We start from the raw sequence: 53999 nt of genomic DNA, 5'->3' as shown, positions 1-53999 counted from the left end.
GGCTTCGCCGTCATCGAGAACCTCGTGTACATCGCCCGGACCGTCGAGATGTCGGAGCTGACCCTCGGGCTCGCCGTCCTCGGCGCGGGCGACGGGATCGCGGCCCTGCGCGCGCTCGCGGGGCCGGGCCACGTCGTCTACTCCGCGTTCGCGGGCTACTACCTCGGCCTCGCGAAGTTCAACCCGGAGAACAGCGGCCCGATCGTCGTGAAGGGGCTCGTCATCGCCGCCGCGATCCACGGGCTGTACAACACCCTCGTCGGTCCGGTCACCTCGGTGATCCCCGCGCTCACGCCCATCCCGCGGCTCCCGGCGCTGTTCCTCTTCGTCCTCCTCTTTCAGGGGGCGTTCGGCTACGTCCTCCTCCGGAAGATCCGGCGCTACCGGGACGCGTACCTAGAGACGCGGGACGCGGTCGACCCGGACGTCGAGCCGGAGCTCACGGAGTTCGAGGACTGACGGCGGCTCGGTTCGAACCCTCACCCCGGCGGCGACTCGACCTTTGACCGGTCGCCCGTGCCGCCGGTGAGCGCGCTCGCGAGCGCTCCCTTCACGACGACCTCGTCGCCGAGGTCCGTGAGCCGGACCTCCGGGACGTTGATGAACACCATGTCGGAGAGCTTCTCGCGGATCGGGTCCAGCACCCGCTCGGGGTTGTTGAGCGCGACCGCGCCGCCGACGCTCACGACGAGCGGGGCGTACGCGTGGATCACGTTGGCGACGCCCATGGCGTTCCAGTGGGCCACTTGGTCGATCACGTGGTCGGCGAAGACGTCCTCGCCCGCCGCCTCGAACACGTCGACCGCGGAGAAGTCCGGGTCCTCGACGGGGAGCGAGGTCTCGATCGGGTCCTCCGCGTGGAGCTCGCGGGCGTACTTCGGGATGTTGTTGCCGGAGCAGTACCCCTCCCAGTGGCCGTCGAGACCGCACCCGCAGGTCATGAAGCCGTGCGGGTCGACGGTCATGTGACCGACCTCGCCGGCGTTGCCGTCCCACCCCGAGAGCACGTTGCCGTCGACGGCGACCCCCGCGCCGATCCCCGAGGAGATCGTGAGGTACACCATGTCGTCGGGGTTGCGCTCGGCGTGGAACCGCTCGCCGATGACGCCGGCGACGGTGTCGTTGTGGAGGTGGACCTCGTCGGTGCCGAGCAGCTGCGAGACGGGCCCGACGAGCGGGATGCGCTCGACGGTGTCCGGGAGGTTCGCCGGCCCCTGGACGACCCCGGCCGCGAGGTCGAGGGGGCCGATCGAGCCGATCCCGGCCGCGACGACCTCGGTCGGGTCGATCTCGGCGGCCGCGCACGCGCCCCGGACGACGCTCAGCACGGCCTCGGTCACGGCGATCCCGTTCGGACCGCGGGGGGTCCCCTGCTCGTCCGATCCGAGGATCGCCGCCGTGCCGTCGCCGACGACCGCCCGGACGTTCGTCGCCCCGAGGTCGACGCCCACGTAGTACATCGGCTAGAAGCGCGGACCGATGTCACTTAAGCGGGACGCTTCCGAGACGATTCGCCGCGACCGGAGCGCGACGGTGGCGGTGATCCGCCCCGATCGTCGCGCGGAGGAACGACGCTCACTCAGGCGGCGACTTCCCGCACGAAGGTCACCGGGCACGGGGCCGAGAGGATGACGTCCTGGGCGACGCTGCCGAAGACGGCCTTCCCGGTCGGCGACCGGCTCCGCCCGCCGACCACCACGCGGTCGGCCCCGACGGCCGAGGCCGCCTCGACGACCTCGTTCGCGTGGTCGCCGACCGCGCCGCGGATCGAGTAGGCGACGCCCGCGTCGCCGAGCGCCCTCGCGAGCGCTCGCATCGTCGTGTGTCGCTCGGCGACCGCGTCCGGCGTCGACCCCTCGCTCTCCGGGTTCACGCCCAGCTTCGAGCGGACCCCGTCGAACTCCTCGTCGGTGAACACGTGGGTCAACACGACCTCCGCGCCCGCGGGCTCGGCGACCGCGATGGCCTCCTTCGCGAGCTGCTCGGTTCGCTTCTCGTCTTCGGTACCGACCGCCAGTAGCACTGTTTCTATGCTCATACTTCCCTTTCGCCGTCGGCCGGGATAAGCCTGTCGGAGTTTTAACTCAGTTTTGAATTAATTTTCCTACGATCGATCCTGACGGTTCTCGCTCCCGTCTGCGTCGCTCTCGGGCTCCGTTCCGGTCGGCTCCGCCTCGCGCGCCTCCGACTCCGCCGGCGGATCGACGAACAGCGGCTCGCCGGCCGGGCGGCCGTAGTCGACGATCCAGTACCGGCCGCGGTACGCGCCGACGTTCTCCGGCTTGAGCTCGTCGAAGTGGAACCGTTCGCGGTGCGGCATCAGCGCCCGCCGGACGCGGTCGAGCGCCTCCTCGCGGACCGACTCGTCCGGGGGGACCTCCGCCCGCGGCATGACGATCCAGTCGCCGTCGGCGTCGCCGTCGAGGACGGGGAGGAACGGGTGCGACTCGACCGCCGACCAGATCCGGCGCTCCCGGCGGTTCTGCGGGCGCCCGTCGCCCATCTCCGCCGAGGGACCGTACCGCGCCAGCTTCGCGACGAGGGGGCCGCCGGCGGTCGCCTCCGCGTTCTCGCGCTCGGTCACCCCCTCGCGGACCGACGCGGGGACCGCGATGGCGACGCGGCCCGTCCCAACCCCGAGGATCTCAGCCGCCGGCTCCGACCGCGCTCCGTCGCCCTCGGCGAGCGCGTCGAGGTCGGCTCGCAGCCCGTCGAGGACCTCGCACTCCCCCGGTGCGAGCTCGCGGAAGTAGGTCATCTCCTCGCCCGCCGGCCACGACCACGTCCGGCCCGCGTACTCCCACTCCGTCTCCGCGACGGCGACGCGGTCGAGCGCGCTCCGGCGGGCCGCCCGCAGGCGACGGGCCGCGGTCGACAGCCGGTCGGCGACCGCGGGCGGGATCGGGTCCTGTCGCATTCGGTCTCCCTTCCCGGCCGGTCGCCAATAGCCTGTCGTCGGTCGGGGGCGCTCGCCTCTCGTCTCATCCGCTTCCCGGCGAAACCTCCTTGCCGCGCGCTCCCGACGCTCGACCGTGAGCACGCTGTTCGTCAGACACGGGACGACCGAGTGGAACGAGGCGGGCCGGATCCAGGGGTGGGCGCCCGTCGGGCTCTCCGACCGTGGGCGCGAGGAGGCCGCGACGGTCGCCGACGCCATCGCCGAACGTCACGCGATCGACGCGGTCGTCGCCTCGGACCTCGCGCGGACCGTCGAGACCGCCGAGCCCATCGCCGCGGCGGCCGGCGTCGACGTGGAGACCGACCCGCGGCTCCGCGAGCGCGACTTCGGCGTCTTCCAGGGGCTCCCGTCCGACGACTTCTTCGAGCGCTTCCCCGACTTCGACCTGCTGGAGAGCGGGCGGGCGGCGGCCGAGCGCGCCCCGGAGAGTGGCGAGAGCTGGCTCGCCGTCCGCGATCGAGTGCTCGACGCGGCCGCGGACCTGCGCGCCCGCGAGGGGACCGTGGTGGCCGTCACCCACGTGAACCCGATCCGGCTCGTCGTCGGCGAGCGCCGCGAGCTCTCGGTCGCGCGGTCGCTCACGGAGCTTTCGGCCGGCAACTGCTCGGTGACCGAGATCGACGGGAGCGGCGCGGTCGCCCGCGAGGACGACCGCTCGTACAAATAGCGTCGGCGGTCGGGGTCCGGCTCAGTAGTCGGGCGCGTCGTCCTCGACCTCGCGCTTCAGCGAGTCGCGGCGGGATTTCGCGTCGCGGCCCGTCGCCTCCAGCAGGAACTCGTTCTTCGCGTCGACCGCGTCGGCGGCGGCGTCGGCGTTCCCCTCGGCGATGACGTCCTCCGCGGGACGCTCCTCGAAGTGGACCGCGAGCTTGTCCTTCTTACTCCCGTACTCGGCGGCGCCGGCCACTATCCGCTCGAAGACGGGGTTGTCGGGGTCCTCGACGACGTACAGCTCGTGGCCCTGCCACTCCTCCGTGCCGGAGATCTCGCCGAAGTACTCCTCGACGGAGCCTTTCAGGTCGGGCATGCGGTCGTCCAGATGCTCGCCGCGGCGCATCTTGTACTCCTTCATGCCGCGACCGTTCGACAGGGGGGCGTAAACCAGTTTCGTCACGGGGTCTCCAGCCCGTTGAGCGATCCCGTCGGCCGATCAGACCGGGCGCTCGGTGACGTAGCCGCGCTTGCACTCGGGACAGATGTCGCCCGCGCGCATCGAGTTTCCGTCCGCGTCGCGGGTCATCCCGCACTCGGGGCAGTGGTACTCCGTCGGCGTCTCGGAGGTCGACGTCTGCAGGTCGGGGGTCTCGGCGCGGGTGATCCCCGACCCCGCGTCGGCCGGCTCCGCCTCGTCGTCCCGCGGTTCGACCGTCCCGTCGACCTCGTCGGCGTCCCGATCCGGGGCCTCGACGTACTCCGCGTCTCCGTCCTCCGCGGCCGGCTCGGTCGCCTCGGGGGTGAGGCCGCCGCCGAACTCGACGCCGCCCGCGTCGCCGTCGCCGATCTCAGCGCTGAACCCCTCGTCCTCCCCGCGCTGCTCGGGCCACGCCGTCGCCGACGTCTCCGGCTCGTCCGCCTCGTCGACCTCCGGCCACGCCCCGCGCTCGCGGTCGGCCGCCGGCTCCTCCTCCTCGTCGAGGATCACCCCGTCGTCCGTCGCCGCGTCCCGCTCGTCGTCTCCCGGCGACTCCGCGGTCTCGACCTCGGGGTACTCCGCGTACTCCTCGCCGCCGCCGAGCGAGCCCGCATCGTCGTCCGGCCCCGACTCGAGGAGCTCCGCGCCGTCGTCGTCGGGGGCGTCGGCGTCGTCCGCCGCGGCGCCCTCGTCGTCCGCGTCAGCGGGCCCGTCGTCTGCGTCCGTGGCGTCGCCTTCGGGAAGGTCGTCGGCCGCCGCGGTCGGCTCGTCGTCGATGATCACGGCGTCGTCGACGTCGTCGGTCGCGTCGACGGTCGGGGCGGCCCCGTCCGCTCCCTCGTCCGTCGGCGCGGCGCCCGTCGGGACGGCGTCCGGGCCGACTCCGTCCGTCGGACCGCGGTCGTCGTCGGCGTTCGGCGTGGTCGCGGTCGGGTCGGTCTCCGCCGTTTCGGCGCCCGCGGCGGCCTCGTCGGTCAGTTGCTCCATCGTCGTGACCTCGGTGTTCTCGCTCACGACCTGCGTCTCACCGCAGCGAGCGCAGGTCTTCACCTCGGTGACTGTCGTGACGACCTCGTTCCCGTCCTCCTCGCGCTCGCGCCGTAGTTCGGGCTCGTCGAAGTCGTGCCCGAGCAGACACCTGAGTCCCATTATGTCCGTCCTGCGGTGCCGAGGGTAAAAAACGCCCCGTCCGGCGTCTGACGCCCGGCGCACGCCCGTCCCGGCCGCGCGTCGGTCGCGCGGGCGACGGCTCGGGGGCCGCCGTCGCCCGACCGCGGTACCCAGACTCTTTGTGGATCGGTCCCGTACCTTCGATCGTCTATGCCGACCGTATCTTACCAGGGAGAGGAGATCGAGTGCGAGAAGGGCGCCGTGTTGCGCGACGTGTTGGCGGAGGCCGGTCTCTCCGTGTACAACGGCAAGATGAAACAGCTCAACTGCCGGGGCGCGGGGTCGTGCGGCTCCTGTGCGGTCCAGGTCGACGGCGAGGTGAGCGAGCCCGGCAAGAAGGAGAAGGCCCGCCTCTGGTTCCCGCCGCACCACCCCAGCCACGACGTCCGCCTCGCCTGTCAGACGAAGGTCGAGGGCGACGTCGAGGTGACGAAGGGCCGCGGGCTCTTCGGCCAGCACATCTGATTCGGCCGTCTCGCTCGTTTTACGCCGATACCTCGACGCTACCTCGGCGCCGCCGCTCGTCGTCGCCGGCCGGACCGATCGGCGGCGGCGACGCTCGGTGTCGTGATAAGAACCCGCGTCGGACGTGAGTCCGGAGGCGGGCAAAAGTCTCGTTGTCGCGTGTCAGAGTCGCGTTCGGCGTCAGCCGGACCGACCCACCTTATCGGATCGGCTTACTGCCGAACGACGTTGGACGCGCGCGGCCCCTTGGGCGAGGACTCGATGTCGAACTCGAGCTCCTGGCCCTCTTCGAGGTCCGGCCCTTCGACGTCTTCCATGTGGAAGAACACGTCGTCGTCAGCGTCGTCAGTCTCAATAAATCCGTAGCCGCCAGTGTCGTTGAAGAAATCAACCTTTCCGGTCGCCATTGCATCCTAACGGACGCCCCGTTCGGGGATAAGGATTGCGAGTGTACAGTTACCACGGCTTGTGCCGGACGATTGTTTTCGTTGTGGAGTCTTATCGAGGCGTTCGGTGACCGTCCGACGAAAACTGTCCCTTCTCACCGGCCGATCCGTCGGTTCTCCGATTTCAGTCGTCGCCGGAGGGACGTTTATTGTCGCCCGTCGCGATCGGTCCGTCGTGTTCCGGTCGCTCAGGGAGAACGGGCCGGCGCTGCTCGTTCCCGCCGCCTGGGTCGTCGCGGCGGCGACGACGCTCGGCGTCGTCTCGACGCGCGCGCTGTTCGTCGCCCACGTCGTCATGAGCGCCCTGCTCGTCGCCTTCGTCGTCGCCTCGTGGCGCGACATGGCGACCGGCGTGCTCCGGGCGTGGAAGCTCGTAATCTTAGCGGGCACGCCCGTGACGCTCGCGGGCGTCGCGGGGTTCCTCGCGCTCGGCGGTCCCGAGGTCCCGCCGGACGCCCTGCTTGCGCTCTCGTTGTACGGTTGGGCGCTCCTTCCCGCGGCCGGGTTCGCGTACACCGGACGCCGCGTTGAGGCGGGCGCCCGGGTCTACGACGCCGGCGTCGCCTGCTGCGTCGCCGGCGCGGTCGCGGTCGCGGTCGCGCCGTCGGCGACGTGGACCGCGGTCGGGCTCGCCGTCGTCGGTGTCGGCCAGACCGCCGGCATCCTCGACGCCACGCTGCGCTACTGAGGCGTCGCTCCCGGAGCCGCCGTCAATCGTGTCCCGTGCGAACACCCCACAATACCTAAGCCTCCGGTCCGTAGGGCTCGCATGATCGACGCCGGCCCGGTCTACCTCGCGGTCGCGGGGGCGCTGCTGCTCGTCGCGCTGGGGCTCGGGATCCGCGTGCTCCGCGGGATCGTCCGCGAGGGGCGCGATCGACGGCGGCGTCGGCGGGCCGGCGAGGTGGAGAAGTACACGGAAGACGAGGAGTACGGGCGGGGACCGCCGGCCACCTCCGACGACCGCGAGGCGGCGGGGCCGGACGGCTACCCGACCGACCGCGGCGACCCCGGCGCGACGTGCCCCCAGTGCGGCGCGGCCAACGAGTCGGAGTTCAACTACTGCCGGCGCTGCGCGGCGCCGCTCCGCCCCGGCGCCTAGCTCACCGTTCCGTCACCGCCCCGTCTCGACTTCCGCGTCGCTTCCGGTCCCGGAATCCGGGAGCGTGTGCCACCACGCCCACAGCACGAGCACGGCTTGGAACGGAAGCCGCGCCCACGCGGCCGCCCGCGCTACGTCCGCGAGCCGGTCGGGGACGAACTCGGTCGCCACGTCGTCGGTCGCCACGTATACGTTCGCCGGGAAGACGGCGACCAGCAGCGCGACGATTCCCCACGCCGACGCGCGTCGCGTCCGGTCGAACTGCACCCCGAATCCGAGGGCGATCTCCGCGACTCCGGAGAGGTACACCAGCGCCCGTGGGCGCGGAAATTCGGGCGGAACGGCCCGAGCAAACGACTCCGGCGTGAGGAAATGCGCCGCGCCGGCCGCGACGTAGTTCGCGCCCATCACGCGGCGGAGAGACCGCTTCCGTCGCGCGAGCGGACCAGTCGAGTCGACGGAGCCGTCGGGGTCGGTGTCGGCGTCACCCGTCATCCGAACAGGTAGCGACGGCCGGCTAATGAGGGTTCGCCCGGCTTCGAACGACGTCGCTTTCTCGACGGTTCGCTCCGCTCGCGGGCGCAGCATATCGCCGACCCTTCGGTTTGCACTCGCCGCACGTCGCCGGCGACCGTTATCTACTCCCTACCGGAGCCGAGCATAGCGGTTTCACGGCTTTTCGGAGCGCGACCGGGCGAACCCGGTCGTCGGATCATACCTATATTATCACGGGACTTATACGTGGCTGACTACTGTCCCTTGCCGCTCTCGGAGCGATCTAATTCGACGGTGACACGCGTATTCGAGTGATCTCCGCGCCGAGTTTGCAGCCGAGTTACACAGTAGATCGGCATCTAATGACAACAAATAGAAACAACGAATCGAGCCGGACCGTTCCCATCTCGCGGCGCAGCGTCCTCCGCACGACGGGCGCGGCCGGCGCGCTCGCGGTCGGGGGATCCGGTCTGCCGTTCTTCACCGGGATCGCCGCCGCCGACGAGCACCTCATCGAGACCTGTGGCGGCGAGGTCGACGTCGTCGTCGCGCTCGACTATTCGGGCTCGATACGGTCCGCCGGCACCTGGGGCGACATCCAGAGCGGCGTGGACAGCTTCCTCGGCGTCGTCCCGGCCGACGTCCAGCTGGGTCTCGTCACGTTCGGCGACGCGCCCGCCGCGTTCGAGTACGGTCCCGGGAACCTCCTGGACTTCGCGACCGCGGGCAACGTCTCGGCGGTTCAGGCCGGCGTGCCCGCGGACGTCCCGCCCGGAGAGAACGCGACGCACATGCCCGGCGCGCTGGACTTCTCCAACGCGATCCTCGAGCAGGAGGGCCGCGGCGGGAAGGAGATCGTCGTCCTGATCACGGACGGCGGGCCGAACTACGAGAACGGCGTCGTCGGCGACGGCGCGGCGCCGCCCGCAGACGACACGACGTTCCCCTACGGAACGTTCGACTACACCGGTGGATCGAACGGCGGCGAGAACGGCATCGCCGGCGAACCCGGTGAACTGACCGAGACCACCGCCACCGCGACCGCGATCAAGAACGCCGGTCGCCGCGTCATCGCCGTCGGCGTCGGCGAGAACGTCGCCGGCTTCGACGACTATCTCCGGGACGAGATCGCCAGCAGCACCGACGACTTCGTCGCTGTCCAGGACGCGTCGAACCTGGGTTCGGAGCTGGAAGCGCTCATCAGCGAGGTCTGCGAGGAGTGCGTCGACTGCTCCGTCGACGGCCAGCTCGCGAAGTACGAGTTCGCCTGCGTCGAGACCGATCCCGACACCGGCGAGTGCATCGCGTATGACTTCGTCCCGGAGGGGGACGCCGACGACAACGTCGCGTACACCGCCGGCTCCTACGAGAGCAAGGAAGGCGAGGCGTTCGAGCCGATGACCGCCTCCTTCGACACGGAGTACTGCGAGCTCTACGTCCTGGTCAAGAGCGGCCGGGAGCTGGAAGTGCAGTCCTTCGAGGAGATCGACGGGAGCGTCACGGTCGAAACCGCGAACGACGGGAAGTTCGCGATCAGCTTCGTGGCGTTCTACTGCACCGAGGACGCGGCGGTCGAGGCGCTGGAGAGCTTCCCGTCCCGCGGCAGGCGGTAGTCGATAGCGCCGTCGCGTGACCGCCACGCGATGCGGCGGTTCTCGGTTTTTCCCCGCTCGCTGCGCTCGCGGGGGACAGCTCGACCTTCAGTCGAATGCGCTCCCCGCCCGAGCTACGGTGCCGCACCCGGGCGAATCCGGCACAGAACCCGTCTCGAAGCGCCGAACCGGCAGGCGGTCAGGCGACGATCCGCCGCTCGCTGAACGTGTTCGTCACGTCGTCGGATCGAGGCCGTCACGATGGTGATCCAGCCGTCGTTCCTGTCGCATCCGGTACGCCTCCGAGTACGACCGTCCCACCCGGCTGGTCTCCGCCGTCGAGTCGCCGGCACTCCACGTCTCCACGTCGCGGGTGCCGTCTCACACCCTGTACCGCCCCGACCGGTCGACCCGTCCCGCTACAGTCTCCGCGGTGGCGGCCGAGATAACGCCGGTTCCGGCCCTCAGGCTCGCAACGCGGCTATCGATCGCAGCTCGCGATGCCACAGTTCGGTCGTCCGCTCCCGGGCGGTGACCAAGATTTTCAAACCCGGTGTAGTAGGCTAGCGCGACAGATGGGATCGAACTGGCAAGCAGCGTGGAGGCGACTGCGCAAGGAGGGCCCGCGATCCCTGGTGTCTCTGGCGATCCGAACTGCCGAGCGGACGGCCGAACGAGTCTGTCTCCGGGCGTGCTCACCGGAGACGTACTGGACGCTCGCGTCCCGGTACTACCGCCGGCGCGAGGTCCGGGACGTCGACGGGTACGACGTCCCGACCGATCCGTTTCGGGTCCTGTGGGTCGATCCGGACGACATCGTCCGTCACTCGAACCGGGAATATCCCCCCTGGCGGGGAGGATGGCGGCTGTGCGGCCGCGTCGCAGATGGCGACTGGGACCGTCCCTCCGATGAGTATCATCACCCGCCGTCGTTCGAGGATCGACTGGAGTTTGCGGCGTTCCGTGCCCACTTCGTCGACGGCGTCCCGTGGGGGGAGACGGAGTTCCTCGCCCGGAAGATCGACAAGGTCGAGAACGGTGGGACGAGCAGGGCCGGCGAGGATCGCGAGGAGATTCTCGAGTACTGGACGAAGTACGACGAACTCTACGAAGAGATCTCGGAGACCGGCTACGACACACAGCGGGAACGCGTAACGAGTGGGATCGAAACGAAACGGTTTCCACAGGCGATCGGGGACGAGATCGCGATCGATATCGCGCGCGACGGGGAGCCGCTGTTCGTCGACGGCTCACACCGCCTCTCGATCGCGAAGCTCCTCGACCTCGATTCGGTGCCGACCGTCTGCTTCTACCGCCACGAGGAGTGGATGCGGATCCGCGAGGCGGTGTACCGCGCCACCACCGTGGACGAACTCGGCGAAACGGCACGCCGGCGGCTGCAAGCGGATCACCCGGACCTTCGAGACCTGCGCGACTCCTTTACGTACGGCGGCGAGCACCCTCAGTATCGGTGAGATGCCTCGCGGCGATCTCGGCCCGAGACGGCGCCGAATCGACGCCCTCGCGGATAGCTGAACCGAACCCTGTCGCCGCCGCGATTTGAAACGCGTGAGACTCCCTCCGGTCGTCTCACTGTTCCTCGCTCGCTGTCGCTCGCGGGGACGGGGGACAGCTCGTCGTTGGCCGAAGCTCATCAGAAGGCTTCGGAAGAAAATGCCGCCTCCCCGATTTGAACTCCGGAAGACGATCGCGCTCACTCCGTTCGCGCGCTGCGACTTCCGTGCTCAAATCGGCTCGGCGTCGTTTTCTCGACGGTTCGCTCCGCTCACCGTCTCGAAATATGCCGCCTCCCCGATTTGAACGGGGGACAGCTCGATCTTCAGTCGAGTGCTCTCCCAGTCTGAGCTAAGGCGGCTCGCACTCGGACTAACGCCGAATCGAGACAAAAGGATTTCGAAAGGCGGCGGGCCGGTCGGCCTCGATCGAGCCGTCGACGCACCGTTCCGGACACCGCCTGCCGCCGCTCTCGGTGTTGTCCGCGCCGCGAAAGTGGGACCGCCCGGATTCGAACCTCGGTCGCTCCACTTCATTCCGCTCCCTGCTTCGAATCAGCTGCCACTGCTGCTGCTCGCGGTATCGCTCGCAGCAGCAGAGTGGGACCGCCCGGATTCGAACCGGGGTCACGGGCACCCAAGGCCCGGAGTATACCACTAACCCACGGTCCCGCGTCCATACGTACCCGCATCGGCCGGTAAAGCGTTTCGTTGCGCGGTCAGGTCGCGTTCGGTCGGCTCGCCGCGTCGCTCGCCCCGCGGCGACCCGGTCTCACTCCTCGTCGTCGCGCAGTTCGAGGTCGGCGACGATCTGGTACGGATCGGTCCCCTTCCGGACCGCGTCGAGGATGAAGAACGCCTCGTCGGGCGCGAGGAAGTGCCGCGTCACGCCCCGGCCCAGCGGCGTCGGATCGAAGCCGTCGATGAACTCCCACTCTAACAGCTTCCCGACCGCGTGTTTCGTCGGCACCTCGCCGATCATCCGGTCGTTGAGCCGCTTGGCCTTCTTGCCCGCGACGACGACGTTCGCCAGCGTCTCCTCGACGGCGGCCGCCTCGTCGTAGTGGGTCGCGACGTCCTCCATCTCCCCCTTGAGCAGGGTGAATGCGACCTCGTCTTCGGTGCGGTCCATCGAGTTGTGGTAGACGCCGTCGGGCTCGACGAGGAGGTAGACGCGCCCGCGGTCGTGGTAGTCCGGGCGCCCGGCGCGCCCGAGCATCTGCGAGAACTCCTGGACGGAGAGCCACTCGATCCCCATCGCCAGCGAGTCGAAGATCACCTGCGAGGCGGGGAAGTCGACGCCGGCGGCGAGCGCCGCGGTGGTGACGACCGCGGAGAGGTCCTGGTTCCCGAACTGTCGTTCGACCTTCTTCCGGCGCTTGTAGTCGAGGCCGGCGTGGTACGGCGCGGAGTCGTACCGGAGCTTCCGGCTGATCTCGTGGCAGCGCCGCCGGGAGTTGGTGAAGACGATCGTCTGGCCGCGGTACCCCTTCGACGACTTCGTGTCGAACTCCCGCTTCACCAGCTTGTCGGCGATCTGCGCCTTCTCGCGGCTGTCCGCGAAGGTGACGTGGCGCTCGATCGGGACGGGGCGCTCCTCGTACTCGATGAGCGTCGCCCGGAGCTTCTCGGCGAGCCACTCCGGGTTCCCGACGGTCGCGGAGAGGTAGACGAACTGCGTGCCGCCGTACCCGGAGTGCGTCTCCATCCGGTTCTCGCTGTAGTACTTCAGCCGGGAGATGAGCCCGTCGAGCCGGTGGCCGCGCTCGCCCTCCTTCAGCGTGTGGACCTCGTCGATGACGACCGTGCCGACGTCGCCGAGGTCCTTCCCGGTCCGGAGCGCGTGGTCGATCCCCTCGTAGGTGCCGACGATCACGTCGGCGTTCGGGTCGAAGCGGTTGCCGTCGTCGTTCACCCGCGAGGAGCCGACGCGGATCGAGACGTTCAGCCGGTCGCCGTAGCGGTCCCTGAAGTCCTCGTGCTTCTGGTTGGCGAGCGCGACGAGGGGGACCAAGAAGAGGAGCTTCCCCTCTCCCTTCAGCGCCCGGTCGATTCCGGTCAGCTCACCCACGAGGGTCTTCCCGGTCGCGGTCGCGCTCACGACGAGCTGGTCGTCGCCGTCGAGGAGGCCGTTCCGCACCGAGAGGCTCTGGACCGGGAGCAGCTCCTCGAAGCGGCCCTGCAGGTGCGCGGAGAGGTCCGGGTGGAGGTCGAGGTCCTCGGTGCGCACGGGGCTCACGTCGTCGACGTTGGCGGAGACCTCGTCGTACTTCGTGAGGTCGGGGTCGAGCCCGCCCTGCAGGAGGTTGACGATCCGGTCCAAGTCGCCGGACTCGTACAGCAGCTCCTCCAACCGCTCCTCGGCGGCGCCGGTGAACTCGCCTTTGTACGAGAGCTCCCGCTCCAGCTCCCTGCGGGCGCAGTCGCGGCAGATCAGCTCGTCGTTGTGCTCGACCGCGCTCTCGCTCGTGATCGGCCCGTATCGGCCGTCGTTCGCGCAGCGCCGGCAGGTCCGGACGGCCGTCGCCTCCAGCTGGTAGCCGTCGAGCATCGCCTCCAGCCGCTTCCGGTTCTCCGGCGACGTCTGCTCGGAGATGCGGATCCGGTCGGCCGCGCGGGCGAGGTCGACGAACTCGCCGGGCTGGCGGGGGTGGTCCTCGCCGTCGCGGACCACGCGGAACTTCCCCGGGCGCGGGCCCGCGGAGGTCTCCTTGAGTTCGAGCCGCCCGCGGAGCACCCGGTTCCCGTCCCGGTTCGCGACGACGGTGTAGTCGCTCCGCGCCTCGTGGAGGAACAGCGTCTCGACCTCGGCCAACTGCTGTGACACTACCCGTCGGTACGCGAGGAAGGTATTTCAGGGGTTCGGCTCGCCGTGCGGCGGGTTCGCGGCGTCACGCGAGTCTACCGCTTCGACGTCGGCCGCGTCGCTCGCGGCCGCGAGAACCGCGCCTCGAAAAGGGTCGTGGAATTACGAGACGAGGAGCTCCTCGCCGCGGTCGACCGTGATCCGGCACGGGGGCGAGAGCTTGTTGTACGCGCGGCGGAACGCCTCCTTCACCGCGGGCGCCTGCTCGACGTCGCAGTACGCGGTGAAGACGACGTCGTCCGCGTTCAGGCGGGCGGCCGTCCCGACCGGCTTGCCGAACGCCTGCCGCATCCCGTCGGAGACGCGGTCCGCGCCGGCGCCGGTCGCCTGCTTGTTCTCCCGGATGACCTGGTGGGGGAACTTGCGGAGGGTCATCTTGTAGTTGCCCTCGCCGAGCTCCTTGATCAGGTGGCGGTTCGCCGAGAGGCGCGCGCTCTCCAGCGAGCCGTGCCGGATCTGGAGCTCCTCCTCGACGCGGAGGCTGATCTGGACGGGGTAGTCGTCGGGCTCCGAGGAGAGGTCGCCCATGTTGTGCTGGGCGATCTTCGAGCCGGGGATCCCGGTGATGTATTCGCGGCGGGTGTACGACGGCTTGTCGATCGTCCGATACATAGAGGCGGGTTTGTCAGACATGGCTACTTGCCCGATGTAGCCCGCGCTGCGGCGATAAACCCTTCGATACCGCGGCGTTGTCGGTCCGTTTCGCGGCCCTCACCGCCTCACTCCTCGGGCGTCGGTCCGAGCGCGACGTGGTCGAACCCCCGGTCCGCCAGCCGCTCGGCGGCCCGATCCGTGACCGAGGGCGCGACGAGGACGCCGCGGACGACGGGGTCGGTCTCGTCGTCGTTGCTGCCTTCGTCGCCGTCGGGCTCTTCTGCTCCCAACTCCTCGCGGAGCGCCCGCACGTACCGCGCGAGCTGGCCGACCGCGTCCGGGCCGACGCGCCGGCGCTTCAGCTCGACGACGACCGGGGTGCCGTCGGCGTCGACGCCGAACACGTCCATCGGGCCGGCGCTGGAGGGGCGCTCGGTCGCCTTCGGCTCGAACCCCGACTCGACGAGTTCGGGGCGCTCTAGGATTCGGGTCCGGAGGTCCTCCTCGCTGCCGTGGAGGGTGAGGTCGCGCCCGCCGGTGACCGCCATCGCGGAGAGCTGGTGGACCCGCTCGAACCGCACCGTGAGCGTCTCGTCGGGATTCGTTCGGGTCGAGCGCACCCGGAGCCGACCCTCGCGGACCGCGGCGCGGTGTTCCGACCCCGGCGGCTGCCAGTTGACGGGTTGGCGACCCTCGTCGGTGTGGACGAGGGCGGCGCCGTCGGGCTTCAACACGAGCAGCCGGTCGCCGGCGCCGAGGTCCGAGGCGGCGCGGCCCTCGTAGCTGACCGTGCAGCGCCCGAAGACGCTGATCAGGTCGCCGCGCTCGAAGGCGTCCTCCAGCTCCCAGAGGGCCTCGCGGTGGCTCGGGTCGTGGACGCTCGTGACTGTCACTACTACTCGTACGTGGTTGTCGGTCAAAAAGGGCGCGAGGCCCAGATCAGTGTCCGTGGTCGGTATCCATCGCCGTTGTTGATGGTGGTGGGCTGTACGAGATCGGCCTCTCTGTCGATCGGTTATAAATTGCTCCTGCCGACGACTCGGTGAACACCGCCAAAGCCCCAGCCGGCGAAGCGGGCGCACGCTCGCTGCGCGCCTCACTCGGTCGTTCGCTTCGCTCACTCCCTCGCTGCGGTGCTTACGTCGCCTGCGCCCGCTTCGCCGGCTGCCCCTTTGAGTCCCACCCGACCGCACCGCGACCGCACCTCACGCCTCCCCAGCCTCGCGGCTCACGGCTCGCGGCTTCGCCGCTCGCGTTCGCCGCGTCCCTCGCACGCGCTCCTCGTGGCCTGTCGGCCACTCGGAGGCGCGCGCCACCGCATTCTTTCTTATTAATACCGTTGACCGCTCACGTCCCGTGCTCCCAGCTGCCCATGTACTCGCGCTGCTCGTCGGTGAGCGCGTCGTGTTCGACGCCCTCGGCGGCGAGCTTGATCTCGGCGACCTCGCGGTCGAGCTCGTCGGGGACGTCGTGGACGCCGGGCTCGTACGCCTCGCCGTTCTCCGCGAGTTCGCGGACGACGACCGCCTGGACGCCGAAGCTCTGGTCCATCACCTCGACCGGGTGGCCGAGCGAGATGGGGGCGGCGAGGTTGACGAGCCGCCCTTCGGCGAGCACGTTCAGGACGCGGCCGTCGTCCATCTCGAACCCCTCGACGCCGTCGCGGACCTCGTAGCGGTCCACGGCGAGGTCGTCGAGGTCCTCTAAGTTCACCTCGACGTCGAAGTGGCCGGCGTTCGCGAGGAGGACCCCGTCCCCCATCCGTTCGAAGTGCTCGCGGGTGATCACGTCGCGGTTCCCCGTCGTCGTGATGAACACGTCGCCCTTCTCGGCGGCCTCGGCCATCGGGAGAACCTCGTACCCCTCCATGTGCGCTTCGAGCGCCTTCCGCGGGTCGACCTCGCAGACGATGACGTTCGCGTTCTGGCCCGACGCTTTCTTCGCGACGCCCTTGCCGCACTGGCCGTAGCCGCCGACGACGACGTTCTTGCCGGCCCACGAGAGGTTCGTCGTCATCGCGATGGTCGCCAGCGACGACTCTCCCGTCCCGTGGACGTTGTCGAACAGCTGCTTCATCGGCGTGTCGTTCACCGCGAAGACGGGATAGTTGAGCTCCCCGTCGGCGTCCATCGCGCGCAGGCGGTGGACGCCCGTGGTCGTCTCCTCGGCGCCGCCGACGATGGAGTCGATGAGGTCGGGGTACTCCTCGTGGACGAGCTTCACCATGTCCATCCCGTCGTCGACGGTGATGGTTGGGTCGTGGGCGATACAGGCGTGCATCGCGTCGTAGTACTCCTCGTCGTCGACGCCCCGGACCGCGTAGGAGGTGATCGACTCGTGGGTGTCGAGCGCGGCCGACACGTCGTCGTGGGTCGACAGCGGGTTACACCCGGTGATCGCGACCTCGGCGCCGCCGTCGGCGAGCAGCTCGACGAGGTTCGCCGTCTTCGCCTCGACGTGCATCGCCATCGCGATCGTCTCGCCCGCGAGCGGCTGCTCGTTCACGAACTCCTCGCGGAGCGCGTTCAGGATCGGCATGTGCTGGAGCGCCCAGTCCATCTTCCGGCGCCCCTCCTCTCGGGCCGCTTCGACGTCCGAGAGATGCTTCGACACCGGCGGATACGCGGTTTCGCTCATGTCACTCGGTTCGCTCACGGCGCACTAAACCCTGCCGACACCGGGTCGCGTCGAGAAAAACAGAAACGGAACCCGCGCCGCCCGCGCGTCGGTTACGACTTCGGTCGTCCGTCAGTTACGGCGGGCCGTTGCCGTTCCCGTTACCGGGACCGTTTCCGCCGTTCTCGTCGTCATCGCCTTCGTCGTCGTCTCCTTCGTCCTCGTCGTCACCGTCGTCTCCGTCCTCGGCCTCTTCCTCTTCGTCCGTGTCGACCTCCTCGCCGTCCTCGCCGTCGTCGCCGTTACCGGCGTGGCTCGGAGGGCCCTGTTCGCCGTCGTTGCCGTTGCCCTGGCCCGCGCGGTCCGGCGCGTTGCCGTTCCCGATACCGGGCGCGTCGCTCTCGTTCTCGGCGCTGTCGTTACCCGCGTCGTCCGGGCCGCCGGGGCCGCCCGCGTGGTCAGGCGCGTTCCCCGGGTTGTTCTCCGTCACGAAGTCCGAGACCGCGTCGCCGATGCCGCCCTCGCGGTCGCCGATCTGCTCGATGAACTCGCGGACGAGCTGTCCGAACGGCCGGTCCTCCGCGGCCTCCTCGCCGGTCGTCAGGTCGACCGTCGTCGAGACGGTGTCGTTCTCGTACTCGGCGGTCACGTCGACCGTGACGTTCTCCTCGGCGGCGTCGAGGGTGACGGTGCCGTTCTCGTCGGTCTCGTAGTCGCCCGCGCCGGCGTAGGTGACGTTCTGACCGTCGGCGGTCGTGACGTTCACCGAGGCGTTCTCGGCGGCCTCGCCGTCGTCGGTGACCGTGACGACGGGCTCACCGTCGGTGTTCGACACGTCGAGCGCGAGTCCCTCGGCGGGGGCCTCGAGGTCGACCGTCGTCGAGACGGAGTCGTTCTCGTACTCGGCGGTCACGTCGATCGCGACGTCCTCCGCGGCGGCCGGCAGCGACACCGTGCCGTTCGCGTCGGTGGTGTAGTCGCCCTCGCCGTCGTAGGTGGCGTTCTCGTCGGCGGTCGTGACGTTCACCGAGGCGTTGTCGACCGCGGTGTCGTTGTCGGTCACCGTGACGACCGGCTCGCCGTCGGTGTTCGACACGTTGAGTTCGAGCCCGTCGGGCGCCTCGAGATCGGCCGTCGTCGAGACGGTGTCGTTCTCGGCGGTCGCAGTGATCTCGACCGTCACGTCCTCTTCGGGGGTGGGGAGATCGACGGTGCCGTTCGCGTCCGTCGCGTACTCGTCCGCCCCGCCGTACGACTCGTTCTCCGCGTCGACCACGCTCACGTTGACCGTGGCGTTCTCGACCGCGGTACCGTTCTCGGTCACCGTGACTGTCGATGTCCCGTCCGCTTCTTGCTCGACGGCCACCTCGAGGTGCCCGTCGGCGGCAGCGACGCCGGTCATCGCGCCGAGCGCGACGACCGCGACCAGTAGGATTGCTGTCGTGCGTCCTTTCATGTCCACTCGGGTCCAGCCGCCCTTATCACATAAAAAGAGAACTCGGTTAAGCCGGATTTAACCAAATTGTGGCCGGGTTTCAGACGCTGTAACGGTCGTTTCGGGATCGAGCGGGATTTCGACCGTTAATCTGTCCGAATCAACGTGGTCCGGGCTCGAAGCAAGCGGGTCCGCGGCTCGGGCGCGCTCCGAGCGCGACCGCTCGTCGCCGGTTACCCATCGACGCGATCGACGAGGTCGGCGGCGGCGCCCGCGGCGCGCTCCTTGACCGCCTCGGCGTCGAGCGTCAGGACCTCGCGGTCGCGCATCAGCACCTCGCCGTCGCAGACCGTGTGGCGCACGTCGCTCCCGCGCGCCGCGTACGCGAGGTGCGAGACCGGGTCGTGGACCGGCGTCAGGTGCGGCGCGTCGAGGTCGACAACGGCCAAGTCGGCGGCCGCCCCCGGCTCGATCCGCCCGCCGGGGAGGCCGAGCGCGTCGGCGCCCGCCGCGGTCGCCATCTCCACGACCGCCTCGGCCGGGACCGCCGCTGCGTCGTCCGCGGCGAGCTTCCCGAGCATCGCGGCGTCGCGCATCTCGTCGAAGACGTCGAGGTCGTTGTTCGAGGCCGCCCCGTCGGTGCCGAGCGCGACCGTGACCCCCGCCTCGCGGAGCCGCTGGACGGGCGCCATCCCGCTGGCGAGCTTCATGTTCGAGGCCGGGCAGTGGACGACCGCGGTCCCCGCGTCGGCGAGCCGGTCGATCTCGGCGTCGTCGAGGTGGACGCCGTGCGCGAAGAAGTCGTCCGGGCCGAGCGCGTCGAGGTCGGCCGCGTACGCGATCGGGCGCTCGCCGCGCTCGTCGACGATGGGGTCGACCTCCTCAACCGTCTCGTTCGCGTGGAGGTGGACCGGAACGCCCGCCGCCCGGGCCTCGACGACCCCCTCGCGCAGGAACTCCTCGCCGACCGTCGTCAGCGAGTGCGGCATGAACGCGGTCCGGATCCGCCCGTCGGCGGCGCCGTCGAGCTCGCGGGCGACCGCGAGGCTCTCCTCCACGTCGGCGCGGGCGTCGGCCTCGTTCTTGCCGACCGTCACGACCCCGTGACCGAGCCGCGCGCGCAGGCCGGCGCGGTCGACGACGTCGGCGACCCGGTCCATCGCGAAGTACATGTCCGCGAACGCGGTCGTCCCCGAGCGGATCATCTCCAGCGCCCCGAGCGCGGCGCCGGCCTCGATGTCGTCGGGCGTCAGCTCGGCCTCCGCCGGCCAGATGTCCTCCCGGAGCCACGCGTCCAGCGGCTTGTCGTCGGCGTACCCGCGGAGCAGCGTCATCGCGGCGTGCGTGTGCGCGTTGACGAGCCCGGGGATCACGAGCGAGCCCTCGGCGTCGAGGGTCTCGTCGGCGTCGGGTACCTCCCCGGCGTTCGCTCCCGTCTCGTCGGTCGCCGCGTCGTCACCCACCGCGAGGATCTGCCCCGCGTCGCGGTCGATCGTCACGTCGGCCTCGGTCACCGAGCCGTCCGGGCGGAGGACGCGGCCGCCCGTCACGCGAAGCGCGTTCATACGGACGGATTCAGCCCCCCGAACCAAACGGCTTCGGTTCGGGTGCGGCGAGACGTCTCACGACTTCGGCGCCGCGAGCGCGATCGGAGCCGACCCTCCCGCGCCTCCGAAGCCCCTTAGGCCGCTCCCGCCGGAGTGCGGGCATGGCAACCGACGCCCAGCAGGCGTGTTTCGAGGCCGGGATCAAGTTCGGCTCCTTATACCACCAGTTCGCCGGGACGCCCGTCAGCCCGTCGAGCGCGCGGAGCCTGGAGGCCGCGATGGCGGAGTCGATCGAGAACCAGCCGTTCTGCGAGTCGGTGACCGTCGCCATCCACGACGACCGCGTCGCCGACGCGATCGACCACGAGAACGGCTACACGGAGCTCACCGGCTCGCTGATGGACGTCGAGATGCGGATCGAACGCGAGGGCGTGACGGTCCGCACCCGGATGGAGATGCGCGACGGCTACCCGCTGATGGAACTCGTCTCGGTCGAGGGGGACTGAACCGCGTCGCTCCCCGACCCACCCGCTCCCGTCGCCTCACTCCGCCGGATCCACGTCCCGGATCGTCCCCACGCCCTTGCTCGATCCCTCCCGGAAGACGAACCGCTGGCCCTCCTCGACGAGGTACGGCCGGAACTTGAACCGGACCCGCGTCCGCCCGGTGTCGCCGGGAAGGAGCCGGCCGCCCTCGGGCGCGAAGACGGCCGCCTCGGAGACCGTCTCCACGTGGACGACCGGCTCGTATCCCTCCTGAATTCTGGTCGGGTGGTTCAGCACCATCACCTCGGCCTCGAACTCGCGGATCGGGTCGGGGTCGCTCCCGCGCGGCACGAGGGCCATCCCGCGCTCGATCTCCTCCTCGTCGACGCCCTTCAGCGCGATGCCGACGATCCGGCCGGCGGTCGCCTTGTCGACGCGGTGGTAGTGCATCTCGATCGAGCGCGCCTCCACCTCGCGGAAGGAGCCGTCGGCCATCGGGCCGAGCAGGAGCTCGTCGCCGGCCTCCACGGTGCCGGAGTTGACCGTGCCGGACGCGACGGCGCCGACGCCGGTCACCTTGTAGCTCCGGTCGACGTACATCCGGAACTCCGCGCGCTCCGGGGTCGCGCGCTTCGGGAGCGTCTCGAACAGTCGGTCGAGCGTCTCGACCCCCTCCTTCGTCACCGCGCTGGTGCGGAGGAGGGGGACGACGCCGTCGCCGACCTCCGCGACCGCCGTCTCGATCCCGTGGCGGTCGACGAGCAGCGGGGTCTGCCCGGCGTCGCGGAGCATCGACTCGACCTCGCGCTCGACCTCGGCGAGCCGCTCGTCGCTCACGGCGTCCGCCTTCGTGATCGCGACGATCGTCGGCAGCTCGGTCGCCAGCAGGATGCCGAGGTGCTCGCGGGTCGTCTTCGTCGGCCCGTCGTCGGCGGCGACGACTAAGAGTCCGTAGTCGAGCTTCTGGCCGACGAGCCCCCGGATCGTCGTCCGGAGCCACGGCTCGTGGCCGACCGTGTCGACGAACGAGACCAGCCGGTCGGCCTCTTCGACGATCCGCGCGCGGTCGGACTTGCGGTGCGGGTTGTCCATCCGGACCGGCTCGTCGCCGCCGTCCTCGAAGCCGTAGACCGCGTACGAGAGGTCGGCGGAGAGCCCCCGCTCGACCTCGTGGGGCTGGACGTCGAGGAAGCCGCGCGTGCCGCCCTGCCCGTCGTCCGCCCGCCCCGTGACGAGGGTGCCGACGAGCGTCGACTTCCCGTGGTCGACGTGGCCGGCCGTGCCGACCACGAGGTGGTCGTCGTCCGTCTCGAACATCCCGCCGTCGCGGAGGGTGGCGAGCCCGACGAGCCCGGCGTCCGCTCCGTTCCCGTCGGTGCCGGCGCTCCACGTCTCGGCGTCGGCGATGTGGGCGTCGGCCTCGTCGGCCAGCAGCGAGAGGACGTCCATCGTCTCGGAGAAGGCCTCCGGCGCGATCCCGGCAAGCCCGCCGTCGTCGGTGACGCCGAGGACGTACGTCGCCTCGCCGTCGCCGGAGAGCACCCGGTGGCGGAGCTGGGCCACGAGCGACTCCATCCGCCCCTCCGCGAGGTGGACCTCGCGGGTCAGTCGCTCCTTGAACTCGATCGCGCCGCCGTCGCGCTCGCCGCGCTCGATGGCCCGCCGTAACGCGGACCGGTCAGCGCTCATACACGTTCGTAGGCGACAGCCGGGCTTAACGGTTTCCGTGCGATCCGTCCCCACGTCACGCGATCGGTACCGAGCGCTCGGGAGGGCTCCCGAGCGGTTCACTCCTCGGTCAGATCGACGTAGGTTCGGCGGACCGTCACGGGCGTCACGTCCGCGACGTCGGCCGCCTCCCGCTGCGTGCAGTCGGCGTCCAGCTGGCGGGCCGCCGTGTACAGGCAGGCGGCGGCGACGCCGACCGGGTTGCGGCCGTTCGCGATCCCTTCCTCCACGGCGCGCTCGGCGAGCTCGCCGGCGCGGCGTTCCACGTCGGCCGCGCAGCCGAGGTCGCTCGCGAACCGCGGGAGGTACTCCGCGGGACCGGTCGGCCCGATCGGGAGTCCGAGTTCGCGGTTCATCGCGTCGAAGGCCGCTTGGTGCTCGTCTTCCGTCGCCTTCGCCTCCGCGCAGACCTCGCCGACGGTTCGGGCGACGTCCGCGGTGCGACAGGCGACGTAGACGCAGGCGGCCGAAAAGCCCTCCAGCGACCGGCCGCGCAGCAGGCTCTCCTCTTGCGCGGAGTCGAACAGCGCGCAGGCCGTGTCCCGGACGCTGTCGGGGAGCTCCAAGACGCCGGTCAGCCGCCGGATCTCGGTGTACGCGTACACCTTGTTGCGGTCCCGCTTGGTCGAGATCTGCGCGCGGTTGTGCTGGGTCCGCATCCGAGCGAGCCGCCGGCGCTTGCGCCCCTTCACGCGGGTCGACCGCCCGATCTCCGTCGAGAGCCCGCGGTCGTGCCGGGAGCGCGTCAGGGGCGCGCCGGTGCGCTTGGGGTTCGTGTCGTCGTCGTCGAACGACCGCCACTCCGGCCCGTGGTCGATCCGGTCGGCCTCGACGACGAGCCCGCAGTCGACGCAGACGCGCTCGGCGGCGTCGACGCGGGTCCGGCCGCCGCACTCGGGGCACTCGTCGACGGCGGTCGCGGTCTCCTCGGCGGTCGCGGTCCCCGTCGTTCCCTCCGCGTCGGTCGTCTCCGCGGAGCGATCGGTCATCTCGGTGCGGTGCGAACGGGCGCGGGTCGAGCGTGCCTGACTCATCACACGTCGAACTCGGGCCCGATGCCTTACTTAAACCCGGGAGAATTCGGGGTCGATCGGCCGGATCGGCGCGCTCGAACCGACCGGTAACCGGTCGGTGATATCGGCGCTCGTCGCGCCGCAGTACGGTGGTTTTAATGCCACGAAGGGGCCACCCGTTCGCATGACGCTGTCGGAGATCGCGGACGGGTTGGAGGTGACCGCGAGCCAGCGCGAGCGCGGGGTCGCCGTCGCCGACGACACGGAGACGCCGCTCGTCGACCGGCTCGCGGCGCACGCGGACGACCTCCCGTGTACCCCTGCCGCGACCGCGACGCTGGTCGACGCGTACACGGGCGGGCGGAGCGTCGGCGACGCCGCCCGCGAGGCCGGCGTGACGCCGATGACGGGCGCGAAGGCGCTGCACCGCTGCGGCGTGGAGGGCGTCTGCCCGCTCGCGCCGAGCCGGCGGAGCGTCGTCCGCGACTGGCTCGACGGTCGGATCGCGCGCAGCGAGGCGGTCGCGCTCGCCGGCGGCGACGGGGCCGACTTCGCGCTGGCGACGTACGTCGAGACACACGACCCGGTCCCCGCGGTCGCCGAGGCCGTCGACGCGCACGTCGCGGGCTCCGCGCCGCTCGGCGACGGCCTCCGCGGCGACGGCGATGCCCCCGGCGGCGCGCTCGGGTCGCCCGACGGCCTGCGCTGAGCCCGCGACCCGGCGGCTCCCTTCTCGTCCGCTCTGCCGACTCAGGACCGAATCCGATCGACCAACCCCGGCTCCTCGAACTCGATCCCGAGCGACGCGTCGAACGCGCGCTCGTACGTCTCCGCCAGCGCCTCGACGTACGCGCCGGTCCCCGTCGCCGCCGCGGGAGCGCTTCCGACCGCGGGATCGACGGCGGGGAGCCGGGTGTCGGCGGCCGTCTCGTCCTCGTCGCGCTCGGCGTCGGAGTCGCCGGCGCGGGCCACCGCTATCGTTCCGTCGACGCTCCCGCCGACGTCTGCGACCCGGCCGCGGAGCCGCTGGAGCGCGTCGCGGCCGTGCGCCGTCGCGGGCGTCACCGCCTCGACGCGGTCGGCGGCCGTCACCGCCGCGACCGCCTCGTTCGACCCGACGGGGGCGGCGTCGACGACGACGGCGTCGTAGGCGGTCGCCGCCTCGCCGATCCGTCCCTCCAGCTTCCGCGCGGCCTCGGCCGTCTTCGCGCGGGCGACGCGCTCGAACGGCGCGCGGGCGGGGATCAGATCCGCGCGTCCCGGGAGGTCGAGGTCGCCGCCACGCTCGCTCGGCTCGTCGTCGGGCGGGTACGCCGCCGCCGACAGCGACGCGTCGGTCTCGTCGGTGAGCAGCGCCGTGAGGTCGGTGCCGATCCGTCCCGCGACGTGCTCGGAGAGCCCCTGCGTCGTGAACGCGGCGTCGATCACGGCCACGTCGCGGCCGTCGCGGGCGCCCAGCGCGGCCAGCTCGACGGCGGTTCGCGTCGTCCCCGCGCCGCCGGTCGCCCCGACGAGTGCGAGCGTCGTCGCCTGCATGCGCTCGGCTACTCGGGGTTTCGCTGTTAACTCTGTTGCACGCGGGTCGCCGGCGCGGTTCCCTCGCCCGAGGGGAGCGTCGCCGACCCCGGCCGCTCACTCCGCGATCGCGTCGGCGACGGCGTCCAACTCGTCGTCGGAGAGGTCCGGCCGCTTCCCGCCGACCGCGTGGAGCGGCGCGCCGCCGTCGCCCTCGAACCGCGGGATGACGTGCACGTGGACGTGCGGGACCTCCTGGCCGGCCGCCTCGCCGTCGTTGATCCCGACGTTTGCGCCGTCGGCGTCGACCGCGGCCTGCACCCGCGGGGTGAGCTCGGTCACGACCGCGAACAGCTCGCTCGCGAGGTCGGCGTCGAGGTCGCCGACGTGCCGCGCGTGCGACTTCGGTATCACGAGGGTGTGCCCCCGCGCGAGCGGGTTGGCGTCGAGGAACGCCAGCACGTCGTCGGTCTCGTGGACGGTCCGCGCCGGGATGTCGCCGGCGGCGATCGAACAGAAGATGCAGTCGTCGGACATACGCGAGGGGTCGGCGGCGTGACTCATCAAGGTTTCCCGGTGGCGGGGCGCTCGCTTCGAGCCCGACCGCGACCTACTCCTCCGCGTCGGGGAACGGCACGTCGATCAGGTCGCCGTCGTCGGGGAGGATGACGTCGCCGTCGAACGCCTCCCGCGCCTCCCGTCGGATCGGCGAGGCGTCGGCGGCGTACCGCGAGGAGATGTGGACGAGCGCCAGCCGCTTCGCGCCGGCGCGCGCGGCGATCTCGCCGGCCTCGCGCCCGGTCGAGTGGGCCGTGTCGCGGGCGCGGTCGGCCATGTCGTCGGCGAAGGTCGCGTCGTGGACGAGGAGGTCGGCGCCGGCGGCGGCCTCGACCGTCCGCTCTCTCGGGCGCGTGTCGGCGGTGTAGACGAGGGTTCGGCCGGGCCGCGGCGGGCCGACGACCCGCTCCGGCTCGACGACCGTCCCGTCTTCGGCCTCGACCGGCTCGCCGGCGTGGAGCCGGCCGAACTTCGGGCCGACGGGGACCCCGAGCTCCTCCGCCTTCGGGCGGTCGAACCGGCCGGGCCGGTCGTCCTCGTCGAGGACGTACCCCTGCGAGACGGTCCGGTGCTCCGTCTCGAACGCGCGGACCGCGTAGCCGTCGGCGTCGAGCGCGACCTCGCCGGGCGCGACCTCCTCGATTCGCACCCGGAACGCGGGGTCGTGGCCGACCGCGTGGACCAACTCGTGGAGGTCGTCCGCCGTCCCCGGCGGGCAGTGGACCGTCAGCGGCGCCGATCGGTCGTTGAACCCGAGCGTCTGGACTAAGCCCGGGATCCCGAGGACGTGATCGCCGTGGAGGTGCGAGACGAACACGTGGTCGATGCCGAACCCGGTGCCGTGCCGCATCATGCCGCGCTGGGTCCCCTCTCCGCAGTCGAACAGCAGGCGGTCGCCCTCGCGGTTGACGAACAGCGCGCTCGGCGCGCGCTCGGTGGTCGGGACGGCGCCGCCCGTGCCGAGGAACGTGACGCGAAGGGACATGCCCGCACGTCGGTGCGGCGGTTGTAAACCGGTATCGATGACGACGCGGCCCGGCGGCGACACGCACATGTGTCCGCCGCCCCGAGCGCGCCCATGCACGACTCGATCGCCGCGCTGGTCGAACGAGAGGGGTGGCGCGCCGAGGGCGACGCCGCGCGCGTCCACTACGACGGGGGCGGCGGGGACCGGGTCGCGGTGGAGTTCTACGCGGCCGCCGAGCGCGTCCTCTACTGGACGGTGCCGGCCGACGGGTCGGACGCTTCCACCGAACCGGACCCGTCCGCCGAATCCGACGGGAGCGCCGCCACGGCGGTCCCCGTTCCCCGCGAGCGGATTCCGGACCCCCTCCGCCGGCGCATCCGCGAGGACCTCGACGCCGCCGGCGTCGACCCGTCAGTCGAGCGTCGCGAGGTGTGAGGGACCGCCGCGCTCGGGGGAGTACCGGACGAGCGAAACGCGGTCGTTGACGCCCGATACCGGAGATTTCCGCCGATATGTTTCGGTTCGAAGGAAACCTATTTGCGGCGCGATACGATATGAAACGGTAATGAGTAGCGTCGAATGGGAGGAAGACGACCCCTTCGAGGAACAACGGGACAAGATCGAGAACCCGATGAAACGCCTGTTCCTCGCGTACGGTCGCGACTACCTCCCGCAGGTCTCCGTCGGTATCCTCGCCAGCGTCTTCGCGCGGCTCCTCGACCTCCTCCCGCCGCTGATGCTCGGGATCGCCATCGACGCGATCTTCCGCGGCGAGGCGCCGTTCAACGAGCAGATCCCGCTCGTGTTGCTGCCGGACGCGTGGCTCCCGACCGCGCAGACCGATCAGTTCTGGTTCACGATCGCCGTCCTCGTCGGCGCGTTCACCTTCGGCGCGGCGTTCCACTGGCTCCGGAACTGGGGGTTCAACGCGTTCGCGCAGAACATCCAGCACGACGTCCGGACGGACACCTACGACAAGATGCAGCGGCTGAACATGGAGTTCTTCTCGGACAAGCAGACCGGGGAGATGATGTCCATCCTCTCGAACGACGTGAACCGGCTGGAGCGGTTCCTCAACGACGGGATGAACTCCGTGTTCCGCCTGGCCGTGATGGTGGTCGGGATCAGCGTCCTGCTGTTCTGGATCAACTGGCAGCTCGCCTTGGTCGCCCTGCTGCCGGTCCCGATCATCGCCGGGTTCACCTACCTGTTCATCAAGATCATCCAGCCGAAGTACGCCGAGGTGCGGTCGACGGTCGGCAAGATGAACTCCCGGCTGGAGAACAACCTCGGCGGCATTCAGGTCATCAAGTCGTCGAACACCGAGCCGTACGAGTCCGACCGCGTCGACGACGTCTCGATGGACTACTTCGACTCCAACTGGGACGCGATCACGACCCGGATCAAGTTCTTCCCGGCGCTCCGCGTGCTCGCCGGCATCGGTTTCGTCCTCACGTTCGTCGTCGGCGGCCTCTGGGTGTTTCAGGGCCCGCCCGGCCCGTTCTCCGGCGAGCTCTCCGAGGGGATGTTCGTCGTCTTCATCCTCTACACCCAGCGGTTCATCTGGCCGATGGCGCAGTTCGGGCAGATCATCAACATGTACCAGCGCGCCCGCGCCTCCTCCGCGCGGATCTTCGGCCTGATGGACGAGCCCTCGCGGCTCGCCGAGGACCCGGACGCCGAGGAGCTGGTCGTCGGCGAGGGCGACGTCGTCTACGACGACGTGAGCTTCGGCTACGACGAGGAGACGATCGTCTCCGACGTCGACTTCGCGGTCGAGGGCGGCGAGACGCTCGCGCTGGTGGGGCCGACCGGCGCCGGCAAGTCCACGGTGCTCAAGCTCCTGCTCCGGATGTACGACGTCGACGACGGTGCCATCCGGATCGACGGGCAGGACGTCCGCGACGTGACGCTCAAATCGCTCCGCCGGTCGATCGGCTACGTCGGCCAGTCGTCGTACCTGTTCTACGGCACCGTCCGCGAGAACATCACGTACGGCACGTTCGACGCGACCGACGAGGAGGTCCGCGAGGCCGCGCGGGCCGCGGAGGCCCACGAGTTCATCGAGAACCTCCCGGACGGCTACGACACGATGGTCGGCGAGCGCGGCGTGAAGCTCTCCGGCGGGCAGCGCCAGCGCGTCACCATCGCGCGGGCGGTCCTCAAGGACCCCGACATCCTCATCCTCGACGAGGCGACCTCCGACGTCGACACCGAGACGGAGATGCTGATCCAGCGCTCGCTCGACCGGCTCACGGCCGACCGGACGACGTTCGCGATCGCGCACCGGCTCTCCACGATCAAGGACGCCGACACCATCCTCGTGTTGGAGGGCGGCGAGATCGTCGAGCGCGGGACCCACGGCGAGCTGCTCGACAACGGGGGGCTGTACGCCCACCTCTGGGGCGTGCAGGCCGGCGAGATCGACGAGCTCCCGCAGGAGTTCATCGACCGCGCCCAGGAGCGCACCGCGCGCCTGATCGAGGACGCGGAGACCGACGACGACTGAGCGGACGGGGCCGGAGCCGACACGTCCCGGCTCCTCCCTTCGGAGCGCTCACGTCGACAGCCGGCTCCAGTCGTCCGCGCCACCGTTCTCGCTCCCCTCTTTTGTCCCCCCCTCACCGGCCGCCGTCTCCCCGCCCCTCGGCTCTTCGCCCAGCGCGTCGAGGATCGCGTCGCGCACCTCGCGCGGCTCGTGGAACCGCGTCCGCTCGCACCGCTCCAGCGTCGTTTCGAGCCGCTCGCCCCCGCTCCCGGTCTCCAGCTCGAAGCCGCCGTACTGCTCGACCAGCTCCCCGACCGACACCGGATAGGCGTGTTCGCGAAGCGCCCGCTTCAGCGGTCCGGACGTCACCCCCGCCGTCCGACCCTGTTCATCGTTCTCATTGCTCATGAGGTGACTGTCACCGCGGATCGGAATAATTCCCCGTGTCGACTCGCGGTCCGTTCGCGGTCGATCCCCCGTCCGATCGTCGGCTATACGGCGCGTCCCGTCGAAGGGGCCGCATGCGACTCGCTGACGCCACTTGGACCGACGTGCGCGACGCCGACGTCGACGTCGCGTTCGTCCCCGTCGGCAGCACCGAACAGCACGGCCCCCACGCGCCGCTCGGGACCGACACCCTCGACGCCGTCGCGGTCGCGGAGGCGGGCGCGGCGGCGTACGGGGGTACGGGGGATCGAGACGAGGGGACCGCCGAAGCCGCGGTCGCCCCGCCGATCCCCGTCGGCGTCGCCGAGGAGCACCGCGCGTTCGACGGGACGATGTGGGTCTCGCCGGATGCCTTCCGCGCGTACGTTCGCGAAGCGGCCGAATCGCTGCCGCACCACGGAATCGACCGGGTCGTGTTCGTCAACGGGCACGGCGGCAACGTCGAGGCGCTCGCGGAGGTCGCCCGCCGGTTCTCCCGCGACGGCACCCACGACGGTTACGCCGTCGCGTTCACCTGGTTCGAGGCGGTCGGCGAGCACGCGGGCGACATGGGCCACGCCGGCCCGCTGGAGACGGCGCTGCTGCGCGCGACGAACCCCGACCTCGTCCGCGAGGACCGCGTCGCGGCCGCGAGCGAGGGGGCCGCCGACCGCTGGGGCGAGTGGGTCTCGGGGGTGAACCTCGCGCACGACTCGGACGAGTTCACCGAGAACGGCGTCGTCGGCGACCCGACCGACGGCGACGCCGAGCGCGGCGAGGCGCTCCTGCGCCTCGCGAGCGACGCGCTGGCGGAGCTGGCGGCGGCGGTCGTCGAGCGGGAGGACCGGTGAGCCGCGGCGTCGCTACTCTTCGTCTTCCTCGTCGTCGGCGTCCGCCGCGTCCTGCAGGGCCCCGCGGATCGCGGGAACCGTCCCCGTGAGCGAGGCGACCTCCTCGGCGGCGCTCTCGATGTCGCCGACGAGCGACTCCAGCGCCTCGATCTCCGCTTTCAAATCCTCGGCGTCCTCGAAGGCGTCGGCGCGCTCGCCGAGCACGTACGCCTTCTTCGCCGACCGGACGGAGCCGATCGCGTCGCCGACGTCGAGGGCGGACTTGAGCCCGTTGAGGGCGCCGAGCACGTTGTCCGCGTCCGTCTCCCACACGTCGTCGGGGTCGGGGAGCTCGGCCCGAGCGGCCGCGAGGTGCTCTTCGACCTCGGCCCGGGTCTCTTCGGCCGCCTCGCCGAACAGGTCGTCGTCGTCGAACGTGGACTGGCTCATACCGGAGTCGTCGGGCCGACGCCTTTTAAAAACGCGCCCGAAAGCGGAAGTGAAATCTCCGACGACGGGGCGTCAGGGTCGCGGTCCGGTGCGGGACGGCGTTCAGTTTCGCCTCGGGCGACGGCGAGGCTCGACGACGATGCTGCTGCGACGGCGACGCTGCCGCGACGGCGTCGACGAGGCCGCCGCGCCCGTCTCAGAGCCGAGTGAGGAGTTCGAGTACGAACAGCGCGATCAGCAGCCCCATCACGCCGGCGAGCAAGGCGAGCGTGCGCATCCACTCGGCGACCCGCTCCGCGCTCGGGATCGCGGCGAGCAGCGCCGGCCGGCCGGAGGGGTCGGTCTCGGATTCGGTCACGTTTCGACGATCGACCGAGACCGACGTAAAACCGACTATGAGTGGGTCGTAGCGGTGGGTTTGGCTCCTGACGGCTATATACCGAACCGGATGAGAGGGCCCACCGTCACACCTGATTCCACGGCGCCTCGTCGAAGTCGACGACGCGCTCGCCGCGGTCGAGCGCGTCGATCCGCTCGACGTCCTCGCGGTCGAGGTCGAGATCGCGGGCCGCCCGGTTCGCCTCGACGTGGTCGAAGCTCGCGGCCTTCGGGATCGGCGCGACCCGCTCCTTCGAGAGGAGCCACGCGAGGCTCACCTGTGCCGGGCTCGCGTCGTGCTTCGCGGCGATCTCTCGCAGCACGTCCACGTCGGCGACGCGGTTGCGAGCGATCGGCGAGTACGCGACGAGCCAGTGGCCGCGCTCGACGGCGAGCTCGCGCAGCTCCCGCTGTTGGAGCAGGGGATGACACTCCACTTGGTGGGCGAACACGTCGTGGTCGAGCCGGTCGATGGCCTCCTCCAGCTGGTCGGGTCGGAAGTTCGAGAGCCCGATCCGGTCGACGACGCCCTCGTCGACGAGGTGGTCGAGCGCGGGCAGCGTCTCCGCGGGGTCGTAGGTGTGTATCGGCCAGTGGACGTACAGCAGGTCGATCGAGTCGACGCCGAGCCGGTCGCGGCTCACCCGCGCCGTCGCGACCGCCTCGTCGTACGAGAGGTTGTCCGTCGAGAGCTTCGTCGCGACGAACAGGTCGTCGCGGTCGACGTCGGTGCGGTCGATCCCCGTCCCGACCGACGCCTCGTTGTCGTACTCCTGCGCCGTGTCGACGTGCCGGTAGCCCGTCTCGACCGCGTGGGCGACCCCGGCGACGCACTCCTCGCCGCGGGCCAGCCTGTACGTCCCGTACCCGAGCCGATCGAACGCGTCCGACATACGTAGTCGGGAGCCGGAGCCCCCGTCAACGTACCGGTCCCGCCCGCTCCCGTCGGTCTCTCCCCTCCCGGGAATCCCGACCGGCAATTATCCCCCGACGGCGAGTCGGTATCGGTATGTCGACAAAAGAAGTCTCACTGCGGAGCACGATCGGCGGCGTCTCGGTGGAGGGAAGACTCCACACGCTCAGCGTCTGGTTCATCCTCGCGTTGCGCTTGATGATCGGGTTGGCGTTCTTCCAGAGCGGCCTCGACAAGGTTCTGAGCGGGGAGTTCAGCGCGTCCGGCTACCTCTTGAACGCGCCAGCCGGGAACGGGAGTCCGGCCGCCGGGCTGTTCACCGCGATGGGCGAGACCGCGTGGTTCGTCGAGTTCGTGAACGTCGCGGTGCCGTGGGGCGAACTCCTCATCGGTCTCGGCGTCATCGTGGGCTTGCTCACGCGATTCGCCGCGTTCTGGGGCGCGTTCATGATGCTCCTGTTCTACCTCGGGAACTGGGACATCGGCCACGGCTACATCAACGGCGACTTCGCGTACATGCTCGTGTTCCTCTCGGTCGCCGCCTTCGGCGCCGGGCGCATCCTCGGGCTCGACGCCTACGTCGAACAGTACGAGGTCGGCGGCGAGCCGCTCGTCGAGCGGTACCCCTGGACGCGCTACCTCCTCGGCTGACCGCCGCCTTCGGCCGAGATCGCGCCGCACAGGGTTTTCAGAACTGATATTTTCATCCCAGTCATTAATGTCGCCGTTTCCCTGGCGATCGGTACATCATGCAAGAGGGACCGTTCTCCGGCGTCCGGTCGAGCTACGGCGCGAAACTCGCGCTGTCGCTGATCGGCGTCACGGGGATCTCAGTCGCGTACGGGGCGGTCGTCTACCTCCGAACGGAGGGCGTCGGGGCGATCGGCGCGGAGATCCGCTCCGGCCTCGTCGGGATGACGCTGCTGACGGTGATCGGGCTCGCGCTCATCGGCGTCACGGTCGGGTCGAACACGGTCATCTCGCTGCGCCAGCTCACGGCGAAGGCGGAGCGCATGGCCGACGGAGACCTCGACGTGACGCTCGAGACGGGGCGGACCGACGAGATCGGCCGGCTGTTCGAGGCGTTCGACGCCATGCGCGGCTCGCTCCGCGCCGAGATCGACGACGCGGAGATCGCCCGCCGTGAGGCCGAGGAGGCCCGCCGGGAGGCGACCGAGCGCGCCGAGACGGTCGAGCGCAAGGCGAGCGAGTACGAATCGGCCATGCGGGCGCTCGCCGACGGCGACCTGACGCGGCGCGTCGACCCCGAGAGCGACAGCGAGGCGATGGCCCGCGTCGGCGCCGCGTTCAACGAGATGGCCGACGAGCTGGAAGGGACGGTGGCGTCGGTCGCGACGGTCGCCGAGGACACCGCCGACGTCGCGGGCACCGTCGACGACCGCACGGAGAGCCTTCGGGCGACGACCGGGACCGTGAGCGAGGCGGTCGAGGAGATCGCCGAGGGGGCGCGCACCCAGCGCGACGACCTCCGGGCGGCGACCGACGAGGCGGAGAACCTCGCGTCGTCGGCCGAGGAGGTCGCCGCCACCGTCTCCGACGTGGCCGAGACCGCGGAGCACGCCGCGGGCGTCGGCGAGGAGGGCCGCGAGGCCGCCGAGGAGGCGCTCGCGGAGATGGACGCGGTCGAGGAGACGACCGCGGAGACGACCGCCGAGGTCGAGGCGCTGGCCGCGGAGGTCGAGGAGATCGGCGAGGTGGTCGACACCATCTCGGAGATCGCCGAGCAGACGAACCTGCTCGCGCTCAACGCGTCGATCGAGGCGGCCCGGTCCGGCGCGGAGGGCGCCGGCTTCGCGGTCGTCGCCGAGGAGGTGAAGGCGCTGGCCGAGGAGACCCAGGAGTCGGCCAGCGAGATCGAGGCTCGGATCCACTCCGTACAGGAGCGCGCGGAGACGGGCGCGAACGCGATGGAGCGCACCGAAGAGCGGATCTCCGCCGGCGTCGAGACCGTCGAGACGTCGATCGACGCCCTGGAGCGCCTCGCTGAGGCCTCCGAGCGCACCGACACCAGCATGACCGAGATCACCCGCGCCACGGAGACGCAGGCCGACTCCGTGGACGCGGTCGTCGGCCACGTCGAGGACGTCTCCGCGATCAGCGCGCAGACGGCCGGCGCGGCCGGCGACGTCACCGGCGCGGTCGACGAGCAGGAGCGCACCCTCGGGGCGGTCGAGACCGCCGCCGAGTCGCTCTCCGACCGCGCGGGCCGCCTGCGCGACGCTGTCGGCGGCTTCGAGTTCGTGGCCGACGACGCGCTCGGGGGCGATTCGGGCGCTCCGGGCGGGTCCGCCACGGCGGTCTCCGACGGGGGGACCGCGGGCGACGGTGCCGACGCCGAAACGGGCGGGCGCGGGAGCGACTCCGACACCGCCTTCGACTTCTCGCACGGGGAGCCCGACGACGGCGCCGCCGGGGAGGGGGTGAACTGAGATGCTCGCCGACACGACGATATGGGCGTGGCTCGGGGTCCTCGCGATGGGCGCGGGGACGGTGCCGCCGCTGTGGGCGTGGCTGTCGGGGTCGCCTGAGACCGGCGAGTCGCACGCGCGGTACTACGCCACCCTCGCCGGCGTCACCGGAGTCGCGGCGCTCGCGTACCTCGCGATGGCGCTCGGGCTCGGAACGGTGGCGACGCCCGGCGGCGACCTCCCGGTCGCGCGCTACCTCGACTGGCTGATCACGACCCCGCTGCTACTCCTCTACCTCGGCCTGCTCGCGCGCCCGTCGCGCGGGCTGCTCGCCGGGCTGATCGCGGTCGACGTGGTGATCATCGCCGGCGGGACCGCCGCGGTCGTCACCGCCGGGACGCTCTCGTGGGCCCTGTTCGGCGTCGCCGCGACGGCGTACGCCGCGCTCGTCTACGGCCTGCTCGTCGCGCTCCCGCGCTCGGCGTCGGCCGAGGGCGACCGCGTCCGCGCCGTCTTCGGGACGCTCCGGAACATCACGGTCGTCCTCTGGACGCTGTACCCGGTCGTCTGGGTGCTGGCGCCGACCGGCCTCGGGCTCCTGACGGCCTCCACGGAGATGCTCGTGTTCGTCTACCTCGACGTCGTCTCGAAGGTCGGCTTCGTCGTCGTCGCGGTCGCGGGCGCGGACGCGCTCGACGGCCTCGGCGCGGGAAGCGGTCTCGACGCCGCCGCCCGCGACGCGCTCGACGCGGACGAGCCGGGCGCGTCGCTCGGCGACGACTGAGGTCCGCGGTCCGTCCCTCCTTCAGCGCTACTCCCCGTCCGCGACGAGGTCCTCGTACCGCGCGCCGGTCTGTTTCAGCGTCTCCGTCGAGTACAACCGTTCGTGGGCGAACGGGAGGTGGTCGGCCGCCAGCTCGTCGATCTTCGCGTCGACGGCCTCGGCCTCGCGCCCGTGGATCATCGTGAACAGGTTGTACTCCCACTCCTGCTCGGGCCGGCGCGGGCGGTGGTAACACAGCGTGACGTACGGGAGGCTCCCGACCGCCTCGCCGCGCTCGTCGAGCTCGTCGTCGGGCACGTCCCAGACGACCATGCAGTTGTTCGTGAACCCGGTGACGACGTGGTTGACGACGCACCCGATCCGCTTGATGCAGCCGTCCGCGAGCAGGCGCTCGACCGCTGCGAGGACGTCGTCGATGGGGGCGCCGATCTCGTCGGCCACGTCGGCGTAGGGGGTCGCCGACAGCGGGAAGCCGTCCTGGATCGCGAGGAGGAGGTCGGCCTCGAGCGGCGAGAGGTCGCCGCGGGCGTCCTCGGAGATGCGGGTGGCCGAAACCGCGGTCTCGTCGAGGGACTCCCGCGCGAACCGATCCGCGTTGACCACGGGGAACTCCAGGTCGATGTAGTAGTCCGTGAGCATCGGGAGCGCCAGCACCTCGCAGCCGGTCCGCTCCTCGATCTCCGCGAGAATCTCGTCCCGGCGCTCCCGCGAGCCCGCGGTGACGACGAACCACTGGTTCCACGCGTGGTCGCGGCGGTAGTTGTGGTTCACCTGCCGGTAGCCGTTGATCACCTCGGCGACCTCGTCGAACCGGTCTTCGGGCGCCCGCACGGCCGCCAGCGTCGACGACCCGATGACGGGCGGGTTGAGCACCGCGCCGAACCGCCGGAACACGCCGCGCTCGCGGAGGTCGCGGACGCGGTCGAGCGCCTCGTCGGCGTCGACGGCGACGCCCGTCTCGGCGGCTATCTCGCGGGCGACCCGCTCGAACGGGCGCGGCTCGACGGGGAAGCCGCTCTGGTACTCGTCGACGAGCGCGGCGTCGACCGCGTCGACGTCGGCCCGCCAGTCGGCGTCCAGACTCATTGCGTCCTGTTGGGGTCGCGCGTACCTACGGGTTTCGGAGAGGGTCAGCCGTTCCGGAGCGTCGGCGGGTCGGTGGCGGGCCGGTGGCGGGGGCGGTTCAGGGAGGGCCGAGTCAGTCGTCGGCGGGAGCCCGCCCCGACGTCGGCGCGAACGCCCGGGCGCTCTCCTCCAGCTGCGCCGCCGAGCAGCCGCCGACGGTGGCGGCCTGTTCGAGCGTCAGCGTGCGGGCGCGATACAGCGTGAGCGCGGTGGCGACGGATTTGGACGTCATCGGGTACGCTTCTCTAACAGATGGACGCACATATAGTTTTAACGCTTTTGCACCCTGGTACAATTCTTCTGAGAATAGAAATTGGACGATACAATTCTAAAACAGGATAGAAAACCCCAATCGATCTCTTGTATTATGCGAACGGTTGGCACGGAACCGGCGCGAGGGGCTCCGTCGCCGGCCTCCGCGGCTCGCGCGCGCCTCCCGAGCCCGGTCCGGCTCGCCGCGCTCGGGCCTACCCCGTCGTGCGCTCGCGCGCGCCGTCCGCGAGCGGTCCGTTCCCGCCGGCCGGGAGCCGAGCGAGGGACTTTTCGTTCGAGGCCCCGAACGACGCGTATGGCTCAGGCGACCCAGGAGTTCGGCGAGTGGCCCCTCAAGCGGCTGATGACCGAGGTCTGCGGCTCCGGTCACAAGTCGGCCGACGACCTGACGCGCGCGCAGGCGACCGAGGCGTTCGAGCGGGTTCTCGCGGACGAGCCCGACTCGACGACGCTCGGGGCGTTCTGGCTCGCGAACCGCTGGAAGCGGAACACGCCCGAGGAGCTCGGGGCGTACGTCGACGTGATGTGCGAGCGCGTCGAGTACGCCGAGCCCGACGCCGACCCCGTCGACTGCGGCGCCAACTACGACGGGAAGGGGCGCTCCGCCATCCTCGGCGTCGCCGCCGGCGTCGTCGCGGCCGCCGCGGGCACTCCCGTCGTCGTCCACTCGGGCGACCGCGTCCCCACGCAGAAGCAGGACGCGTACAAGCACGTCTTAGACGAGCTCGGCGTCCACACCGAGCTGACGCCGTCCGACTCCGCCGACATGGTCGACGAGACTGGCTTCGGCTTCTACTACCAGCCCGCGTTCAACCCCGCGATCGACGACCTGTTCGACCGCCGGGACATGATGGGGGTCCGGACGTTCGTCAACACGATCGAGACGCTGGCGAACCCCGCCGGCGCGTCCGTCCACCTCGGCTCCTTCTACCACCTCGCGTTCGCGAAGAAGGTGGTCGACACGTTCGTCGAAAGCGAGTTCCACGACCTCGACCGCGTCCTGATGTTCCAGGGCATGGAGGGGTACGACGACGTGCGACCCGGCTACACCAAGGTCGCCGAGTGGGACGCGGCCGGCGGGAGCGACGGCGACGGGGAGAGCGATGGCGACGAGGCCGGCAGCGAGGGCGCCTCCTTCGACGACTTCGAGATCGAGACCGCCGAGTACGGGATGGACCTCGAGGAGGCGGACCTCGCGGTCGACGACGTGGCCGCGGAGTCGGCCGCCATCACCGGGGAGGTCCTGGCCGGCGAACGCGACGGCGCCTTCGCCGACGCGGTCGCGGTCAACGCCGCGCTCCGGATCTACGCCCGCGAGGACGCCGACTCGATCGAGGCGGGACTGGAGACCGCCCGCGAGGCCATCGACGACGGCTCCGCGCTGGCCGTGCTCGAGGAGCTGCGGGCGTTCTGACCGCGGCGTCGACCCGTCTTTTCCGACGATCGGTCGGGGTTTTGGGTGTAATTTGGGCCGGAGTTCGGAAAGCCCACTTAGGCGTTCGTGACCAACTCTCACACGCACAGAATACCATGATACACGACGCCACCTCACACGAGGAGAGTCCCCGTTATGCCCACGTGTGAACACTGCGACGCGCACGTCTCGGACCGGTTCGCCCGCGTGTTCTCCGACGCGCGCGGCCGGATCCACGCGTGCCCGAACTGCTCGGCCAACGCCGGTATCGCGGAGGTCACGAAACAACGGGCGCACGACGCCTGACCGATCGTCCTCCCCGCTCCGGCCCTCCTGTCGCCGCTGTCGCCGCTTACCGCTCCGGAGCCGGCGGCATCGACCGCTTGTGGGCGCTCCGCTCGTGGAGCTCGACGACGCGGTCGACGGCCTCGGCGGGCACGTCGAGTTCGCGGACCGTCGCCGCCCGGGAGAGGCCGCCGTCGACGTGGACGGCGAGGATCGCGTCGACGGTGTCGTAGTCGAGCCCCATCTCCTCGGCGTCGGTCTGGCCCTCCCACATCCCCGCGGTCGGCTCCTGCATCACGAGGTCGCGCGGGACGCCGACGTGCGCCGCCAGCTGGCGGACCTGCTGTTTGTAGAGGTTCCCGATCGGGTTGCAGTCGACCGCCTGGTCGCCGTACTTCGTGAAGTATCCGGTCATCGCCTCCGCGCGGTTCCCCGTTCCGAGCACCACTCGATTCTCCGCGTTGGCGACGAGGTAGTTCAGGACCGCGCGGGTCCGAACGTACACGTTCCCCGCCGCCGTCCGGTCCTCGGCGGCTTCCGGGAACGCGTCGAAGAACGACTCCGCGATCGGCTGGATCTCGACCACGTCGTACTCGATCCCGAGCTCGTGAGCGACGCGCTCCGCGTCGCTCATCACGTCGGGGTCGTTCACCGTCGAGGGCATCGTGATCCCGTGGAGCCCGTCCTCGCCGAGCGCCTCGACGGCGAGGTGGGCGGTCAGCGTCGAGTCGATCCCGCCCGAGAGGCCGAGGACGGCGCCCTCCGCGCCGGCGTCGTCGACGACGTCCGCGATGAACGAGACGAGGCGCTCGCGGGTCGCCTCCAGCTCCGCCTCCGAGAGGCGGAGGTCGAGCGGGGGGTCGTCCGACAGCAACACCGACTGCTCCGAGGTCCGGTTCATGGAGGGAGGCAGGGGCCGAGACGACTAATACCTCCCCGTCGGCGCGCGGAACTGGACGCGCGTCGGGTTCCGGAGCCTGCCCCCGGGTCGGGCGCCCCCTACAGTAGCCCCTCCCGGTCGGCGAGCAGGAGCCCCTCCAGCGTCGCGTCGTTCGTCGGCGGCTCACGGGCGAGTTCGAGCGCCTCCTCGACCGGCACCGCCCGGGGCGAGAGGAACTCGTTGCTGTCGTGGTCGACGTCGACAGGCTCGAGCCCCTCTGCGAACACGTAGCCGCGCTTGTGGCGGAGCACGCCGGTCGAGCACCACACCTCCTGGAGCAGCGACGTCGACGACGGCGCGAAGCCGGTCTCCTCGGCCAGCTCGCGCGCCCCCGCCGCGGTGTACGACTCGCCGCGCTCGACGATCCCGGCGGGCAGCTCCAGCTGGGTGTTCCGGACCGTCGGGCGGTACTGCTCGACGAACAGCACGTCGCCGTCGGCGACCGCGACCACGACCGTCGCGGGCGACAGCTCCGCCCAGTAGTAGTTCTTCTCCGACCCGTCCGGCTGCTCGACGCGGTCGTACCCGCCGACGAACCAGCCGGGGTCGTACTCGACGGCGACCTCCCGCACCGGCCACTCCGGCTCGCCCGGCAGCGAGTGGTTGCGGCCGTCGGAAAAGGCCGGGAGGTCGCGGAGGTCGGCGGCCGGCGCGTCGTCGCTCACGGCCGCACCACCTCCACGCGGTAGACGGCACCCTCGTACCGCACGCGGACGCCGTCGTCCGTCGCGGCCTCGGGGGTCTGTCGAACGAGGGCGTCCACCTCGTCGAACGGCGTGTGGGTGAACCACTCCTTGATCCCGTAGGAGTCGGCCCGGTACGGGTCGGAGCGGCCGTCGTCGCTCGTTAGCGCGCTCGTCAGAAACGGCCACCGTCGCTCGGAGACGTTGTTCGCGTCCACGGCCGGCTCGTCGGTCTCGATCGGCTCGGCGGTCAGGTAGTAGGGGTCGCCGCTGCCGAGGTAGCTCGGCAGGGCCCCTAACGCGAGCAGGGCGACGACGACCAGCGCGATGGCGACGAGGAGGTTCCGGGTGACCCGGCGCATGGTCGACGTTGGCGACGCCGGGGAATACCGGTTTCGACCGCGGCGGTGCGGTCGCGCCTCTCCTCGGGGACGCCGTCGCTCCTCCCGTCGTCGCCGCAACCGACCGCGCCGACGCGCTTTACTCGTCGACGCCCTTCCCCTCCCTATGGAGTTTCGGTTCGAGCTGGCCTTATGCGCCGCGCTCGAATCGCCGGATCGGGTGATCGCCCGCCAGCTCGGTTCGGGGGTCACGAACCCCGGCGGCCGGATCGTCGACGTCTGCGTGGTAGAGCCCGGCCCGGGGTTCGACCGGCGGGCGGCGATCGCGTCCGAGCGGATCCCGGGCCCCGCGCTCGAGGCGGCGGTCGGTCCCGGCGAGGCGGTCCCCGTCGCGGACGCGTTCGACCTCCCGCCAGAGCGCGCGGCCGCGGTCGTCGAGCGCGCGGTCGAGGTCGGCTACCTCGAGCGCGAGCGCCGCGACGGGCGCCCGGTCGTGCGCGCGACCGCCCGCTACCCCGACGACTGGGTCGGCTCGCTGACCGCGATCGAGAACAAGCCGGACCTCGGGACGCCGGGCGACCTGGCGGCCCAACTGCGGTACGACGTCGCGCTCGGGCTGTTCGACGAGGCGATCCTCGCCACCGCCTCGTACGTCACCCGCGCGCACCTGAATCGGATCCCCGACCCGGTCGGCGTCTGGCGGCTCGACCCCGAGACGGGCGAGCGCGAGGTGGTCCGGGAACCCTCCCCCCTCGACCCCGGCGCGCCCGGCGTCGAGATCCGCGACGAGCGGTCGCTCCGGACCGACGTCGCGCTCGTCGACCCGGACGCGCTGGCCCGCAAGCGGCGCCGGATCGCGGAGCGCGCGTACGGGAAGGGGTGGCGCCCCGCGCCCCCGGGATGCGCGCACGCGACGGCGACCGCGGACGGCCGGCCGTACTGCGAGCGGTTCGATCGCGTGGTCGACCCGGGTCGCGACTGCGGCGCGGGCTGTGACGCGTACGACCCCGCCGACCCCCCGGCGGTCGACCGCGACGGGCTCCGCGACGAACGGACCGCGTGGGTGGCCGACCCCGACGGCACCGGGCCGCGCCGGCAGTCGGGGCTCTCGCGGTTCCGCTAGCCGGCGTCGACGCTCGCTGTGGGAATCCTTATACCCCGAGCGACGGACTCACACGTATGGACGACATCGAAGACGTGTTCGTCGCGCGGCTGATGACGAGCGAGCTCCACACGGTGACGCCCGACACGCTGGTCGAGGACGCGGCCGCCGTGCTGCTCGACAACGACATCAGCTCGGCGCTGGTCGTCGACGACGACGGCGCGCTGGTCGGTATCCTCACCACGACCGACTTCGTCGACATCGTCGCGAAGAGCCAGCCGAAAGCGGAGACGACCGTCGAGCGGTACATGACCAGCGACCCGATCACGGCCGGCGCGCAGGACTCCGTCTCGGCGGTGGCCTCGCTCATGGTCAAGCACGGCTTCCACCACGTGCCCGTCGTCGACGGCGACACGCCGATCGGGATCATCACGACCTCCGACTTCGCCGCGTACGTCTCCTCGCCGGAGACGGCGTCGCCGTAGGTCTCGTCCGCTTCTCGCGGTCGACTCTCCACCGCGTCCGCGACGCCGACAAGTGACGCCCCTTTCTGTGGGGTATTACCGGGGCCTCCCGTATCCGCGCCCATGCCCGACCGCCTGCATCTCAACCTCTTCACCATGGCCTCCGTCGAGCACGTCTCGCCGGGGTCGTGGACCTACCCCGGCGACCGGTCGCCGGAGTACACCGACCGGGAGTACTGGACCGAGGTCGCGAGGACCGCCGAGCGCGGCGGCTTCGACGCGGTGTTCTTCGCGGACGTGCGCGGGATCTACGACGTGTACGGCGACGACCGCCACACCGCGGTGGAGAAGGCGGTCCAGACGCCCGCGAGCGACCCGCAGCTCGTCGTCCCCGCGATGGCCGAGGTCACCGACGACCTCGGCTTCGCCGTGACGCGCTCGACGACGTACACCCACCCGTACCAGCTCGCGCGGGAGTTCTCCACGCTCGACCACCTCACCGACGGGCGGGTCGCGATCAACGTCGTCACCTCCTACCTGCAGTCGGCGGCCGAGAACCTCGGTCTCGACGAGCGGATGGACAAGGAGACGCGCTACGACCGCGCCGACGAGTTCCTCGACGTCTGCTACGCGCTGTGGGAGGAGTCGTGGGACGACGACGCGGTCGAGGTCGACCGCGAGGCGGGGCGGTACACCGACCCCGAGAAGGTCTCGGCGATCGACCACGAGGGAGAGCACTTCTCCGTGCCCGGTCCCCACGGCTGCGAGCCCTCGCCGCAGCGGACCCCCGTCGTCTACCAGGCCGGATCCTCCGACCGCGGGCGGGAGTTCGCGGCCGCGAACGCCGAGGCCGTCTTCGCCAGCCAGCCGACCGAGGCGGGCGTCCGCGAGTACATCGAGGACGTGAAGTCGCGCGCGGCCGACCACGGCCGCGACCCCGAGAGCCTGAAGTTCTTCATCGGCGTCGTCCCCGTCGTCGGCGAGACGCAGGCGCTCGCGGAGGCGAAGTACGAGGAGTACAAGCGCCACGTCGACATCGAGGCGACGCTCGCGCTCCTCTCCGGCTTCCTCGACATGGACCTCTCGGAGCTCGACCCCGACCAGAAGGTCGAGCACATCGAGACGGACGCGATCCAGGGGACGATGAACGCGTTCACCAAAGCGCAGCCGGACCGCGAGTGGACGGTCCGCGAGGTCGCGGAGTTCTGCGGGCTCGGCACCACCTCGCCGAAGATCGTCGGCACCCCCGACGTGATCGCCGACGAGTTAGCGTACTGGCACGAGGAGGTCGGCGTCCACGGGTTCAACGTGAAGGAGGTCGTTCGCCCCGACTCGCTGACGGACTTCGTCGACCTCGTCGTCCCGGAGCTGCGCGAGCGCGGGCTCGTTCCGGACCCCGAAGACGGCGACGCGCGCCGCGGCGGCACCCTCCGGGAGCGACTGCTCGGGGAGGGGCAGTCGCGGCTCCGCGAGGACCACCCGGCGAGACAGTAGCTGACCTCCCGCTCGAGTCGGGCGATTCCGAACCGACTTCATCGGATCCGAATCCGACAGCGCTGCCGCCCCCGCTACGCTTAAGTACGTTCCACCGCTTGTTTCGCGTGACGCTTCGCTTGGAGGGCCGAAGCGTCAGCGGGGACCTACTGAACGACACGCCCGTGCCATCTTTTCCCGGCACGGGCGTGTCGTTCGTCCTTTCACACCGACGAGCGACCGCTTCTCAGAGATTCTCTCCCTGATACGACCCCTCGTACGCCCCGTCGTGATCGGCCTCGGCGAGCACCAGCTGGGCGATCCGCGCCCCCGGCTCGATCTCGATCGCGTGGCCGACGTCGAGGCGCCCCTCGCCGACACCCTCGTAGCCGGCGTCCCAGACGGCGGTGTCGAGGGTACAGGAGTTCCGGAGCAGCGTCGACCGCGGGAGCACGAACCCGACCCGCTCGCTGGGGATCCGCACCGGCTCCCCGTACCGGACCACGTACGTCCCCGGGTCAAGCCGGTACGCGCCGTCCTCGACCGGCACCGCCTCGCGCTCGCCGACGCGCTTCCCGTCGCGGCCGATCCGTCCGGGGGTCGTCTGCTCGAATATCTCCCCGACCGTGAGGTCGACGCCGTTCGGCTGTCGCTGCGCGTCGTCGAGGTCGGCGTCGCCGGCTTCCAGCGCCGCCGCGACCGTCGCTCCCGAGTCGAACATGCCCGACCGAATCCGCGGGCGAGACTAAACGGTGTCGCACGCCGCCGCGGCGCGGACCCGCCGGTTCGCCGCCGGCGGGAGACCCGGAGAATTCGGCCGATAACGGCCTTTATGAGCCTTATACACTCGTTACGCGTATCGCTCACACGGGGAACGGTACCCCGCCGATCTCCCGCCAAGAATTGCCGGCGAGACGGATCCTACACGGTCGATCTTTCGGGAAACTCGCGGGTTTTATATCCACGGGAGAGCGACGTGCGGATGATATGGGACAAACGATTACGGAGAAGATCCTCGATGACCACCTCGTCGAGGGCGAGCTGACGCCCGGCGAGGAGATCGGCATCGAGATCGACCAGGTGCTGACCCAGGACACGACTGGGACGATGGTGTGGCTCCAGTTCGAGGCGCTGGACCTCGACGAGGTCCAGACGGAGCTCGCCGCGCAGTACTGCGACCACCAGACGTACCAGTTCGACTTCAAGAACACCGACGACCACCGGTTCCTCCGCTCGGCGGCCGGCACGTACGGCGCCTACTTCTCGCGGCCCGGCAACGGCATCTGCCACCAGGTCCACAAGGAGAACTTCGCCGCGCCCGGCAAGACGCTGCTCGGCTCCGACTCGCACACGCCGACTCCCGGCGGGCTCGGCCAGCTCGCGATCGGCGCGGGCGGGCTCGACATCGCCGTCGCCATGGGCGGCGGCCCCTACTACGTCGAGATGCCGGAAGTCGTCAACGTCCACCTCGAAGGGGAGCTCCCCGAGTGGGCGACCGCGAAGGACATCGCGCTGCACCTCCTCGGCGAGCTGACGGTCAAGGGCGGCGTCGGCAAGATCTTCGAGTACACCGGCCCCGGCGCCGAGAACCTCTCGATCCCCGAGCGGACCACGATCACCAACCTCGGCACCGAGCTCGGCGCCACCTCCTCGATCTTCGCCACCGACGAGAAGACGAAAGACTGGCTCGCGCGCCAGGACCGCGAGGAGGAGCACGTCGACCTCCAGCCCGACGACGACGCGGAGTACGCGGAGACGATCGAGGTCGACCTCTCCGACCTCGAGCCGCTCGTGGCCGCCCCGTCGATGCCCGACAACGTCGCCCCCGTCAGCGAGTACGAGGGCACCGACGTCGAGCAGGTCATCATCGGCTCCTGTACTAACGGCGCCTACGAGGACATCCTCCCCAGCGCGAAGATGCTGGAGGGCCGCGAGGTCGCCAAGCAGACCGAGATGATCGTCGCGCCCGGCTCCAAGCAGGCCTCCGAGATGCTGGCCCGCGAGGGCTGGACCGCGGAGATGATGGCGGCCGGCGTCAACTTCTCCGAGGCGACCTGCGGGGCGTGTATCGGCATCGGTCACGTGCCCGCCTCCGACTCCGTCTCGCTGCGCACCTTCAACCGCAACTTCGAGGGCCGCTCGGGCATCGAGGACGACTCCGTCTTCCTCTGCTCGCCCGAGGTCGCCACCGCGGCGGCCATCACCGGCAAAATCGTCGACCCGCGTGACCTCGCGGACGACCTCGGCGACCTCGAGGCGCCCGGCCTGGAGATGGGGACGAAGTACGGTCCCGGGATGGGTGAGTCCGACTCCGACATCATCTCGCCCGACGAGGCGATCGACGACGGCCTCGTCAAGGGGCCGAACATCGGCGACGTGCCGCTGAAAGACGGGATCGACGTGGACGGCGGCGAGGCGCTCCTCAAGATGGAGGACAACATCACCACCGACCACATCATCCCGGCGACGGCGGACATCCTGAAGTTCCGCTCGAACATCGAGAAGCTCTCCGAGTTCACGCTCTCGCGCGTCGACGACACCTTCGCGCAGCGCTCGCTCGACGCCGACGGCGGCGTCCTCGTCGCCGGCGAGAACTACGGGCAGGGCTCCTCGCGCGAGCACGCCGCCCTCTGTCCGATGTACCTCGGTATCGAGGCCGTCTTCGCGCAGAGCTTCGCCCGCATCCACAAGGCGAACCTGTTCAACTTCGGCATCGTCCCGCTGGCGATCGACGAGGAGACGTACGCCAAGATCGAGCAGGGCGACGACCTCGCGATCGTCGACGACGTGCCCGCGGGCGTCCGCTCCGGGCAGGAGGAGTTCACCGTGAGCGTCAACGGCGAGTGGGAGTTCACCGCCGACCTCGACGCCTCCGAGCGCGAGCGCGACATCCTCGCGGCCGGCGGCAAGCTCTCGTGGGTCAAACAGCAGCACTCGGACGGCGGCTCCGGCGCGGCGCCGGCCGACGACTGAGGCGGCTCGCGGCCCCGCGGCTCTCTCTTTCGGTTCTTCTCTCTGCTTTCGCGCGTTTACCGACGCGGAGCGGAGGCGCCGTCGCTCGCGCGGACGGCGTCGAAACCGACGGCGCCGTCGCTCTCGGCGGACGGTTCGGTCGGAAAAACGCGACCCGTCGGTTCGCTCGTCGAACCGGCGTCAGCGGGCCGCGGCGGCGACGCGCTCGCGCTCCTCCTTCTGCGAGATGGAGTAGGAGCGGTCGGCGTCGTAGTCGGCCGCGGCGATCAGCTCGTTGGCGAGCGCCTCGGCGGCGGCGGTGCTCGACTTGTACGTCGCGCTGGCGACGCCGTCGGAGATGAACAGCAGCGCCTGGTCGACGCGGCGCTGGGGCGCGACGTCGACGGCCTTGGGGACGGAGATGCCGCCGTACTTCAGGCGGACGGTCTCCTCCCGCGGCGCGGCGTTCTCCACGGCCGTCACGAGGACCTGCACCGGATTCTCCTCGGTCCGGTCGTGGACGATGTCGAAGGCGTCGCGGACGATCCGCGTCGCCTGCTGCTTCTTGCCCGTGTTCTCGTCGGTCTGCATCAGGCGGTTGATCAGCCGCTCGACCAGGGAGATCTCGGACTTCTTGAACTGCTTGGACGCGTGACGGCCCATGGTGTGGGCGATGGGCGTCACGGTCATGTAGCGCTTCGTCGAGGGGTCCTCGTAGGCGATCTCGGTGACGTCCCAGACGCCGAACAGCTCGGCGTTCTCGTTGGCGGCCTCGCTGGCGGCGGGCGCGTCCGGCTCCGGCTCGTCGGCGGCGACGTCCGCGTCGGACTCCGCCTCGGCTTCCTCCCCGCTCATCTGACGGGTTTCTCCGCGTTGCCGCGAACCAGTTCGATCATCGAGACGCCGTTGACCTTCTCGACCTTGTAGTTGACGCCGGAGAGGTCGCCCATCGCGCGACCCTTGGCCCCGCCGATCCCGGCGATCGTGACCTCGTCGTGCTCGTCGATGAACGAGATGGCGCCGTCACCGGGACAGAACGCGGTGACCTGCTTCCCGTTCTTGATGAGCTGGACGCGGACGCACTTTCGGATCGCCGAGTTCGGCTGCTTTGCCTCGATCCCGACCTTCTCCAAGACGATCCCGCGAGCCTGCGGGGCGCCCTCGAGGGGGTCGGACTTCTTCTTGAGCCCGCGCTCTCGCCGAGCGTACTCGGAGTCGGACCAGCGGCGCTTCTGCCGGTCCTGCTTGAGCTTACGGGCCGCGTATTTGCCGTTCGCCATCGTACGTCTACTTCCGAACGGAGCTACTTAAGCGTCGTCTTTCGACGCGACGAAACGGCCTCAGATCGTCCGAGCGGTACCTCTCGTCCGTTCTGAGAGTGTTTCTCGTGAGAAGAAATCCGAAACGACAGCCGCTCGTCACCGCTGAGCCGGTAAGCCGGCGCGAGCGCCCGTCGTTCGCGTCGACCGCGGACGGGCACTCGCCACCGACCGTGGGTCGCCGTCGGCCGTCCTCACTCGCCCGTCGCCTCGCGGGCGTCGGCGACCCAGTCGGGTTCGGCGACCTCCGCCCCCGGATCGCGGTAGTCGATGTCGACGTCGACGGTCGCCTCTCCCCCGTCGTGTTCGCCGGTCCACGACTGTTCGAGCCGCGGGACGACGCCGGATTCGTACACGTGCGCCGTCGCCGACGCGGTCTCGACGGTCTCGGGGATGTTCCGGTCGCCGTCGAACTCGTCGGCGGCGAACCGGGCGGTCGCCTCGCCGCGGACCTCGCCTTCCCCGTCGCTCGTCGGATTCCACTGACCCAGGCCCTGGTACCGCGTCTCGCCGGTCTCCGTCTCGCCCTCGACGCGGATCCCCGTCAGCGCCTCCTGTCGCATCGACTCCGCCAGTTCGGCCTCGGAGCGGTCCACCGACTGCCGGTCGTACCGCGTCTCGTCGCCGACCCGCTGGCGGAACAGCAGCTCGCCGTCGGCGACGTACAGCTCCGTGACCTCCGTCTCCGACGCCTCCGTCAGCTCCTGTCTCACGTACTGACGACCGTTCGCGAGGTCGTAGCTCGACTCGTACACCTGTGACGGGAGCCACGGCGTCGGCTCCCCGTCCCCGTCGTGGCTCGTCTCGGCCGTCGAGAACAGCGTGAAGCCGCCCGCGTCGACGAACGCCTGCGTGTGCGACTCGGCGAGCGCGTCGAGTGCGAGCCCGTCGCCGTCGCGCCACTCCGCGTCGGCGAACGGGCGCTCGGGGCCGTCGGAGCCGTCGGAGCTGTCGGAGCCGTCGCCGCCGTCGTCGCCGGAACAGCCGGCGATCCCGACCGCGGCTGCGGTTCCGAGACTCGCGAGGACGCGTCTGCGGTTCATGGGTTCAAAAGCGAGTCCGTCGGCAAAAGCGCGCGGATTCCGGCTCAGGTCAGCTGCACGTCGTCGATGTCGTGGTGACGCTTCGCCAGCGTCCGGGCCGTCTCGATGTTGACTCCGTCGGCGCCGATGGCGACGCCGCGGTCCGGCTCCGGCACCTCGACGTACGCGACGCGGTCGTTCTGCTCCGAAATCGTCACGGCGTTGACCGCCGCGGGCGCGAGCGCGCTCGCGACGAACGCCTCCGGCGTGTCCGCGTCCTCCACCAGCTCGACGGACTTGCCGAGCCGCCGCTCCGCCTCCTCGACGGTCTCGCCCGCCTGTCCGATCGCGGCGGCCATCTCGCCGGCCGGCACGAGGAACACGAGCCGGTCGCCCTCCACGAGGCAGTCCTTCGGCGCGACCCCGGTCAGCTCGTCGAAGCGACCGATGTAGCGCCGCGCCTCGTCGGAGAGCTCGACGTACATCAGTCGTCGCCCACGACGCGCGACCCCATCCGCAGGTCGACGTCGCCGGTGCCGAGCGAGATCGGTTTCCCGGCGATGACGTTCTCGATGACGCCGTCGAGCTCGTCGTACTCGCCGTGGATCGCGGCGTCGAGCAGGTGGTTGACCGTCACCTCGAACGCCGCACGCGCGAGCACGGAGTCCTTCGACCCCGAGATGCCGTGACGGCCGATCGACTCGATCTCGCCGTTGTTCGTCATGATGTCGGCCACGAGCATTAGGTGGCGGACGTTCACGTCGTCGAGCCCCTGCTCTTCGAGCGTGTTCTTCGTCTCGTCGATGATCGTCTCGCGGGCCGCCTCGACGCCGAGGTTGCGGTAGATCTCGTGGATGTTGTTACACGTCGTCCGCGAGGCGTCGACGCCCTCGATGTCGAGGGTGTCGCCGAACGCCGACCCCTCGGTGTAGAGCACGAACTCCTCCTCGCCGTCGATCTCCTCTTTCCGGATGACGACGCGTTCGATCTCCTCGATCCCCTTGAACACGATCTCGCGGAGCCGCTCGACGAGCTGGAGCAGCTCGCGGTAGCTCGGCTCTCCCGGACCGAACTCGATGACGGTGCCCGACTGGCGGGCGTCGACGCCGAGCGAGTCCTCGATCGTCTCGGCGATGATCTCGGCGACCTCGGAGGGGTCGGAGTGGGTCGGCCACCGCTCCAGCAGCGTGTCGTCGTTCAGGTCGATCCGCACCAGCATGTCGGCGACGTTCGTCGACACGTCACCGAGCGCGAGGATGCGCGTCGCCTCGATGGACCAGACGACCTCGTGGGCCTTCTCGCGGTCCGTCGCGTACTCGCCCTCGAGGTGGACGGTCATCATCGGCGTGTCCGGCGTCTTCCGGGCGTCCACCAGCTCGATGAGCCGGGGGAGCCCCTGCGTGACGTCGATCTCCGCGACGCCGGCGTAGTGGAACGTGTTCATCGTCATCTGCGTCCCGGGCTCGCCGATCGACTGCGCGGAGACGGTGCCGACGGGGTCGAGCGGGTCCACGCGCGTCTCGATGTACCGGTTCTCGACGCCGGTCGCGACCTCGGTGGCCTGCTCGACGGTGATCTCGCCGGTCTCCTCGCCCTTCTTCTCGAGCGCCTCGTACACCTCGCTCTTGAGGCGGCTGGGCAGCTCGGTCGCCTCAACGACCGCCTCCATGTCGTCGGTGACGTGGTCGTACTCAGTCATCCGACTCCACCCCCGAGGCCTTGTTCAGGCCGGGCCCCGCGTGTTCCGAGAGGTTCGTCGGCGGCGTCCGCTCGCCGAGGAACCGCTCCTTCTCGTCGTCGGAGTCGAACTCCGAGTCGACGACGCGGTCGACGATGTCGTCGACGTCGATGCCGTCGCCCTCGCCGGAGGACACCTTCACCGGCGAGGTGCCGTCCTCGCCGAACTCGAACTGGACGATCCGGCCCGAGGTGTCCCGGACCGTGCCGTCGTACTGCGCCTCCAGCTCGGAGAGCGCGTTGATGAGGCGGCGCTGCAGGTAGCCGGACTTCGAGGTCCGGACCGCCGTGTCGACCAGCCCCTCGCGGCCGCCCATCGCGTGGAAGAAGAACTCCTCGGGCGTGAGCCCGCCGCGGTAGGAGTTCTCCACGAAGCCGTGCGCCTCCGCGGAGAGGTCGTTCTCCTTGTAGTGCGAGAGCGTCCGGTCCTCGTAGCCGCGGTTGATGCGCTCGCCCCGAACCGCCTGCTGGCCGACGGAGCCGGCCATCTGCGTCAGGTTCAGCATCGAGCCGCGGGCACCGGAGCGGGCCATCACGACCGCCGGGTTGTCGTCGCCGAAGTGCTGGTCGGCGATCTCCCCGGCCGAGTCACGGGCCTTCCCGAGCGTCTGCATGATCTTCATCTCCAGCGTCTCGTCGACGCCGCGGCCCGGCAGCGACTCCAGCTCGCCGGCCTCGTACGTCGCGATGAGCTCCTGGACGCGGTCGTACGCGCTCTCGATCGCGTCGTCGACCTGCTCTTCGGCCTCCGGCGGGATCGACTCGTCGTCGATCCCGATCGAGAAGCCGAAGTGCATGATCGCGCGCATCGCCAGCGACGCGATCTCGTTGATGAACACGCGCGAGCGCGTCTCGCCGTACTCCTTGGTGAGGGTGTCGACGACCTCGCCGCCGAACGCGCCGACCGCGTCCTCGTCGATCGTCCCCTCGACCAGCTGGCCGTTCTCGATGACGACGTCGTCGCCGGTCGACGACGAGAAGTGCAGCGTGAGGTCGTCGGGCAGCAGCTCGGAGAACAGCGTCCGGCCGGTCCAGTAGTCGCGGCCGTCGTCGTCGACGCCGTCGGCCTCGGGCAGCTCGTCCACTCGGGTCGCCCGGAGCAGGTCGAGCGCCTGCGTCTCGGTGAACTCGGGGTTCGAGTGCGTGAGCAGGTACGTCCCGGAGATGTGGTCCTGGATCGCGCCGATGATGTTCCCGCCGAAGCGGGGGCTCAGGATCTGCTCTTGGACGCGCATGAGGACGCGCGCCTCGGCGCGGGCCTCCTCGTTCTGGAGCGCGTGCATGTTCATCTCGTCGCCGTCGAAGTCGGCGTTGTACGGCGGGCAGACGACGGTGTTGAGTCGGAACGTCTTGTACGGCATCACCACGACCTCGTGGGCCATGATGGACATCCGGTGCAGCGAGGGCTGCCGGTTGAAGATCACGATGTCGCCGTCGACGAGGTGGCGGTTGACCTCCCAGTCGGCCTCGACCTTCTCGGCGAGCTCCTCGCAGTTCTTCTCGGTCACCTTCAGGCGACGTCCGTCGGGACGACGCACGTAGTTCGCGCCGGGGTGCGCCTCGGGTCCGTTCCGGACGTACTGGCGCGCCTCCTCGACGTTGCGCTCGGTGACATTGAGCGTCTGGGTCATCTCCTTGGCGACGCGGTCCGGGACGCCGACCTCGTTCAGCGAGAGGGTCGGGTCCGGCGAGATGACGGTCCGGGCGGAGAAGTTGACGCGCTTGCCGGACAGCGAGCCGCGGAAGCGGCCCTCCTTCCCCTTCAGTCGCTGGCTGAGGGTCTTGAGGGGCCGTCCGGAGCGGTGCCGCGCCGGCGGCGTCCCGCTGATCTCGTTGTCGACGAACGTGGTGACGTGGTACTGGAGCAGCTCCCAGAGGTCCTCGATGATCAGCTGCGGGGCGCCCGCCTCCCGATTCTCCATGAACCGCTGGTTGATCCGGATGATGTCGACCAGCTTGTGCGTGAGGTCGTCCTCGGAGCGCTGACCGTTGTCGAGCGTGATGGAGGGACGGGTGGTCACCGGCGGGACGGGGAGGACCGTCAGGATCATCCACTCCGGCCGGGAGTCCTCCGCGTCGATGCCGAGGACCTCCAAGTCCTCGTTCGGGATGTCCTCGAACCAGTCGCGGACGTCCGAGGGCATCAGCTTGTTCATGTCCTCCTCGGTGAGGTCGACGTCGAGCGCCTTCTCGATGGCGCGGCGGTCCTCCTTGCGCGGGCGGAACTCCCCGGCCATGATCTCGTTGATCCGATCGAGGGCGATGTCCGTCTCCTCGGCGAGCTCCTGCGGCGAGGTGCCCGGATCGTCCTCCTCCTCGTCGGGCTGCATCGCGGCTGCGATGCGCTCGGAGTAGTCGCCCGAGAGCACGTCCTGGACCTCGTAGTACGTGGTCGGCTTCTCGTGTTTGATGTCCGCCTGCGGCTCGCCGCAGAACGGGCAGGTCGACGCCTTCCGGGCCTGCCGGACGGCGGCCTTCAGCACGTCGTGCTCGTCGTCGCCGAGCTCCTTCGCGCGCTCGTAGCGGTCACGGAACTCGTCGCGCTGCGCCTCGTCCAAGGCGAGCTTTCCGCACTCGCGGCACGTCGAGCGGAGCAGCCGCCGGATGAGCTTCGTGAAGCCCACGTGGATGACGGGCGCGGCCAGCTCGATGTGGCCGAAGTGGCCGTTACAGGAGCCGGAGTGGGAGCCGCAGGTCCGGCACTCCAGTCCGGGGTCGATGACGCCGAGCCGCGGGTCCATCAACCCCATGTCGATCGGGTAGCCGTCGTCGTCGTACGTGTCGGCCGTGATCACCTTCGTCGCCGACATGTCCCGGTACGTCTCCGGGTCCATGAGGCCGAAGTCGATGCCGCCGAGCACTTTCGGTGTTTGCATTGACATTTAAATAGCGTCCTCCAGTTCGAGCTTCGGTCGGATTCCCAGGGCGATCATCTCGTCGAGGAGGAGCTTGAACGCGTAGCTCACCTCGAGCTCGTGGATGTCGTCCTCGTCGCCCGTGACCGGATCGTACACGCGGCGCTGCTCGCGGTCCTCGACGGCGACGAGCCCCGTCTCCGCGGAGACGTGGACCGTCTCGGCGTCGGACGACTCCAGCAGCCGCTCGTTGAGCACCATCGACGCGCCGTGACCGATGATCGTGTCGCGCTCCATCTCCCCGACGCGCAGGCCGCCCTCGCGGGCCCGCCCCTCGGTCGGCTGGCGCGTGAGCACCTGGACCGGCCCGCGCGAGCGGGCGTGGAGCTTGTTCGACACCATGTGGTACAGCTTGTGGTAGAAGATCGTCCCGACGAAGATCTCCGCGTCGATCTTCTCGCCGGTGACGCCGGAGTACATGACCTCCTTCCCGGAGGACTTGAAGCCGTGCTCCTCCAGTCCGCTCCGGAGCTCCTCCTCGTCTTCGCCCTGGAACGGCGTGCCGTCGACCCGCGAACCGCGCAGCGAGCCGACCTTCCCGCCGAGCATCTCCAGCACGTGGCCGACCGTCATCCGCGACGGGAGGGCGTGCGGGTTCATCACGAGGTCGGGGACGACCCCCTCCTCGGTGAACGGCATGTCCTCCTGCGGGGCGAGGTGGCCGACGACGCCCTTCTGACCGTGTCGGGACGCGAACTTGTCGCCCAGCTCGGGGACGCGCTGGTCGCGCACCTTCACCTTCGAGAGCTTGGAGCCGTCCTCGCCCTCCATCAGCGTCACCGTGTCGACGACGCCCGACTCGCCCGAGCGCATCGTGACCGAGGTCTCCCGGCGCTTCTGCGGGGAGAGCCCGCCCATGTCGTCCGGCTCCTCTAAGAAGCGCGGCGGGCTGGTCTTGCCGAGCAGGACGGAGGACTCGTCAACCTTCGTCTCGGGGTTGACGAGGCCGTCCTCGTCGAGGTGCGTGTAGGCGTCCTCGCCGCGGGCGCCGCGGACGTCCTGGTCGGGGATCTCGAAGCGGTCCTCCTGGCCGCCGGGGTACCGGCGCTCCTCGCCC

Annotated in this window: 56 protein-coding genes and 2 tRNA genes (2 of these 58 running past the window's edge); 21 read left to right on the top strand and 37 right to left on the bottom strand. The window is 70.4% G+C overall.

Features of this window, described 5'->3' with window-relative positions:
- Positions 1-459, top strand: the 3' portion of a protein-coding gene (locus tag FGM06_RS15115) for a PrsW family intramembrane metalloprotease (RefSeq protein ID WP_144800100.1). Its footprint begins 552 nt before the window's first position; only the last 459 of its 1011 coding nucleotides appear in the window; its start codon lies beyond the left edge, outside the window; its stop codon occupies positions 457-459.
- Positions 460-479: 20 nt separating this feature from the next.
- Here the strand turns inward: FGM06_RS15115 and FGM06_RS15110 are convergent, their stop codons facing one another.
- The 3 genes from FGM06_RS15110 to FGM06_RS15100 all read right to left on the bottom strand — a co-directional run bounded on the left by FGM06_RS15110 (position 480) and on the right by FGM06_RS15100 (position 2917).
- Positions 480-1460 (bottom strand): ROK family protein, encoded by a 981-nt coding sequence (locus FGM06_RS15110; protein ID WP_144800099.1) that lies wholly within the window; start codon positions 1458-1460, stop codon positions 480-482.
- Positions 1461-1579: 119 nt separating this feature from the next.
- Positions 1580-2038, bottom strand: a complete 459-nt coding sequence (locus tag FGM06_RS15105; protein ID WP_144800098.1) for a universal stress protein — start codon at positions 2036-2038, stop codon at positions 1580-1582.
- Between the two features lie 66 nt (positions 2039-2104).
- Positions 2105-2917, bottom strand: coding sequence for a hypothetical protein (locus FGM06_RS15100; protein ID WP_144800097.1), 813 nt, complete (start codon positions 2915-2917; stop codon positions 2105-2107).
- Between the two features lie 115 nt (positions 2918-3032).
- Here FGM06_RS15100 and FGM06_RS15095 point away from each other — a divergent pair, with 115 nt between their 5' ends.
- Complete coding sequence (locus FGM06_RS15095) at positions 3033-3626, top strand: histidine phosphatase family protein (RefSeq protein ID WP_144800096.1); 594 nt, start codon at positions 3033-3035, stop codon at positions 3624-3626.
- A gap of 21 nt (positions 3627-3647) precedes the next feature.
- On the opposite strand, the gene FGM06_RS15090 is transcribed toward FGM06_RS15095, so the two are convergent.
- Both FGM06_RS15090 and FGM06_RS15085 read right to left on the bottom strand, forming a co-directional pair.
- Positions 3648-4031 carry a DUF5611 family protein gene (locus FGM06_RS15090; RefSeq protein ID WP_144800124.1) on the bottom strand — a complete coding sequence of 128 codons (384 nt, stop codon included), beginning with the start codon at positions 4029-4031 and terminating at the stop codon, positions 3648-3650.
- A 78-nt stretch (positions 4032-4109) separates the two neighbouring features.
- Positions 4110-5240: a DUF7093 family protein gene (locus tag FGM06_RS15085; protein ID WP_144800095.1), complete on the bottom strand. Its 1131-nt coding sequence runs from the start codon at positions 5238-5240 to the stop codon at positions 4110-4112.
- Positions 5241-5411: 171 nt separating this feature from the next.
- Here FGM06_RS15085 and FGM06_RS15080 point away from each other — a divergent pair, with 171 nt between their 5' ends.
- Positions 5412-5726 (top strand): 2Fe-2S iron-sulfur cluster-binding protein, encoded by a 315-nt coding sequence (locus FGM06_RS15080; RefSeq protein WP_144800094.1) that lies wholly within the window; start codon positions 5412-5414, stop codon positions 5724-5726.
- A gap of 212 nt (positions 5727-5938) precedes the next feature.
- Here FGM06_RS15080 and FGM06_RS15075 read toward each other — a convergent pair whose 3' ends face one another.
- The gene (locus FGM06_RS15075) at positions 5939-6133 is read right to left on the bottom strand and encodes a cold-shock protein (protein WP_004048101.1); all 195 of its coding nucleotides are present in this window, start codon (positions 6131-6133) and stop codon (positions 5939-5941) included.
- Between the two features lie 214 nt (positions 6134-6347).
- Between FGM06_RS15075 and FGM06_RS15070 the strand changes: the two genes are divergently transcribed.
- Positions 6348-6860, top strand: coding sequence for a hypothetical protein (locus FGM06_RS15070; RefSeq protein ID WP_144800093.1), 513 nt, complete (start codon positions 6348-6350; stop codon positions 6858-6860).
- A gap of 81 nt (positions 6861-6941) precedes the next feature.
- Entirely contained in the window at positions 6942-7274 is a 333-nt protein-coding gene (locus tag FGM06_RS15065; protein ID WP_144800092.1) for a zinc ribbon domain-containing protein, read from the top strand.
- Between the two features lie 12 nt (positions 7275-7286).
- On the opposite strand, the gene FGM06_RS15060 is transcribed toward FGM06_RS15065, so the two are convergent.
- Positions 7287-7769 carry a DoxX family protein gene (locus FGM06_RS15060; RefSeq protein WP_144800091.1) on the bottom strand — a complete coding sequence of 161 codons (483 nt, stop codon included), beginning with the start codon at positions 7767-7769 and terminating at the stop codon, positions 7287-7289.
- 362 nt (positions 7770-8131) lie between these two features.
- Between FGM06_RS15060 and FGM06_RS15055 the strand changes: the two genes are divergently transcribed.
- Positions 8132-9382, top strand: a complete 1251-nt coding sequence (locus FGM06_RS15055) for a vWA domain-containing protein (RefSeq protein ID WP_144800090.1) — start codon at positions 8132-8134, stop codon at positions 9380-9382.
- Positions 9383-9936: 554 nt separating this feature from the next.
- On the top strand, positions 9937-10836 hold the full coding sequence (locus tag FGM06_RS15050) for a hypothetical protein (RefSeq protein ID WP_144800089.1): 900 nt from the start codon (positions 9937-9939) through the stop codon (positions 10834-10836).
- A gap of 327 nt (positions 10837-11163) precedes the next feature.
- Here the strand turns inward: FGM06_RS15050 and FGM06_RS15045 are convergent.
- The 8 genes from FGM06_RS15045 to FGM06_RS15010 form a co-directional block, all read right to left on the bottom strand.
- Positions 11164-11237 (bottom strand) — tRNA-Phe (locus FGM06_RS15045).
- A gap of 239 nt (positions 11238-11476) precedes the next feature.
- A tRNA-Pro gene (locus FGM06_RS15040) sits at positions 11477-11547 on the bottom strand.
- Between the two features lie 100 nt (positions 11548-11647).
- Positions 11648-13702, bottom strand: coding sequence for a DEAD/DEAH box helicase (locus tag FGM06_RS15035; RefSeq protein WP_144800088.1), 2055 nt, complete (start codon positions 13700-13702; stop codon positions 11648-11650).
- Positions 13703-13843: 141 nt separating this feature from the next.
- Positions 13844-14374, bottom strand: coding sequence for a 50S ribosomal protein L16 (locus FGM06_RS15030; RefSeq protein WP_144800087.1), 531 nt, complete (start codon positions 14372-14374; stop codon positions 13844-13846).
- An 86-nt stretch (positions 14375-14460) separates the two neighbouring features.
- A complete protein-coding gene (nucS, locus tag FGM06_RS15025; RefSeq protein ID WP_144800086.1) occupies positions 14461-15228 on the bottom strand; it encodes an endonuclease NucS in 768 nt (255 codons plus the stop codon).
- A gap of 454 nt (positions 15229-15682) precedes the next feature.
- Positions 15683-16972 (bottom strand): adenosylhomocysteinase, encoded by a 1290-nt coding sequence (locus tag FGM06_RS15020; RefSeq protein WP_144800085.1) that lies wholly within the window; start codon positions 16970-16972, stop codon positions 15683-15685.
- 115 nt (positions 16973-17087) lie between these two features.
- Positions 17088-18407: a DNA primase gene (locus tag FGM06_RS15015; RefSeq protein ID WP_144800084.1), complete on the bottom strand. Its 1320-nt coding sequence runs from the start codon at positions 18405-18407 to the stop codon at positions 17088-17090.
- A gap of 212 nt (positions 18408-18619) precedes the next feature.
- On the bottom strand, positions 18620-19951 hold the full coding sequence (locus FGM06_RS15010; RefSeq protein WP_144800083.1) for an amidohydrolase: 1332 nt from the start codon (positions 19949-19951) through the stop codon (positions 18620-18622).
- A gap of 143 nt (positions 19952-20094) precedes the next feature.
- Between FGM06_RS15010 and FGM06_RS15005 the strand changes: the two genes are divergently transcribed.
- Positions 20095-20439 (top strand): dihydroneopterin aldolase family protein, encoded by a 345-nt coding sequence (locus FGM06_RS15005; protein ID WP_144800082.1) that lies wholly within the window; start codon positions 20095-20097, stop codon positions 20437-20439.
- 36 nt (positions 20440-20475) lie between these two features.
- Here the strand turns inward: FGM06_RS15005 and FGM06_RS15000 are convergent, their stop codons facing one another.
- Both FGM06_RS15000 and FGM06_RS14995 read right to left on the bottom strand, forming a co-directional pair.
- Entirely contained in the window at positions 20476-22107 is a 1632-nt protein-coding gene (locus tag FGM06_RS15000; RefSeq protein ID WP_144800081.1) for a GTPBP1 family GTP-binding protein, read from the bottom strand.
- A gap of 98 nt (positions 22108-22205) precedes the next feature.
- Complete coding sequence (locus FGM06_RS14995; protein WP_144800080.1) at positions 22206-23180, bottom strand: transcription initiation factor IIB; 975 nt, start codon at positions 23178-23180, stop codon at positions 22206-22208.
- Between the two features lie 163 nt (positions 23181-23343).
- Here FGM06_RS14995 and FGM06_RS14990 point away from each other — a divergent pair, with 163 nt between their 5' ends.
- A complete protein-coding gene (locus FGM06_RS14990; RefSeq protein WP_144800079.1) occupies positions 23344-23868 on the top strand; it encodes a DUF7858 family protein in 525 nt (174 codons plus the stop codon).
- A 41-nt stretch (positions 23869-23909) separates the two neighbouring features.
- Here FGM06_RS14990 and FGM06_RS14985 read toward each other — a convergent pair whose 3' ends face one another.
- The 3 genes from FGM06_RS14985 to rnz all read right to left on the bottom strand — a co-directional run bounded on the left by FGM06_RS14985 (position 23910) and on the right by rnz (position 26217).
- Positions 23910-24695 carry an AAA family ATPase gene (locus FGM06_RS14985; RefSeq protein WP_144800078.1) on the bottom strand — a complete coding sequence of 262 codons (786 nt, stop codon included), beginning with the start codon at positions 24693-24695 and terminating at the stop codon, positions 23910-23912.
- A 96-nt stretch (positions 24696-24791) separates the two neighbouring features.
- Positions 24792-25211 carry an HIT family protein gene (locus FGM06_RS14980; RefSeq protein WP_144800077.1) on the bottom strand — a complete coding sequence of 140 codons (420 nt, stop codon included), beginning with the start codon at positions 25209-25211 and terminating at the stop codon, positions 24792-24794.
- A 73-nt stretch (positions 25212-25284) separates the two neighbouring features.
- A complete protein-coding gene (rnz, locus tag FGM06_RS14975) occupies positions 25285-26217 on the bottom strand; it encodes a ribonuclease Z (RefSeq protein WP_144800076.1) in 933 nt (310 codons plus the stop codon).
- Positions 26218-26310: 93 nt separating this feature from the next.
- On the opposite strand from rnz, the gene FGM06_RS14970 reads away from it, so the two are divergent.
- Positions 26311-26634, top strand: coding sequence for a DUF7538 family protein (locus tag FGM06_RS14970; protein WP_144800075.1), 324 nt, complete (start codon positions 26311-26313; stop codon positions 26632-26634).
- Positions 26635-26764: 130 nt separating this feature from the next.
- Positions 26765-28708: an ABC transporter ATP-binding protein gene (locus tag FGM06_RS14965; protein WP_144800074.1), complete on the top strand. Its 1944-nt coding sequence runs from the start codon at positions 26765-26767 to the stop codon at positions 28706-28708.
- Positions 28709-28756: 48 nt separating this feature from the next.
- On the opposite strand, the gene FGM06_RS14960 is transcribed toward FGM06_RS14965, so the two are convergent.
- A complete protein-coding gene (locus tag FGM06_RS14960; RefSeq protein ID WP_144800073.1) occupies positions 28757-29095 on the bottom strand; it encodes a DUF5789 family protein in 339 nt (112 codons plus the stop codon).
- A 113-nt stretch (positions 29096-29208) separates the two neighbouring features.
- Here FGM06_RS14960 and FGM06_RS14955 point away from each other — a divergent pair, with 113 nt between their 5' ends.
- Complete coding sequence (locus tag FGM06_RS14955) at positions 29209-29964, top strand: creatininase family protein (protein ID WP_144800072.1); 756 nt, start codon at positions 29209-29211, stop codon at positions 29962-29964.
- A 12-nt stretch (positions 29965-29976) separates the two neighbouring features.
- Here FGM06_RS14955 and FGM06_RS14950 read toward each other — a convergent pair whose 3' ends face one another.
- From FGM06_RS14950 to FGM06_RS14945, 3 genes are all read right to left on the bottom strand, one after another.
- Positions 29977-30393, bottom strand: coding sequence for a DUF5790 family protein (locus FGM06_RS14950; protein ID WP_144800071.1), 417 nt, complete (start codon positions 30391-30393; stop codon positions 29977-29979).
- A 196-nt stretch (positions 30394-30589) separates the two neighbouring features.
- Entirely contained in the window at positions 30590-30751 is a 162-nt protein-coding gene (locus FGM06_RS16150; RefSeq protein WP_186311045.1) for a hypothetical protein, read from the bottom strand.
- 106 nt (positions 30752-30857) lie between these two features.
- Positions 30858-31664 (bottom strand): aldo/keto reductase, encoded by an 807-nt coding sequence (locus FGM06_RS14945; RefSeq protein WP_144800070.1) that lies wholly within the window; start codon positions 31662-31664, stop codon positions 30858-30860.
- A gap of 116 nt (positions 31665-31780) precedes the next feature.
- Between FGM06_RS14945 and FGM06_RS14940 the strand changes: the two genes are divergently transcribed.
- The 3 genes from FGM06_RS14940 to FGM06_RS14930 all read left to right on the top strand — a co-directional run bounded on the left by FGM06_RS14940 (position 31781) and on the right by FGM06_RS14930 (position 34897).
- Positions 31781-32335 (top strand): DoxX family protein, encoded by a 555-nt coding sequence (locus FGM06_RS14940; RefSeq protein WP_144800069.1) that lies wholly within the window; start codon positions 31781-31783, stop codon positions 32333-32335.
- 98 nt (positions 32336-32433) lie between these two features.
- The gene (locus tag FGM06_RS14935; RefSeq protein ID WP_144800068.1) at positions 32434-34134 is read left to right on the top strand and encodes a methyl-accepting chemotaxis protein; all 1701 of its coding nucleotides are present in this window, start codon (positions 32434-32436) and stop codon (positions 34132-34134) included.
- 1 nt (position 34135) lies between these two features.
- Entirely contained in the window at positions 34136-34897 is a 762-nt protein-coding gene (locus FGM06_RS14930; protein WP_144800067.1) for a bacteriorhodopsin, read from the top strand.
- A gap of 27 nt (positions 34898-34924) precedes the next feature.
- Here FGM06_RS14930 and ahbB read toward each other — a convergent pair whose 3' ends face one another.
- A complete protein-coding gene (gene ahbB, locus FGM06_RS14925; RefSeq protein ID WP_144800066.1) occupies positions 34925-35983 on the bottom strand; it encodes a siroheme decarboxylase subunit beta in 1059 nt (352 codons plus the stop codon).
- A 112-nt stretch (positions 35984-36095) separates the two neighbouring features.
- The gene (locus FGM06_RS16145; RefSeq protein WP_186311044.1) at positions 36096-36254 is read right to left on the bottom strand and encodes a DUF7317 family protein; all 159 of its coding nucleotides are present in this window, start codon (positions 36252-36254) and stop codon (positions 36096-36098) included.
- Between the two features lie 336 nt (positions 36255-36590).
- On the opposite strand from FGM06_RS16145, the gene FGM06_RS14920 reads away from it, so the two are divergent.
- Together FGM06_RS14920 and FGM06_RS16140 are read left to right on the top strand one after the other, a co-directional pair.
- On the top strand, positions 36591-37709 hold the full coding sequence (locus FGM06_RS14920) for an anthranilate phosphoribosyltransferase (protein WP_144800065.1): 1119 nt from the start codon (positions 36591-36593) through the stop codon (positions 37707-37709).
- Positions 37710-37865: 156 nt separating this feature from the next.
- Positions 37866-38015, top strand: a complete 150-nt coding sequence (locus FGM06_RS16140) for a DUF7563 family protein (RefSeq protein WP_170938266.1) — start codon at positions 37866-37868, stop codon at positions 38013-38015.
- 46 nt (positions 38016-38061) lie between these two features.
- Here FGM06_RS16140 and FGM06_RS14915 read toward each other — a convergent pair whose 3' ends face one another.
- The 3 genes from FGM06_RS14915 to FGM06_RS14905 form a co-directional block, all read right to left on the bottom strand.
- Positions 38062-38895 (bottom strand): NAD+ synthase, encoded by an 834-nt coding sequence (locus FGM06_RS14915; RefSeq protein WP_144800064.1) that lies wholly within the window; start codon positions 38893-38895, stop codon positions 38062-38064.
- A gap of 98 nt (positions 38896-38993) precedes the next feature.
- Entirely contained in the window at positions 38994-39599 is a 606-nt protein-coding gene (locus FGM06_RS14910; protein ID WP_144800063.1) for an NUDIX hydrolase, read from the bottom strand.
- On the bottom strand, positions 39596-39979 hold the full coding sequence (locus FGM06_RS14905) for a hypothetical protein (protein ID WP_144800062.1): 384 nt from the start codon (positions 39977-39979) through the stop codon (positions 39596-39598). The genes FGM06_RS14910 and FGM06_RS14905 overlap by 4 nt, the downstream gene beginning before the upstream one ends.
- Positions 39980-40124: 145 nt before the next feature.
- Here FGM06_RS14905 and FGM06_RS14900 point away from each other — a divergent pair, with 145 nt between their 5' ends.
- The 3 genes from FGM06_RS14900 (at position 40125) to FGM06_RS14890 (ending at position 43018) form a co-directional block, all read left to right on the top strand.
- Positions 40125-41081 carry a DUF5787 family protein gene (locus FGM06_RS14900; RefSeq protein ID WP_144800061.1) on the top strand — a complete coding sequence of 319 codons (957 nt, stop codon included), beginning with the start codon at positions 40125-40127 and terminating at the stop codon, positions 41079-41081.
- Positions 41082-41137: 56 nt separating this feature from the next.
- Positions 41138-41545, top strand: a complete 408-nt coding sequence (locus FGM06_RS14895; protein ID WP_144800060.1) for a CBS domain-containing protein — start codon at positions 41138-41140, stop codon at positions 41543-41545.
- Positions 41546-41647: 102 nt separating this feature from the next.
- Positions 41648-43018 (top strand): LLM class flavin-dependent oxidoreductase, encoded by a 1371-nt coding sequence (locus tag FGM06_RS14890; RefSeq protein WP_144800059.1) that lies wholly within the window; start codon positions 41648-41650, stop codon positions 43016-43018.
- A gap of 226 nt (positions 43019-43244) precedes the next feature.
- Here FGM06_RS14890 and FGM06_RS14885 read toward each other — a convergent pair whose 3' ends face one another.
- Positions 43245-43718, bottom strand: coding sequence for a deoxyuridine 5'-triphosphate nucleotidohydrolase (locus FGM06_RS14885; RefSeq protein ID WP_144800058.1), 474 nt, complete (start codon positions 43716-43718; stop codon positions 43245-43247).
- Between the two features lie 266 nt (positions 43719-43984).
- Here FGM06_RS14885 and FGM06_RS14880 point away from each other — a divergent pair, with 266 nt between their 5' ends.
- Positions 43985-45970, top strand: coding sequence for an aconitate hydratase (locus FGM06_RS14880; RefSeq protein WP_144800057.1), 1986 nt, complete (start codon positions 43985-43987; stop codon positions 45968-45970).
- Positions 45971-46150: 180 nt separating this feature from the next.
- Here the strand turns inward: FGM06_RS14880 and FGM06_RS14875 are convergent, their stop codons facing one another.
- The 7 genes from FGM06_RS14875 to rpoB form a co-directional block, all read right to left on the bottom strand.
- Positions 46151-46804 (bottom strand): 30S ribosomal protein S7, encoded by a 654-nt coding sequence (locus FGM06_RS14875; protein ID WP_144800056.1) that lies wholly within the window; start codon positions 46802-46804, stop codon positions 46151-46153.
- A complete protein-coding gene (locus FGM06_RS14870; RefSeq protein WP_004048726.1) occupies positions 46801-47229 on the bottom strand; it encodes a 30S ribosomal protein S12 in 429 nt (142 codons plus the stop codon). The genes FGM06_RS14875 and FGM06_RS14870 overlap by 4 nt, the downstream gene beginning before the upstream one ends.
- A gap of 233 nt (positions 47230-47462) precedes the next feature.
- Entirely contained in the window at positions 47463-48311 is an 849-nt protein-coding gene (locus FGM06_RS14865) for a hypothetical protein (RefSeq protein WP_144800055.1), read from the bottom strand.
- 44 nt (positions 48312-48355) lie between these two features.
- Positions 48356-48775: a NusA-like transcription termination signal-binding factor gene (locus FGM06_RS14860; protein ID WP_144800054.1), complete on the bottom strand. Its 420-nt coding sequence runs from the start codon at positions 48773-48775 to the stop codon at positions 48356-48358.
- Positions 48775-49989 (bottom strand): DNA-directed RNA polymerase subunit A'', encoded by a 1215-nt coding sequence (gene rpoA2, locus FGM06_RS14855; RefSeq protein ID WP_144800053.1) that lies wholly within the window; start codon positions 49987-49989, stop codon positions 48775-48777. Before rpoA2 ends, FGM06_RS14860 begins: the two co-directional genes overlap by 1 nt.
- Positions 49982-52903 (bottom strand): DNA-directed RNA polymerase subunit A', encoded by a 2922-nt coding sequence (locus FGM06_RS14850; RefSeq protein ID WP_144800052.1) that lies wholly within the window; start codon positions 52901-52903, stop codon positions 49982-49984. Before FGM06_RS14850 ends, rpoA2 begins: the two co-directional genes overlap by 8 nt.
- Positions 52904-52909: 6 nt before the next feature.
- Positions 52910-53999, bottom strand: the 3' portion of a protein-coding gene (gene rpoB, locus FGM06_RS14845; protein ID WP_144800051.1) for a DNA-directed RNA polymerase subunit B. It continues 740 nt past the right edge of the window; 1090 of the gene's 1830 nt are visible here — the last part of the coding sequence; its start codon lies beyond the right edge, outside the window — the gene reads right to left on this strand; its stop codon occupies positions 52910-52912.

Source organism: Halorubrum depositum, assembly GCF_007671725.1.
GTDB lineage: Archaea > Halobacteriota > Halobacteria > Halobacteriales > Haloferacaceae > Halorubrum > Halorubrum depositum.
The sequence above is the reverse complement of the archived record's forward strand: the minus strand, read 5'-3'. Positions and strand labels throughout refer to the sequence as shown.

Bases quoted from the DNA above. Each gene is read 5' to 3' on its own strand.
- FGM06_RS14965 (WP_144800074.1), top strand. From the start codon at position 26,765: ATGAGTAGCGTCGAATGGGAGGAAGACGACCCCTTCGAGGAACAACGG.
- FGM06_RS14875 (WP_144800056.1), bottom strand. From the start codon at position 46,804: ATGAGCGGGGAGGAAGCCGAGGCGGAGTCCGACGCGGACGTCGCCGCC.
- FGM06_RS15080 (WP_144800094.1), top strand. From the start codon at position 5,412: ATGCCGACCGTATCTTACCAGGGAGAGGAGATCGAGTGCGAGAAGGGC.
- rpoA2 (WP_144800053.1), bottom strand. From the start codon at position 49,989: ATGACTGAGTACGACCACGTCACCGACGACATGGAGGCGGTCGTTGAG.
- FGM06_RS14900 (WP_144800061.1), top strand. From the start codon at position 40,125: ATGGAGTTTCGGTTCGAGCTGGCCTTATGCGCCGCGCTCGAATCGCCG.
- FGM06_RS15050 (WP_144800089.1), top strand. From the start codon at position 9,937: ATGGGATCGAACTGGCAAGCAGCGTGGAGGCGACTGCGCAAGGAGGGC.
- FGM06_RS14930 (WP_144800067.1), top strand. From the start codon at position 34,136: ATGCTCGCCGACACGACGATATGGGCGTGGCTCGGGGTCCTCGCGATG.
- FGM06_RS15060 (WP_144800091.1), bottom strand. From the start codon at position 7,769: ATGACGGGTGACGCCGACACCGACCCCGACGGCTCCGTCGACTCGACT.
- FGM06_RS15030 (WP_144800087.1), bottom strand. From the start codon at position 14,374: ATGTCTGACAAACCCGCCTCTATGTATCGGACGATCGACAAGCCGTCG.
- ahbB (WP_144800066.1), bottom strand. From the start codon at position 35,983: ATGAGTCTGGACGCCGACTGGCGGGCCGACGTCGACGCGGTCGACGCC.
- FGM06_RS15010 (WP_144800083.1), bottom strand. From the start codon at position 19,951: ATGAACGCGCTTCGCGTGACGGGCGGCCGCGTCCTCCGCCCGGACGGC.
- FGM06_RS14985 (WP_144800078.1), bottom strand. From the start codon at position 24,695: ATGCAGGCGACGACGCTCGCACTCGTCGGGGCGACCGGCGGCGCGGGG.
- FGM06_RS14935 (WP_144800068.1), top strand. From the start codon at position 32,434: ATGCAAGAGGGACCGTTCTCCGGCGTCCGGTCGAGCTACGGCGCGAAA.
- FGM06_RS15090 (WP_144800124.1), bottom strand. From the start codon at position 4,031: ATGAAGGAGTACAAGATGCGCCGCGGCGAGCATCTGGACGACCGCATG.
- FGM06_RS14940 (WP_144800069.1), top strand. From the start codon at position 31,781: ATGTCGACAAAAGAAGTCTCACTGCGGAGCACGATCGGCGGCGTCTCG.
- FGM06_RS15000 (WP_144800081.1), bottom strand. From the start codon at position 22,107: ATGAGCGCTGACCGGTCCGCGTTACGGCGGGCCATCGAGCGCGGCGAG.
- FGM06_RS14920 (WP_144800065.1), top strand. From the start codon at position 36,591: ATGGCTCAGGCGACCCAGGAGTTCGGCGAGTGGCCCCTCAAGCGGCTG.
- FGM06_RS14995 (WP_144800080.1), bottom strand. From the start codon at position 23,180: ATGAGTCAGGCACGCTCGACCCGCGCCCGTTCGCACCGCACCGAGATG.
- FGM06_RS14990 (WP_144800079.1), top strand. From the start codon at position 23,344: ATGACGCTGTCGGAGATCGCGGACGGGTTGGAGGTGACCGCGAGCCAG.
- FGM06_RS15005 (WP_144800082.1), top strand. From the start codon at position 20,095: ATGGCAACCGACGCCCAGCAGGCGTGTTTCGAGGCCGGGATCAAGTTC.
- FGM06_RS15020 (WP_144800085.1), bottom strand. From the start codon at position 16,972: ATGAGCGAAACCGCGTATCCGCCGGTGTCGAAGCATCTCTCGGACGTC.
- FGM06_RS14945 (WP_144800070.1), bottom strand. From the start codon at position 31,664: ATGTCGGACGCGTTCGATCGGCTCGGGTACGGGACGTACAGGCTGGCC.
- FGM06_RS14850 (WP_144800052.1), bottom strand. From the start codon at position 52,903: ATGCAAACACCGAAAGTGCTCGGCGGCATCGACTTCGGCCTCATGGAC.
- FGM06_RS14950 (WP_144800071.1), bottom strand. From the start codon at position 30,393: ATGAGCCAGTCCACGTTCGACGACGACGACCTGTTCGGCGAGGCGGCC.
- FGM06_RS14915 (WP_144800064.1), bottom strand. From the start codon at position 38,895: ATGAACCGGACCTCGGAGCAGTCGGTGTTGCTGTCGGACGACCCCCCG.
- FGM06_RS15015 (WP_144800084.1), bottom strand. From the start codon at position 18,407: ATGAAAGGACGCACGACAGCAATCCTACTGGTCGCGGTCGTCGCGCTC.
- FGM06_RS16145 (WP_186311044.1), bottom strand. From the start codon at position 36,254: ATGACGTCCAAATCCGTCGCCACCGCGCTCACGCTGTATCGCGCCCGC.
- FGM06_RS14870 (WP_004048726.1), bottom strand. From the start codon at position 47,229: ATGGCGAACGGCAAATACGCGGCCCGTAAGCTCAAGCAGGACCGGCAG.
- rnz (WP_144800076.1), bottom strand. From the start codon at position 26,217: ATGTCCCTTCGCGTCACGTTCCTCGGCACGGGCGGCGCCGTCCCGACC.
- FGM06_RS14970 (WP_144800075.1), top strand. From the start codon at position 26,311: ATGCACGACTCGATCGCCGCGCTGGTCGAACGAGAGGGGTGGCGCGCC.
- FGM06_RS15055 (WP_144800090.1), top strand. From the start codon at position 8,132: ATGACAACAAATAGAAACAACGAATCGAGCCGGACCGTTCCCATCTCG.
- FGM06_RS14895 (WP_144800060.1), top strand. From the start codon at position 41,138: ATGGACGACATCGAAGACGTGTTCGTCGCGCGGCTGATGACGAGCGAG.
- FGM06_RS14955 (WP_144800072.1), top strand. From the start codon at position 29,209: ATGCGACTCGCTGACGCCACTTGGACCGACGTGCGCGACGCCGACGTC.
- FGM06_RS14885 (WP_144800058.1), bottom strand. From the start codon at position 43,718: ATGTTCGACTCGGGAGCGACGGTCGCGGCGGCGCTGGAAGCCGGCGAC.
- FGM06_RS15065 (WP_144800092.1), top strand. From the start codon at position 6,942: ATGATCGACGCCGGCCCGGTCTACCTCGCGGTCGCGGGGGCGCTGCTG.
- FGM06_RS15100 (WP_144800097.1), bottom strand. From the start codon at position 2,917: ATGCGACAGGACCCGATCCCGCCCGCGGTCGCCGACCGGCTGTCGACC.
- FGM06_RS15075 (WP_004048101.1), bottom strand. From the start codon at position 6,133: ATGGCGACCGGAAAGGTTGATTTCTTCAACGACACTGGCGGCTACGGA.
- FGM06_RS15110 (WP_144800099.1), bottom strand. From the start codon at position 1,460: ATGTACTACGTGGGCGTCGACCTCGGGGCGACGAACGTCCGGGCGGTC.
- FGM06_RS14880 (WP_144800057.1), top strand. From the start codon at position 43,985: ATGGGACAAACGATTACGGAGAAGATCCTCGATGACCACCTCGTCGAG.
- FGM06_RS16140 (WP_170938266.1), top strand. From the start codon at position 37,866: ATGCCCACGTGTGAACACTGCGACGCGCACGTCTCGGACCGGTTCGCC.
- FGM06_RS14960 (WP_144800073.1), bottom strand. From the start codon at position 29,095: ATGAGCAATGAGAACGATGAACAGGGTCGGACGGCGGGGGTGACGTCC.
- FGM06_RS15085 (WP_144800095.1), bottom strand. From the start codon at position 5,240: ATGGGACTCAGGTGTCTGCTCGGGCACGACTTCGACGAGCCCGAACTA.
- FGM06_RS15105 (WP_144800098.1), bottom strand. From the start codon at position 2,038: ATGAGCATAGAAACAGTGCTACTGGCGGTCGGTACCGAAGACGAGAAG.
- FGM06_RS14980 (WP_144800077.1), bottom strand. From the start codon at position 25,211: ATGTCCGACGACTGCATCTTCTGTTCGATCGCCGCCGGCGACATCCCG.
- FGM06_RS14865 (WP_144800055.1), bottom strand. From the start codon at position 48,311: ATGAACCGCAGACGCGTCCTCGCGAGTCTCGGAACCGCAGCCGCGGTC.
- FGM06_RS14890 (WP_144800059.1), top strand. From the start codon at position 41,648: ATGCCCGACCGCCTGCATCTCAACCTCTTCACCATGGCCTCCGTCGAG.
- FGM06_RS14905 (WP_144800062.1), bottom strand. From the start codon at position 39,979: ATGCGCCGGGTCACCCGGAACCTCCTCGTCGCCATCGCGCTGGTCGTC.
- FGM06_RS14860 (WP_144800054.1), bottom strand. From the start codon at position 48,775: ATGTACGTCGAGCTCTCCGACGAGGCGCGGCGCTACATCGGTCGCTTC.